The 56,210-nt window shown below is 57.2% G+C and carries 56 protein-coding genes and 2 pseudogenes (1 of these 58 running past the window's edge); 24 read left to right on the forward strand and 34 right to left on the reverse strand.

Going from position 1 to position 56,210, the window contains the following annotated elements:
* The first annotated feature begins 15 nt into the window (after nucleotides 1-15).
* From VJ162_RS17320 to VJ162_RS17335, 4 genes are all read left to right on the forward strand, one after another.
* On the forward strand, nucleotides 16-3,840 hold the full coding sequence (locus tag VJ162_RS17320) for a sister chromatid cohesion protein PDS5 (protein ID WP_324666036.1): 3,825 nt from the start codon (nucleotides 16-18) through the stop codon (nucleotides 3,838-3,840).
* A gap of 347 nt (nucleotides 3,841-4,187) precedes the next feature.
* Nucleotides 4,188-4,532 (forward strand): hypothetical protein, encoded by a 345-nt coding sequence (locus VJ162_RS17325; RefSeq protein ID WP_324666037.1) that lies wholly within the window; start codon nucleotides 4,188-4,190, stop codon nucleotides 4,530-4,532.
* 69 nt (nucleotides 4,533-4,601) lie between these two features.
* Nucleotides 4,602-5,531 carry a poly-gamma-glutamate hydrolase family protein gene (locus VJ162_RS17330; RefSeq protein WP_324666038.1) on the forward strand — a complete coding sequence of 310 codons (930 nt, stop codon included), beginning with the start codon at nucleotides 4,602-4,604 and terminating at the stop codon, nucleotides 5,529-5,531.
* Nucleotides 5,532-6,059: 528 nt separating this feature from the next.
* A complete protein-coding gene (locus VJ162_RS17335; protein ID WP_324666039.1) occupies nucleotides 6,060-7,514 on the forward strand; it encodes a hypothetical protein in 1,455 nt (484 codons plus the stop codon).
* Between the two features lie 19 nt (nucleotides 7,515-7,533).
* On the opposite strand, the gene VJ162_RS17340 is transcribed toward VJ162_RS17335, so the two are convergent.
* On the reverse strand, nucleotides 7,534-10,743 hold the full coding sequence (locus VJ162_RS17340) for a hypothetical protein (protein WP_324666040.1): 3,210 nt from the start codon (nucleotides 10,741-10,743) through the stop codon (nucleotides 7,534-7,536).
* Between the two features lie 86 nt (nucleotides 10,744-10,829).
* Nucleotides 10,830-12,407 carry a hypothetical protein gene (locus VJ162_RS17345; protein ID WP_324666041.1) on the reverse strand — a complete coding sequence of 526 codons (1,578 nt, stop codon included), beginning with the start codon at nucleotides 12,405-12,407 and terminating at the stop codon, nucleotides 10,830-10,832.
* Between the two features lie 561 nt (nucleotides 12,408-12,968).
* Here VJ162_RS17345 and VJ162_RS17350 point away from each other — a divergent pair.
* The 4 genes and pseudogenes from VJ162_RS17350 to VJ162_RS17365 form a co-directional block, all read left to right on the forward strand.
* Entirely contained in the window at nucleotides 12,969-13,565 is a 597-nt protein-coding gene (locus VJ162_RS17350) for a site-specific integrase (protein ID WP_324666042.1), read from the forward strand.
* Nucleotides 13,566-13,641: 76 nt separating this feature from the next.
* Nucleotides 13,642-13,959 carry a toxin-antitoxin system TumE family protein gene (locus VJ162_RS17355; protein WP_324666044.1) on the forward strand — a complete coding sequence of 106 codons (318 nt, stop codon included), beginning with the start codon at nucleotides 13,642-13,644 and terminating at the stop codon, nucleotides 13,957-13,959.
* Nucleotides 13,960-13,981: 22 nt separating this feature from the next.
* Nucleotides 13,982-14,392, forward strand: a complete 411-nt coding sequence (locus VJ162_RS17360; protein WP_324666045.1) for an HVO_A0114 family putative DNA-binding protein — start codon at nucleotides 13,982-13,984, stop codon at nucleotides 14,390-14,392.
* Nucleotides 14,383-14,507 (forward strand): annotated as a pseudogene (locus tag VJ162_RS17365) (site-specific integrase); the annotation flags it as partial. The gene VJ162_RS17360 and the pseudogene VJ162_RS17365, both read left to right, overlap by 10 nt.
* 711 nt (nucleotides 14,508-15,218) lie before the next feature.
* Here VJ162_RS17365 and VJ162_RS17370 read toward each other — a convergent pair.
* Entirely contained in the window at nucleotides 15,219-15,560 is a 342-nt protein-coding gene (locus VJ162_RS17370; protein ID WP_324666046.1) for a DUF7563 family protein, read from the reverse strand.
* 153 nt (nucleotides 15,561-15,713) lie between these two features.
* Here VJ162_RS17370 and VJ162_RS17375 point away from each other — a divergent pair, with 153 nt between their 5' ends.
* On the forward strand, nucleotides 15,714-15,971 hold the full coding sequence (locus VJ162_RS17375; protein ID WP_324666047.1) for a hypothetical protein: 258 nt from the start codon (nucleotides 15,714-15,716) through the stop codon (nucleotides 15,969-15,971).
* Between the two features lie 137 nt (nucleotides 15,972-16,108).
* On the opposite strand, the gene VJ162_RS17380 is transcribed toward VJ162_RS17375, so the two are convergent.
* The 3 genes from VJ162_RS17380 to VJ162_RS17390 all read right to left on the reverse strand — a co-directional run bounded on the left by VJ162_RS17380 (nucleotide 16,109) and on the right by VJ162_RS17390 (nucleotide 17,257).
* Nucleotides 16,109-16,498 carry a type II toxin-antitoxin system VapC family toxin gene (locus VJ162_RS17380; RefSeq protein WP_324666048.1) on the reverse strand — a complete coding sequence of 130 codons (390 nt, stop codon included), beginning with the start codon at nucleotides 16,496-16,498 and terminating at the stop codon, nucleotides 16,109-16,111.
* A gap of 1 nt (nucleotide 16,499) precedes the next feature.
* Entirely contained in the window at nucleotides 16,500-16,757 is a 258-nt protein-coding gene (locus VJ162_RS17385) for an antitoxin VapB family protein (protein ID WP_324666049.1), read from the reverse strand.
* Nucleotides 16,758-16,837: 80 nt separating this feature from the next.
* The gene (locus VJ162_RS17390; RefSeq protein ID WP_324666050.1) at nucleotides 16,838-17,257 is read right to left on the reverse strand and encodes an HVO_A0114 family putative DNA-binding protein; all 420 of its coding nucleotides are present in this window, start codon (nucleotides 17,255-17,257) and stop codon (nucleotides 16,838-16,840) included.
* 127 nt (nucleotides 17,258-17,384) lie between these two features.
* On the opposite strand from VJ162_RS17390, the gene VJ162_RS17395 reads away from it, so the two are divergent.
* Nucleotides 17,385-17,570: a hypothetical protein gene (locus tag VJ162_RS17395; RefSeq protein WP_324666051.1), complete on the forward strand. Its 186-nt coding sequence runs from the start codon at nucleotides 17,385-17,387 to the stop codon at nucleotides 17,568-17,570.
* Between the two features lie 64 nt (nucleotides 17,571-17,634).
* Here the strand turns inward: VJ162_RS17395 and VJ162_RS17400 are convergent, their stop codons facing one another.
* Entirely contained in the window at nucleotides 17,635-17,925 is a 291-nt protein-coding gene (locus VJ162_RS17400; protein WP_324666052.1) for a ribbon-helix-helix domain-containing protein, read from the reverse strand.
* Between the two features lie 179 nt (nucleotides 17,926-18,104).
* On the opposite strand from VJ162_RS17400, the gene VJ162_RS17405 reads away from it, so the two are divergent.
* A complete protein-coding gene (locus VJ162_RS17405; RefSeq protein WP_324666053.1) occupies nucleotides 18,105-18,407 on the forward strand; it encodes a hypothetical protein in 303 nt (100 codons plus the stop codon).
* Nucleotides 18,408-18,917: a hypothetical protein gene (locus VJ162_RS17410; protein ID WP_324666054.1), complete on the forward strand. Its 510-nt coding sequence runs from the start codon at nucleotides 18,408-18,410 to the stop codon at nucleotides 18,915-18,917. It abuts the gene before it with no gap.
* Between the two features lie 32 nt (nucleotides 18,918-18,949).
* Here VJ162_RS17410 and VJ162_RS17415 read toward each other — a convergent pair whose 3' ends face one another.
* Nucleotides 18,950-19,498 (reverse strand): hypothetical protein, encoded by a 549-nt coding sequence (locus VJ162_RS17415; protein ID WP_324666055.1) that lies wholly within the window; start codon nucleotides 19,496-19,498, stop codon nucleotides 18,950-18,952.
* A 16-nt stretch (nucleotides 19,499-19,514) separates the two neighbouring features.
* Entirely contained in the window at nucleotides 19,515-20,777 is a 1,263-nt protein-coding gene (locus tag VJ162_RS17420) for a Cdc6/Cdc18 family protein (RefSeq protein ID WP_324666056.1), read from the reverse strand.
* A 756-nt stretch (nucleotides 20,778-21,533) separates the two neighbouring features.
* On the opposite strand from VJ162_RS17420, the gene VJ162_RS17425 reads away from it, so the two are divergent.
* The gene (locus tag VJ162_RS17425; protein ID WP_324666057.1) at nucleotides 21,534-22,481 is read left to right on the forward strand and encodes a hypothetical protein; all 948 of its coding nucleotides are present in this window, start codon (nucleotides 21,534-21,536) and stop codon (nucleotides 22,479-22,481) included.
* 232 nt (nucleotides 22,482-22,713) lie between these two features.
* Here the strand turns inward: VJ162_RS17425 and VJ162_RS17430 are convergent, their stop codons facing one another.
* The 7 genes and pseudogenes from VJ162_RS17430 to VJ162_RS17460 all read right to left on the reverse strand — a co-directional run.
* Entirely contained in the window at nucleotides 22,714-23,661 is a 948-nt protein-coding gene (locus VJ162_RS17430; protein WP_324666058.1) for a hypothetical protein, read from the reverse strand.
* Between the two features lie 382 nt (nucleotides 23,662-24,043).
* Nucleotides 24,044-24,169 carry a hypothetical protein gene (locus VJ162_RS17435; RefSeq protein ID WP_324666059.1) on the reverse strand — a complete coding sequence of 42 codons (126 nt, stop codon included), beginning with the start codon at nucleotides 24,167-24,169 and terminating at the stop codon, nucleotides 24,044-24,046.
* Nucleotides 24,166-24,378, reverse strand: coding sequence for a hypothetical protein (locus VJ162_RS17440; protein ID WP_324666060.1), 213 nt, complete (start codon nucleotides 24,376-24,378; stop codon nucleotides 24,166-24,168). The genes VJ162_RS17435 and VJ162_RS17440 overlap by 4 nt, the downstream gene beginning before the upstream one ends.
* Nucleotides 24,378-24,674, reverse strand: a complete 297-nt coding sequence (locus VJ162_RS17445) for a hypothetical protein (RefSeq protein ID WP_324666061.1) — start codon at nucleotides 24,672-24,674, stop codon at nucleotides 24,378-24,380. The genes VJ162_RS17440 and VJ162_RS17445 overlap by 1 nt, the downstream gene beginning before the upstream one ends.
* Before the next feature lie 256 nt (nucleotides 24,675-24,930).
* A complete protein-coding gene (locus tag VJ162_RS17450) occupies nucleotides 24,931-25,227 on the reverse strand; it encodes a hypothetical protein (protein ID WP_324666062.1) in 297 nt (98 codons plus the stop codon).
* Entirely contained in the window at nucleotides 25,224-25,373 is a 150-nt protein-coding gene (locus VJ162_RS17455; protein WP_324666063.1) for a hypothetical protein, read from the reverse strand. The genes VJ162_RS17450 and VJ162_RS17455 overlap by 4 nt, the downstream gene beginning before the upstream one ends.
* A gap of 251 nt (nucleotides 25,374-25,624) precedes the next feature.
* Nucleotides 25,625-25,909, reverse strand: a pseudogene (locus VJ162_RS17460) (PadR family transcriptional regulator); the annotation flags it as partial.
* A 478-nt stretch (nucleotides 25,910-26,387) separates the two neighbouring features.
* Between VJ162_RS17460 and VJ162_RS18550 the strand changes: the two are divergent.
* The gene (locus VJ162_RS18550) at nucleotides 26,388-26,633 is read left to right on the forward strand and encodes a winged helix-turn-helix transcriptional regulator (protein WP_407066877.1); all 246 of its coding nucleotides are present in this window, start codon (nucleotides 26,388-26,390) and stop codon (nucleotides 26,631-26,633) included.
* Here the strand turns inward: VJ162_RS18550 and VJ162_RS17465 are convergent.
* Complete coding sequence (locus tag VJ162_RS17465; protein WP_324666064.1) at nucleotides 26,612-26,851, reverse strand: hypothetical protein; 240 nt, start codon at nucleotides 26,849-26,851, stop codon at nucleotides 26,612-26,614. The genes VJ162_RS18550 and VJ162_RS17465 overlap by 22 nt on opposite strands.
* Nucleotides 26,852-27,001: 150 nt before the next feature.
* Here VJ162_RS17465 and VJ162_RS17470 point away from each other — a divergent pair, with 150 nt between their 5' ends.
* From VJ162_RS17470 to VJ162_RS17485, 4 genes are all read left to right on the forward strand, one after another.
* Nucleotides 27,002-27,310 (forward strand): hypothetical protein, encoded by a 309-nt coding sequence (locus VJ162_RS17470; protein WP_324666065.1) that lies wholly within the window; start codon nucleotides 27,002-27,004, stop codon nucleotides 27,308-27,310.
* Entirely contained in the window at nucleotides 27,307-27,489 is a 183-nt protein-coding gene (locus VJ162_RS17475) for a hypothetical protein (RefSeq protein ID WP_324666066.1), read from the forward strand. Before VJ162_RS17470 ends, VJ162_RS17475 begins: the two co-directional genes overlap by 4 nt.
* Before the next feature lie 158 nt (nucleotides 27,490-27,647).
* Nucleotides 27,648-28,157, forward strand: a complete 510-nt coding sequence (locus VJ162_RS17480) for a hypothetical protein (protein ID WP_324666067.1) — start codon at nucleotides 27,648-27,650, stop codon at nucleotides 28,155-28,157.
* Between the two features lie 245 nt (nucleotides 28,158-28,402).
* A complete protein-coding gene (locus VJ162_RS17485; protein WP_324666068.1) occupies nucleotides 28,403-28,585 on the forward strand; it encodes a hypothetical protein in 183 nt (60 codons plus the stop codon).
* A gap of 185 nt (nucleotides 28,586-28,770) precedes the next feature.
* Here the strand turns inward: VJ162_RS17485 and VJ162_RS17490 are convergent, their stop codons facing one another.
* The 7 genes from VJ162_RS17490 to VJ162_RS18555 form a co-directional block, all read right to left on the reverse strand.
* Nucleotides 28,771-29,865, reverse strand: coding sequence for a hypothetical protein (locus VJ162_RS17490; RefSeq protein ID WP_324666069.1), 1,095 nt, complete (start codon nucleotides 29,863-29,865; stop codon nucleotides 28,771-28,773).
* Nucleotides 29,866-30,287: 422 nt separating this feature from the next.
* Nucleotides 30,288-32,270: a restriction endonuclease gene (locus tag VJ162_RS17495; RefSeq protein WP_324666070.1), complete on the reverse strand. Its 1,983-nt coding sequence runs from the start codon at nucleotides 32,268-32,270 to the stop codon at nucleotides 30,288-30,290.
* 30 nt (nucleotides 32,271-32,300) lie between these two features.
* Nucleotides 32,301-33,422: a hypothetical protein gene (locus VJ162_RS17500; RefSeq protein ID WP_324666071.1), complete on the reverse strand. Its 1,122-nt coding sequence runs from the start codon at nucleotides 33,420-33,422 to the stop codon at nucleotides 32,301-32,303.
* A gap of 195 nt (nucleotides 33,423-33,617) precedes the next feature.
* Nucleotides 33,618-34,892: a hypothetical protein gene (locus VJ162_RS17505; protein ID WP_324666072.1), complete on the reverse strand. Its 1,275-nt coding sequence runs from the start codon at nucleotides 34,890-34,892 to the stop codon at nucleotides 33,618-33,620.
* Nucleotides 34,858-35,346, reverse strand: a complete 489-nt coding sequence (locus VJ162_RS17510; protein ID WP_324666073.1) for a hypothetical protein — start codon at nucleotides 35,344-35,346, stop codon at nucleotides 34,858-34,860. Before VJ162_RS17510 ends, VJ162_RS17505 begins: the two co-directional genes overlap by 35 nt.
* Nucleotides 35,346-35,792: a DUF4065 domain-containing protein gene (locus tag VJ162_RS17515; protein ID WP_324666074.1), complete on the reverse strand. Its 447-nt coding sequence runs from the start codon at nucleotides 35,790-35,792 to the stop codon at nucleotides 35,346-35,348. Before VJ162_RS17515 ends, VJ162_RS17510 begins: the two co-directional genes overlap by 1 nt.
* A gap of 354 nt (nucleotides 35,793-36,146) precedes the next feature.
* Complete coding sequence (locus VJ162_RS18555) at nucleotides 36,147-36,629, reverse strand: AN1-type zinc finger domain-containing protein (protein WP_407066878.1); 483 nt, start codon at nucleotides 36,627-36,629, stop codon at nucleotides 36,147-36,149.
* A 520-nt stretch (nucleotides 36,630-37,149) separates the two neighbouring features.
* On the opposite strand from VJ162_RS18555, the gene VJ162_RS17520 reads away from it, so the two are divergent.
* Nucleotides 37,150-37,899, forward strand: coding sequence for a hypothetical protein (locus VJ162_RS17520; RefSeq protein ID WP_324666075.1), 750 nt, complete (start codon nucleotides 37,150-37,152; stop codon nucleotides 37,897-37,899).
* Nucleotides 37,900-38,522: 623 nt separating this feature from the next.
* Here the strand turns inward: VJ162_RS17520 and VJ162_RS17525 are convergent.
* The gene (locus VJ162_RS17525) at nucleotides 38,523-39,251 is read right to left on the reverse strand and encodes a rhomboid family intramembrane serine protease (RefSeq protein WP_324666076.1); all 729 of its coding nucleotides are present in this window, start codon (nucleotides 39,249-39,251) and stop codon (nucleotides 38,523-38,525) included.
* Nucleotides 39,238-39,558 (reverse strand): hypothetical protein, encoded by a 321-nt coding sequence (locus tag VJ162_RS17530; protein ID WP_324666077.1) that lies wholly within the window; start codon nucleotides 39,556-39,558, stop codon nucleotides 39,238-39,240. Before VJ162_RS17530 ends, VJ162_RS17525 begins: the two co-directional genes overlap by 14 nt.
* A gap of 1,018 nt (nucleotides 39,559-40,576) precedes the next feature.
* Here VJ162_RS17530 and VJ162_RS17535 point away from each other — a divergent pair.
* A complete protein-coding gene (locus VJ162_RS17535; RefSeq protein ID WP_324666078.1) occupies nucleotides 40,577-40,765 on the forward strand; it encodes a hypothetical protein in 189 nt (62 codons plus the stop codon).
* Nucleotides 40,766-40,848: 83 nt separating this feature from the next.
* On the opposite strand, the gene VJ162_RS17540 is transcribed toward VJ162_RS17535, so the two are convergent.
* Nucleotides 40,849-41,547 carry an SHOCT domain-containing protein gene (locus VJ162_RS17540; protein WP_324666079.1) on the reverse strand — a complete coding sequence of 233 codons (699 nt, stop codon included), beginning with the start codon at nucleotides 41,545-41,547 and terminating at the stop codon, nucleotides 40,849-40,851.
* Between the two features lie 182 nt (nucleotides 41,548-41,729).
* Between VJ162_RS17540 and VJ162_RS17545 the strand changes: the two genes are divergently transcribed.
* The 3 genes from VJ162_RS17545 to VJ162_RS17555 all read left to right on the forward strand — a co-directional run bounded on the left by VJ162_RS17545 (nucleotide 41,730) and on the right by VJ162_RS17555 (nucleotide 44,310).
* On the forward strand, nucleotides 41,730-42,596 hold the full coding sequence (locus VJ162_RS17545) for a ParA family protein (protein WP_324666080.1): 867 nt from the start codon (nucleotides 41,730-41,732) through the stop codon (nucleotides 42,594-42,596).
* Nucleotides 42,589-42,975 (forward strand): hypothetical protein, encoded by a 387-nt coding sequence (locus VJ162_RS17550; RefSeq protein ID WP_324666081.1) that lies wholly within the window; start codon nucleotides 42,589-42,591, stop codon nucleotides 42,973-42,975. Before VJ162_RS17545 ends, VJ162_RS17550 begins: the two co-directional genes overlap by 8 nt.
* 162 nt (nucleotides 42,976-43,137) lie before the next feature.
* Nucleotides 43,138-44,310 (forward strand): ATP-binding protein, encoded by a 1,173-nt coding sequence (locus tag VJ162_RS17555; protein WP_324666082.1) that lies wholly within the window; start codon nucleotides 43,138-43,140, stop codon nucleotides 44,308-44,310.
* Nucleotides 44,311-44,528: 218 nt separating this feature from the next.
* Here the strand turns inward: VJ162_RS17555 and VJ162_RS17560 are convergent, their stop codons facing one another.
* The 3 genes from VJ162_RS17560 to VJ162_RS17570 are packed head-to-tail and all read right to left on the reverse strand — an operon-like array spanning nucleotide 44,529 to nucleotide 45,508.
* Nucleotides 44,529-44,888 carry a hypothetical protein gene (locus tag VJ162_RS17560; RefSeq protein WP_324666083.1) on the reverse strand — a complete coding sequence of 120 codons (360 nt, stop codon included), beginning with the start codon at nucleotides 44,886-44,888 and terminating at the stop codon, nucleotides 44,529-44,531.
* Nucleotides 44,889-45,218: a hypothetical protein gene (locus VJ162_RS17565; protein ID WP_324666084.1), complete on the reverse strand. Its 330-nt coding sequence runs from the start codon at nucleotides 45,216-45,218 to the stop codon at nucleotides 44,889-44,891. It abuts the gene before it with no gap.
* Nucleotides 45,218-45,508, reverse strand: a complete 291-nt coding sequence (locus VJ162_RS17570; RefSeq protein ID WP_324666085.1) for a hypothetical protein — start codon at nucleotides 45,506-45,508, stop codon at nucleotides 45,218-45,220. The genes VJ162_RS17565 and VJ162_RS17570 overlap by 1 nt, the downstream gene beginning before the upstream one ends.
* Before the next feature lie 106 nt (nucleotides 45,509-45,614).
* Between VJ162_RS17570 and VJ162_RS17575 the strand changes: the two genes are divergently transcribed.
* The gene (locus VJ162_RS17575; protein WP_324666086.1) at nucleotides 45,615-50,243 is read left to right on the forward strand and encodes a sister chromatid cohesion protein PDS5; all 4,629 of its coding nucleotides are present in this window, start codon (nucleotides 45,615-45,617) and stop codon (nucleotides 50,241-50,243) included.
* A gap of 98 nt (nucleotides 50,244-50,341) precedes the next feature.
* Here the strand turns inward: VJ162_RS17575 and VJ162_RS17580 are convergent, their stop codons facing one another.
* The 4 genes from VJ162_RS17580 to VJ162_RS17595 all read right to left on the reverse strand — a co-directional run.
* A complete protein-coding gene (locus tag VJ162_RS17580) occupies nucleotides 50,342-51,397 on the reverse strand; it encodes a CAP domain-containing protein (protein WP_324666087.1) in 1,056 nt (351 codons plus the stop codon).
* 1,042 nt (nucleotides 51,398-52,439) lie between these two features.
* Nucleotides 52,440-53,033, reverse strand: coding sequence for a hypothetical protein (locus VJ162_RS17585; RefSeq protein WP_324666088.1), 594 nt, complete (start codon nucleotides 53,031-53,033; stop codon nucleotides 52,440-52,442).
* A 151-nt stretch (nucleotides 53,034-53,184) separates the two neighbouring features.
* Nucleotides 53,185-54,141: a hypothetical protein gene (locus tag VJ162_RS17590; protein WP_324666089.1), complete on the reverse strand. Its 957-nt coding sequence runs from the start codon at nucleotides 54,139-54,141 to the stop codon at nucleotides 53,185-53,187.
* Nucleotides 54,141-56,210 carry the 3' portion of a hypothetical protein gene (locus VJ162_RS17595; protein ID WP_324666090.1) on the reverse strand. 489 nt of this gene lie beyond the right edge of the window, so the window shows 2,070 of its 2,559 coding nt (coding positions 490-2,559); its start codon lies beyond the right edge, outside the window; the stop codon is at nucleotides 54,141-54,143. Before VJ162_RS17595 ends, VJ162_RS17590 begins: the two co-directional genes overlap by 1 nt.

Genomic DNA, 56,210 nt, shown 5'->3' on the forward strand with positions numbered 1-56,210 from the left:
AATGGAGGGGCGGTCTTGGCTACCGACGGAGTCGTCAACGCACTCCTCCCGTGTCTCGAAGACTCCGAAGACAGTGTACGGAACATGTCGCTCGCTGTTTTAGAACAGCTAGCCCGTGCCAACGGTGGGGCAGTCTTGGAAACAGATGGAGCCGTCGACGCACTCCTTCCGCTTCTCGAAGCCTCCGAAGCCATCGTACGTGACACGACGCTCACTATTTTAGGACAGTTAGCAGATGCCAATGGAGAGACGGTCTTAGCCACCGACGGGGTCGTCAACGCACTCCTCCCGCGTCTTGAAGACCCCGAAGACAATGTACGTGACAACACAGTTACACTCTTAAGTCGCTTAGTACGTGCCGATGGAGAGACGGTCTTGGCCACCGACGGAGTCGTCGACGCTCTCCTCCCGCGTCTCGAAGACCCTAAAAACAATGTACGTAACAGCACAGTCACAGTCTTAGGTCTCTTAGTTCGTGCTGACGGTGAGGCCGTCTTGGCCACCGACGGAGTCGTCGACGCACTCCTCCCGCTTCTCGAAGACCCCAAAGTAAGAGATACCACTCTTGCGTTGTGTGACATAGCCCGTGCCGACAGTGAGACAGTCTTGGAAACGGATGGAGTCGTCAGCGCGCTCCTCCCACGTCTCGAAGACCCCAAAGACAGTGTACGTAACAACGCAGTCACATCCTTAGGTGTCTTAGCCCATGCTGACGGTGAAGCCGTGCTGGCGACAGACGGGGTCGTCAACGAACTTCTCCCACTTCTCAAAGACCCCGACCACGATGTACAGATCTCAGCGCTCGCTACTTTAGAACGGTTAGTACGTGCCGACGGTGAGGCAGTCTTGGAAACAGATGGAGTCGTTGACGCACTCCTCCCGTTTCTCGAAGACCCGGAAGATGATGTAGAGAACATGTCGCTTGCTACTTTAGAACAGTTAGCAGATGCCGATGGGGAAGCTGTCTTGGAAACGGATGGAGTCGTCGACACACTCCTCCTGCTTCTCGAAAACCCTGAAGACGATGTACGGAACATGTCGCTCGCTGTTTTAAGACAGTTAGCAGATACCAATGGAGAAGCCGTCTTGCCAACCGATAAGATCGTTGACGCACTCATCCCGCTTCTCGAAGCCTCCGAAGACGATGTACGGGACAACACAGTCACAGTCTTAGGTCTCTTAGCCCGTGCCGATGGAGAAACCGTTCTGGCGACCGACGGAGTCGTCGACACACTCCTCCCGCTTCTCAAAGATCCCGAAGTAAGAGATGCCACTCTTGTGTTGTATGACCTAGCCCGTGCCGATGGAGAAACAGTCCTGGCGACCGACGGAGTTGTCGACACACTCCTCTCGCGTCTCGAAAACCCCGAAGACCGTGTACGGAACAACGCAGTCACGTCCTTAGGTTTCTTAGCCACTGCGGATAGTAAGACAGTCTTGGCGACCGATGGGGTCGTTGACGCACTCATCTCGCTTCTCGAAGACTCCGAAGATGATATACGGAACACGTCGCTCGCTGTTTTAAAACAGTTAGCAGATGCCGATGGGGAAGCTGTCTTGGCGACTGATGGGGTCGTTGACGCACTCATCCCGCTTCTCGAAGACTCCGAAGATGATATACGGAACATGTCGCTCGCTACTTTAGAACAGTTAGCAGATGCCGATGGAGAAGCTGTCTTGGCGACTGATGGGGTCGTTGACGCACTCATCCCGCTTCTCGAAGACCCCGAAGTAAGAGATGCCACTTTTGCGTTGCAGAACCTAGCCCGTGCCGATGGAGAGACGGTCTTGGCAACTGACGGGGTCGTCAACGCACTCCTCCCGCGTCTTGAAGACTCCGAAGACTATGTACGTAACAACGCAGCCACGTCCTTAGGTCTCTTAGCCCGTGCTGACGGTGAGGCCGTCTTGGCCACCGACGAGGTCGTTGACGCACTCCTCCCGCTTCTCGAAGACCCCAAAGACAATGTACGGAACACAGCGCTCGCTGCTTTAGAACAGATCGTCCGCGCCAATAGAGAAGCGGCCTTGGCCACTAACAGGGTCGTTGACGCACTCCTCCCGCTTCTCAAAGACCCTGAAGACGATGTACGTAACAACGCGATTATATTCTTATTTTTCTTAGCCCAGGCTGACGGTGAGGCCGTTCTGGCCACCGATGGGGTCGTTGACGCACTCCTCCCACTTCTCGAAGATCCAAAACAGGATGTACAGACCTCAGCTCTCGCTTCTTTAGAACGGCTAGCCCGTGCCGACGGTGAGACAGTCTTGGAAACGGATGGAGTCGTCGACGCACTCCTCCCGTTTCTCGAAGACCCGGAAGATGATGTACGGAACAACGCAGTCACATCCTTAGGTGTCTTAGCCCATGTTGATGGTGAGGCCGTTCTGGCCACCGATGGGGTCGTTGACGCACTCCTCCCACTTCTCGAAGATCCAAAACAGGATGTACAGACCTCAGCTCTCGCTTCTTTAGGGCAGCTAGCCCGTGCGGGTGGAGAAGTAGTGTTGGAAACAGATGGAATCGTCGACGCACTCTTCCCGCTTCTCGAAGACCCCGAAGACGATGTACGGAACATATCGCTCGCTGCTTTAGAACAGCTAGCCCGTGCCGACGGAGAGACGGTCTTGGCCACCGACGAGGTGGTCAACGCACTCCTCCCGCGTCTTAAAGACCCCGAAGGAAATATACGGAACAACGCAGCCACAGTCTTAGGTCTCTTAGCCCGTGTTGACGGCGAGGCCGTCTTGGCGACCGATGGGGTCGTTGACGAACTCATCCCACTTCTCAAAGACCCCGAAGTAAGAGATGCTACTTTTGCGTTGCATGACCTAGCCCGTGCCGATGGAGAGACAGTCTTGGCCACTGACGGGGTCGTTGACGCACTCCTCCCGCGTCTCGAAGACCCTGAAGACGTTGTACGTATCAACGCAGCCGCAGCCTTAGGTTTCTTAGCCAATGCAGATAGTGAGGCGGTCTTGGCCACCGACGGGGTCGTTGACGCACTCCTCCCGCGTCTCAAAGACCCTGAAGACGTTGTACGTAACAACGCAGCCGCAGCCTTAGGTTTCTTAGCCAATGCAGATAGTGAGACGGTCTTGGCCACCGACGGGGTCGTTGACGCACTCCTCCCGTGTCTCAAAGACCCTGAAGACGATGTACGGAACACAGCGCTCGCTACTTTAGAACAGATCGTCCGCGCCGATAGAGAGGCGGCCTTGGCCACTGACGGCATCGTCGACGCATTTCTCCCGTTCCTCGAAGACACGGAAGACGATGTACGGACCACAGCGCTCACTGCTATAGAACAGTTAGCCGCTGCCGACGGGGAGGCGGTCTTGGCCACCGATGAGGTCCTCAATGCACTTCTTCCACTCTGTGATGGCTCTACAGAAGATATGAGAACGATCACGTTCCAGACAATAGTTCACTTATCTGAAACAGAGCCGGATACAGTCTACGACGCTGCCCCCAGCCTGATCGGTCAGTCACTCGACGTGCTCGGTTCCGAGGGTGACTCGCTTCGTTCGGAGGCGGCCGATATACTCCGACTGTTGCTCGAGAGTCAACCGGACGCTGTCGATGAGTCAGCACTCGATAGCCTAGAAAGGGACATCCACAACGACCTAACTGCCGGCGCTCTCGAAATCAGAGAGGCGACGCTGCGTGTCCTCCTAGGAGTGGCCCGCTCCGACCCGTCCACGGTGATACCGTACCGGAACACGCTCCAGACGGTCGCGCAGACAGATACGCTCGAATTACAAACCCTGGCCGTGTCCGTACTCCGTCACATCGGTAGCGCACCAGTGGGACGTGGTGAGGACATCCTCGCGGACTGATCCGCCGGAACCCGTCTCAAGCCAGGGTTGCCAAGTCAGGTCGGTGGTTTCTACACCTGTTCCAGCCCATCATACTCGACGCAACTGGCTCCTCCCACAATTTAACAGCTCCTGCGTAGTCGCCGACATGTTTTGAGTGGGACTGTTCGTCGGTTGAATCGGGCATGTGGGATACCGTGTCCTCTAGCTGCCACTCAATGGTCGATCAACACAGAGTGACACGCAGAATCCGATATTTCTGCCCTCAGCGAGCTTGACACGATTGTACTTTCCAATATTTGGTTGTGCTTGTTCTATACAAAAAAACTAAGTAATACTGTAACATTAGTAATTCACGTAGTCCCATGATGGGTAACCGAACCAACACCCCGCACATGTCCGGGGAGGACAGCGAGGACAGCGACGACAGCACCGAGAGCCAGGACAAGCCAGTGACTGACGGGGGGACGCAGGCGGTGGGGGAACAGGCGATGCAGGACAACGAACTCGAGGAGCGACTCGTGGACTTCCTCCGGTTCGTGGCCAGACAGGCACCCGACAAGGAAGCGGTCAAGGAGGCCCACATCGCGCTGGACGAGTCGCTTCGGGAAGTCGCCGAGGAGCAAGACCTGACCGACTTCGAGGCCGTGCTCGCACTCTACGCACTCATCCTCGACATCGAGAACGAGTACCGCAAGGAATCCGACGAGTAACGTCCCGTAAGCGGCGACCGGCAAACCGACACACCGTTTTCGGCACGATACCCGGCACACTACCGATACATGCAACACCGTACGTACGTCGTCGACGGTCGAGACGCGACCGACGACGACACCATCGACGAGGCGAACAGGATCGCGATCAGTGCGAAGGTGGCCGCAGAACTCAAGCTCGTCACCGGTCAACAGGTGACAGTCACGAACCAGGCTCCGACACCGAGACGACGTGCTGACGGGCCGTACCTCGGTGCCTTCCGCGTCGCCGAAATCACCGACGCACACGAAAATACCGTCGTCCTTGAGACGGAAGGGCGGAAGCTGCTCAGCGACGAAACGACCTTCCCGGCGACGGTCCGGAATCAGGTTCCAGACAACACCCTGTCGGTCTCGGAGGCACGGCGCCTGAACGAGTTCACGGAGACACTCCAGATCGCGGGCTATGACAGCGAGGTATTAGTGATTGCCGTGCACGGCGGCGACGTCGAGGCCAACACCGACGAGAGCGCCTCGTGGTTTCACAAGGAGTGCCTAGCCCACGGCGTCGCCGCGGACGTGTACACGGCGAGGGGGTTCGGAAAGCGAAACTTCCAGCGCTGGCACGTCGGGTCGTCGTCGCTCCACCTGCGATCGTTCCCGAAGCTTCGGGAGGTCGCGGGTCGCCAGTACGAACTCGTCATCGCCTTCCACCTCCATGATGTCCGCGGCGACGGGAGTCCAAAGATCCTGGTCGGCGGCCGTACGGACGCGACGCTCCGAGAGCAGACAGCAGCCCGACTGGACGACGCGCTGCCGAACAAGTACGCCTACATCACTGACCGGAGCCAGCACTCGATGATGGGTGGGAGCCACACGAACGTCGTCAACTGGCTCAGCCGTGACGGCGAAAGTGGGCTCCAGATTGAGGTGACCCCGCGCGTGTCACAGATCCGACGGAAGACCGTTGGGCGAGAGGTCGCTCGCTCGGTGGTCGAACACTTGGAGGGCGAACGATGAGTGGGGACCAGTTGCCAGAGAAGCCGATCTTGGGGCCGTCGAAGAGGTCCGCGTCGTCGGTGACGACGGCGAACGGATCCTGACCGCACGGATCGATACCGGTGCGGGCCGGACCTGTGTCGACCCGTCGGTCCCGTCGGCAATCGGCGCCGATACGCCGGTCGGCGAGAAGGAGTTCCGATCGAGCACCAATGACACCGAGACACGGCGGTTAGTCGAGTTCGTCGTGGATATCCGTGGCCGGCAGCACACGGTCCAAGCCAGCGTCACCCCACGGCCCGACCTATCGACTAACATCCGGATCGGCCGAGACGTTCTCGACGGATATCTCGTAGACGTGGCACGGTGAGACAGAAGCGTCTTCGAAGAAATAGTCTCGTACAGATTGAGCAGATTCTGATTCCACTCAATGTCGGTGGCGCTCAGGGAGATAGATCCGACGATAACCGGCGATGTGGTCAGGAAAATATAACTCGTTGGGCCAAAATCGAACGAACGCATTAGTAGATGGCGTCCATCACATAGCTCGTGTCGGTCGTTCGTTCAGGATTACTGGTCGCGAGGAACCTGCGCAATCTCCTGACCGCACCAGGAACGGTACTTCACGAACTTGCACACTACGTGGCCTGCGTCGTGGTTGGCGTCAACGTGGCAGAGGTGAAACTGTATATCCCACCGAAGGGACTGTTCTCAACGCAGCGGAGACTCGGCTACGTCAGACACGAGAACGTGTCAGGTGCGCCCAGTATGATCATGATCAGTTTCGCCCCGTTTGTCATGAACGTGGTCGGGACGTTCGTCGCCTTATACGCCGCAACTCAGACGACTGGAATATTGACACTCGGATGGTTCTGGCTCGGATACTCTTTTGCGTCCCATGCGTCACCGTCACACACGGACTGGGAAGGAGCGTTCGTCTCGATTGAAAATCTGCCGTCGAGATGGCGCCCGGTAGGCCGTATACTGAGCTACATAACCGACTATCTCGCGGCCACCGGCAGTGGGTGGGTCGTTTTTGGGTTTGCCATAGCAGTCGTCGTTTTCGGGGTGAAGTGGGGGTTTGCGTTCCTTATAGGGGCTGTGATTATTATCGCAGTTCTTGAAGGGATTCTCATCGGTTACGAGTGGGTTCGCGGGCAAGACTACTCGATCAAGAAGTTTTGGGTAGATTCAGCGGAGAGAAAAGCAGTGGAAAGATACGGTCAGTTCGCTGGAAACCTCGAACCCCAACAGCAAGAGCAGGCGACCGAAGCCGAGACAGGGAACGGTGAGGCGACGGCAGCAGTAGCTATCGGCGATGGCAAAGTTAGAGACCTCTTCGATGGGCTCCAGTCCAGGCGGTCTGGAATCCGAAGGCGGACTGCGGAAGTAGCTCTCATGATCGCCGCACAGGCTCCTTCCAAGATCTTCGAGCAGAGAGAAGAGCTACAGAAAGCAATCGCCGCAGAGTCCCATCCGGACGTGAAATCGCTGCTCGTCGCGACAGAGATGCGGGCAAGCAAAGCAGCGACAGACCGTCCGGATATCGTCGACGACCGACTTGGCATCTGGATCGATGCACTCACATACCAAGTACCAGGCAGTGGAGCTGTCGCCGAGGAGTTTACACAGTTGAGTATCCAAGAAGATGTTTCCCTAATAGACGCGTTGATACCGCTCAACAACTGTGTGTTGTATAGCACAGATGCGACATCCGCCGCTAGAGCAATGGTGATACTCCTCGACCGACACTCGCACATGGCGTCTCGGCTCGCGCCCCTATACGAAGATGTAGTAAATGATGGTGACGCGAGCCTGGCAGAGCGTCTAGTCGCATCGCGTATTTTCACGATGCTCAACGATCCACGTGGGTTCGTCCTTTTAGACAACCTCCGGGAGAGCGAGGAAGACTGGGTCGCGTTTTTGGCAGAGTCGATGCTAGATGAACTGGAATCCCGGGTCCGCACAGAAGTCCGGAAAGAAGCATCGGCGCCACCAGCGTGACGGCCGACCGCACGTCGCTTCAAGCGTCGTGTGAACCGTCGGTTGTCTGCTGGTCTGCGTCGTGGCGATTCCCCCATGCTGCGACTGCCTCATGATCGAGGCCGACGACAGATTCCGCCTCTTCGAACTCTCCGCGTACGCTTAAGAAGAGTGCTAGAACCTGATCGACGGGCGTGTCAGTCTTTTCAGCGACGACGAGTGCATGTGCGGCGAGGGATGCACGATTGAGCTCTGTCGGGTCAGCGATGTTGCTGCCGTACGAGACGAGAGCGTTCGCGGTCTCCCAGTCGACGGCGTCGAGTCCGTCAACGAGCTCACGTTCCCGCTCGGCAATCTCGAAAGCTTCGTCGTATCTCGTCGACGCGGCCTCCAGATCCCCGTTCCGGTGTGTCTCGACGGCGTCGAGGTATCGTACAGTCGCTCGCCCGGCCGAGAGAGCTTGTGTGATATCCGTCCCACCGTTGAGGAGTGTCTGTTGGAGCGATTCCGACTCCCGCTCCCGTTCGCGAGCAGACTCATACCGATAAATCGGGAAGGTACTCCCGGCGACCAGTAGTCCCAAACCAGTCACCACGACGAGCGCACGTGCAGTCTGGACAATCTTGTCAGCTCTCAAGAGCTGTTGCTGTGCCTGTCTCGGCTGGCCAGCAACAAGCGCCTCGCGAGCGGCGTCGAGTAGCTCAGGTCGACCCATACCCTCCGAGAGTACGACAATCGGAAGCGACCCCGCGTCTGACCAGGCCCGAGCAGCAGCCAGTTGTCTGGTGACGACGACGAGCCGATATGCACGGCTTGCACTGCGAAGCCCGTCGGCTGGTTCGCCGTCGTCGATCGCTGCGCGACTGGTCGCGATCGAGGACTGGACGTGTTCGGCGACGGACCCCAGAAGCGATGACTCTCTCGCGAGGTGTGTTACACGGTCAAGAGCAGCCGCCGCGAATCCGTCAAGATCTACGAAGGCGATTCCACCCCAATCGAGATACGGGTCCTCCGCGTCAATGTAGAAGGAGGTGAAATCTCCCCACTGCCGGAGCCACGCAGACGGTTCTGTCGGCGATGTCAACCAGCTTTGGTAGTCGGTCGTCATATCGGTGAGTGGCTGCGCCTGTGTCTCTAGTCCCCAGGCAGTGCGCCACAGTGCTACTCCAGACATCGGATCGAACAGGTAAGCCGGTGTCCCGTTGGTCCCCCAGATACCCTCTCCGAGATTGACCAGACGACCCACGTTGTCAACGAACCGGTCCCAGCGGACGGTCGGTCTGCCCTCCGCAGACGTGATGCCGAGGAGTCGCGAGTCACCGCCGACCAGAGTGATCCCATCGGCCAGCCCGAGTCGGAGATCTGACGCCTCGGCCAGAGACGGGAGCCGTCTTGTGCCAGACGGCAGGATACAGACTGCCTCCCTATCACTGGCCGGCTGTGCGATGATCGCCCACTCTGGTGTGACGGCCCCGGCTGCGTCATCCCGATGGTCGTAGCGCCAAGACGTGAGCTCCATCCGCTCAAGCCGGTCGCCAGTGGCCCGCTCAAACGCCAGCAACACGTCCGTCTCGAGGTCGGAATCGTACGGGGCTTGGAGATAGACCCAGACACGCTCGTCACCCAGCAGGACGCGCTCTAGCGTTCGTGGCCCGTCGAACTCTGTCTGCCACGTCGACCAGTCCTCTGCATCGTAGTAGACCAAACTACCACCCCCCAGACGACACACATGTCCGGCTCGATCAGCGGCAAGTAGTTCCTCGCCAGATGGATCGAGATCGTACCGGGACTCCGTCGAGAGCGAATAGACGAGGATCTGGTCGGTGTCGCCTTTGCTAATCTCTAGGTAGAGGCGGTCGTCGGTCAGTGCCTCGAAGTCTACATTTATCGTACCCGTGGGCACCTTGAGATGAAAATACTTGGCTCGGGAGTCCGGCGCCGATTTGTCGACTACCACGACGTGCTCATCGATGGTCAGGAGCGTGAGCATGTCGCGATCGGGACCAGTCGCTGTGGCCTCTTCGGCGTCGATATCATAGGGCGAGTCGGACATGACATCGGCAAGGCGCCACTGGACGTTACCGTCCGGCAGCGAGAGAGCGACGACGTCAACGCCGGTGTCTGTACGGACGAGGGCATAGAGGAGTTCCTCGGTGAGATCATAAGCTGTAACGACTCCGTCCGGTGTGAACGACCAGACTTCGGTATAGGAGCGTGTCGCTATCGACCGGATCCCATCTCCGAGCACGTAGAGCCGATCGTGTAACCGATAGACGCCATCGATATCGGAAATTCGGATGAGTGTCTCTGCCGTGCGGAGATCGATACCGATGAGATCACGGCTGCCGGCTCGCTCCACGGTTAAATAATTGAGTGCACCGACGTTCGCCTCGTGCCGAGGGGAAGAAAACGATCGTTTCCACTGCTGTTCGAAGTCGCCGGTATACCCGCGGTACGTCTCACCGTCGAGGATGGCGTATGTGGTTCCGAAAAGACCAGACACATGATGGACGACAATCGATCCGTCTGCTGATTTGACACCATCCTTGAGGAAATTCAAATAATACTCAAACCCGTCGGAGAGGCGCGTGAGATGCTCACCGGTCCGGAAATCGAACACGTCGGCATGATCTTCGTCGGGAGAAACGATCAGTAGATCACCGATGGAGCGGTACACCACGTCCTCCATCGCGTCAAGTTCCTCGCTCCAAACCCGGTCACCGGAGGCGCGCTCGATCCCGACCATCCTATTGGAGTCGGCGGCACACAATAACTCGGGGTGCCCCTCAAGCTCGAAGGTCTCGTCAGCGAAATCCGTTAGGTCGACGGTGAGTGTCGTGTTGGTTGTCGTGTCGACTCCAAGCAGCCCGTCGTCGACGTGTTGGTAGTAGAACCCCTCTGCCTGGTGGATCGGGGCCGCCGTCTCGAATCCATCGTGCTCCGCCACCGCCACCAATTCCTCCTCGCCGGAGTCGAAAAGGCCAAGATCGTCGCCAGCCCAGACGACGAACCCATCTTCGTACACCTCTTCAATCGAGATGTAGTCTCGTTCGTTGGGAGTGTACGAACGACTCAACCCACCCGCTGGGGCGAGAAACGGGGTCGGAACTTCCGGGGCGTCACTTAGATGACCTACAGTCCGAGAGGTGACGTCCCAATCCGGACTACCTGGTCCTTCGACCAGGCCCCACGACAATGCCCCACCGATAGCGGCCTGTAACACCGCCCGCCGTGTCGGCCGGTTTATCATCCACCAGAACCTGCGTTTCGCCAAACATAAACGTGGTCTGATTACTGTTCACATGGTGGTCAAATAATATCCAGAGACACGAGGTGTTACTCGTCGTCGAAGATGGTGATGTTTCTGTCGTCTGGGTCAAGTTCGTCGAAATGGTCCAAGAGTGAGACAAGCCCCTCCAGTCGGTCTCGTTCATTTCGGTCGTCTGGCTCGAACTCGGCCTGCGAGAGGGCGCGAATGAGAACAACGTGATAGTCAACCGGATCGTCTGCCGCTTCGAGTGTCTCCACTGCGGACGAACGGACCTCCGGACTTCGTTCGATAGCTCGTGCGAGGGCCGTAATAGACAAGAAGCTGACCAACACCGTGAGGGTGTCAGACCGGGCCGCCTGGCGTTCAATGTCCTCGGGCGTTGTCTCGTCGTCTTCGGCCAGCTGCTCCAGATTCTCAAGGAACCCCTTGTTTACCGATAGAAGCTCGCCGACATCCGTGAGTCGGGACGAAGCAGCGGCCGCTGTCGGAACCAGCATACTGTCGGGGTCCGCGACGATGGCTCCTGCTATTCCCTGTTCGATGGGGTCAATAGATCGAATCTGATCTAAAAACTGGTCTGCTGTCGCAGCGACTTCAATAGCCTCGTCGATCAGCTCCGGATCTGCATAGTCGGAGTCGGCGACGGCTGCAGATCGACCCAGTACGTCGATCATCAGGGCTCGAGTATAGCTATCAGCCACTGACTGTTCGTGGTACATCTTTTCAATCGCGCCGATCGGGAGTTCGTCTACCCACTCTGGAGCAGCGTCGACGGCGGCACGGATTAATTCCGTGATCCTTCTGGCGGAGCTCGCGTCGTCACGGACGAGTGCCGAGTCGTCGAGAAACCGGAGCGGACGTAACGATTCGACATCGGTCCCGTCCGCAAAGTGTCTCAGACCGTTCGCGGCAATCCCGGCGACCTGGTCGTCGTCACCGAGCTTCGTGATCAGGTCGAGATGGTACTCGGAGACGTAGTCGGTGTCCTCCTCGGCGAGAAGTGCGAGGAACTTCGTCGCCGACACACGCCCCTTCAGGTGGGGTCCACAGAGGTACTGTTCCAGCGAGAGTCGTGCCGTTTCTTCGGTGATCGTAGGTGCATGAGTACTCGCTGCAGACCCTAATACGTCGAGTGCCGGTGCGATCAGATCGACTCGTCGTGGGTACGAGTCGACAAGCAGATCGAGAAGAGTAACGTGTTTCACCAACGCATCTACTTGATCGCTGTCCAGTTCGTAATTGTGGTATGCGATGAGACCTGTCAGCACTGTCGCGCCAGCTGTCGAGAGTTCTGGTCCGCCCTCCTCAAGAGCGGCGTCGGCTAAAGCCATCAACTCATCGGGCTCCCGATCGTGAGTTTGAATACACGACAACAGCCGTCGGCTAGCCTCCTCCGCAGCCCTCCGTTGTTTGTCGTCGTCCTGCTCAATGCCTCGCTCGAACACAGCAAGAAGTTCGTCGTAGAACTCGACGACCGTCTCCTCGGGGACATCGGATAGTACCCGAGCCGCGGTCCGCTGTGTGACCGGATCCGAATCGGTCAGTCCCGCCCGAATCGTTTCTCTGATCTCGTTGTCGATGGTCGTCTCGTCCAGTACGTTGTCTTCCAGTGATCTGAGGTCACGGCGGAGAGATCGTGACATAGTACGAGGATGTATCGTCAGGGTATTAAAATTTCGCACGAGATTGTCAATCAAAACAGTGCCAAGAACACTATATTTTAGTCAAGAGAAACTATGGCTACTAGAGATATATTTTGCTGCTTTTCGTTCCAATTCGGATGGGTCTCGGTATGGCGGGGGAAATCGATCGAGGGAGCCCTAATTGTAGCCGTTTTTGTGCTTCTAAGTCAGATCGCGTACCTCAGAAGTGAACAGATCAAGGTCATCAAGACGGATGGTGACAGCATTAGCGAGATTTCGAGGTTGAGATCCAGCCATTCGAGATCCTGCGTTGCGTCGCTTTCCCCGTGCGAGTCACGAGCGGCTGTTAATTTGTATCTGAACAGTGGGGGTGGTGGGGTCTGATACCCGCTACAGATGAGTCCCGGCTTCCACCCCGAAAGATGCATCTACCATCAGTGCCGTAACGACTTGTCTAATAAGTCGTAACAGACAGCCCCCGTTTCACTCGAGATCCGGTGTGTATACCCCCGCTCATACCAACCGCTAGATACATTAGTAGCGGAAACTCAAGTAATCGTAATGCGCATCGAAGCGACGGCTGGGAACGAGCACAAGGTCTGGCTCACCGACGACGAGATCGAGGACCTCCGTCGGGCGACGACGAGCCAGCGTGACGATATCATCATTCAGTTAGGCGCGTTCGTGGGCCTGCGGGCGTTCGAGATCCCGCAGGTGTGTCCGCGCGACGTGAGCGAGAGCGCCAGCGGGCAGTACCGCCTGCGGGTGCGCTCGGGCAAGGACACGAGCGGGAGCGGGGGCAAGCCACGCGACGCGTACCTGCCCGCCAACGTCGAGCGCGACCTCCAGCGCTATCAGAACGAGCACAACATCGCACCGAAGGACCCCTTTATCGATCTGTCCCAGCCCGGGGTTCGAGCGGTGGTTCGTCGGACCGCCGACCGAGCTGCGGAGACGACCGGCGACCAGGACTTCCGGAAGGTCAGCACCCACGACCTCCGGCGCCGGTTCGCCCAGCGCCTCCTGGTCGACCAGCAGATGAACCCCCGCGTCGTGATGGCCGTCGGCGGGTGGGACAGCTTCGCCGCGATAGAGCCCTATCTGAACGCGCCAAGCGAGGAGGTCATCGATCAAGCGTTCGCGGAGCTCGAACGCTGACCGCGGATACGAGCATCGGTGTTGGGGTGTTACCCAACAAACTTACCATGTTGGGGAACAGACCAACAGGCAGTGGATGCCCACAGAGCAAACCTTCCAGTATACGCATGTCGAAGCCGGGCTCGTCGAGAACGTCGTCATTCGGCGGACGGACGATACCGGGACCTACCCCTCGGGCTGGAAGTACACGCTCCATCTGGGCACGCTCGAAGATCTGACGCTCGTCAGGTACGACAACGCACACGAGGACACGAAAGGCCACGAACACCACACCGCAGCCGGCGATGTCGATGATGTTGCCTTCCCTGGGATGGAGGAACGTCTCCTCGAGTTCTGGGCAAGCGCGGACGAATATTGGGACGCCGTTGATGGCGGCCCAGAACGGCCATACTAACCACTATCCACAACACACAATCATGACTACGCTCCACATCACCGTCGGCAACCGCGAACAGCTCCGAGAAGAGACACTCCAATTCGTGCAGGATGCTGAAGCTGGTGAGCGAAGTGAGCACGACGAGAAGACAGTTATCCAGTTCGGGAGCTACAACGATCTCGTCGACAGTCTCACACCGCTACGTCTGGAACTCATCCAAGCGATTGCAGAAGGAGACCCCCAGAGCATGCGCGAGGCAGCCCGCCTCGTCGACCGAGATGTCTCCGATGTCCACTCGGATCTCAAACATCTGGAGGTCCTCGGGATTATCCAGCTCGAAGATGGTGGCCCGAGCGGCGCGATGCAACCAGCCGTTCCCTTCGACCGCATTGAGATGCACATCGATTACCCACTTGTCGATAATATCGATACGACACCGGCCAGCGCTTGAATCCACGGGTGGTGATGGCCGGCGGAGGATAGATAGCTTCGCCGCGAGAGAGCCGTACCTGAACGCGCCCAGTGAGGAGGTCATCGACGACGCCTTCGCCGCGGTAGATATGTGAGGAAGCCGAATGAATCAGCCACCAATAGTGTGTTGGAGATGTTACACTGGTATGCCGAAACTGGCCCGAAATCCGGGCGGTTCCATGGGGCAAGATAAAGAGACGCATTATTCGGTGATTCATTCCGGCGCAGTCTTGCGATTATCGGTGAATCAGTTAGCCTCGTAACGTATTCAGATATGATGCATTCGACTGCCCTCTTGCGATTTCTGGGTGAATCAGTTAGGAGAGCCGACTTTCCTACAATCGTTATACATAGCGGAGAAGGAGAAAGGACAGGTCGTTCACATCAACAGTGGGCCGCAGCGGCCTCCAACGCCCGCGCCCCCGGGGGGACCCCTGTGCGCCCAACAGATACACGCGGGCGTTAGAGCGGCACCAGCGGCCGCCCGACGATGCGTTCGTGCGCGGTGAGCGGAAGCAACGCCGGGAGCAAATCGTTGTTTGAGCGCTTCGTCGAAAGCGATCGCTTTCCTCGAGGAGCAGCTGAACGCGTCCAACGAAGAAGGCCTCAAGCGACACATCGAGAAGCCAGTCCAGGAGCCAGTCGGGCACGAAACACCGTGGAAGAGAAACAGCCGATTTTGCCGGCAAATACGCCGGATCATCCCCTCCCCCGTCAGGTTCCATTAATAACGCGCGCGTACGCAACCTCAGTCAGACAGCTGACAGAGTTGCGGAGAAGCGGTTCCAGACCGGACCCCCCGATTCTCACCGGTTGACCAGCGCGTCAAATTGCAAATCGCCAGTACTCGAAGGGGTACCTGGAGTGTCCCAGGCCCCATCGCGAAGCGTCTCGAGTCGGTACCGCTCGGGCTGTTCGGTGGGCTCGTCGTCGACAGTGGTGACCGTGCGAACCGGGTCGTCGGTGTCGGGCCGGTGGACCAGGGGCGTGCCGTCGCGATCGTCGTCGACGGCGGCGCCACGAGCGACCGCTCGCTGGGTCGAGCAGTTCGAGCAGGCGTGGATCTCGTTAGCGTCGTCCCCGAAGACCCGGGCGTATTCGGACGAGACTCGTTCGCCACAGTTCTGGCAGGTAACGGTAGTGACCATCGCTGAACGCGACCATCTCACCCGGGAGTGCTAGTAAACCCCACACCCATTTTGACACCACTTGTGCCGATGTCAAAATGGGATACCCTTTTACTAGCACTTCGGCCCCACACTGCAGTGTACTCATCGGACAACGATGGGCACACCACATCCATGGTCCAAATCAATTCACTGTCGAAATCCGGTGGCACGGGACTCGTCTCACTGCCGAAAGACGAACTCGAAATGTGTGGCCTCGTCGACGACGACGGCAAGCCCGACACTGACATCCAGCTGCTCGTCCAGATGGCAGAGCCCGGCGAGTGGCACATCACAGTCCTCGACGAGGACGCCGTCGATTCTTCTTGGTACGAGGGAGATGGTACGCCCGATACTGGTGTGTCAGTTGGTTCGGGCAGCGGGACGCGATAGCGCTATTTTTGGGGCGTGACCCCCGGGGGACCCCTCGACTCTTATCTGAAGCACGCGCGTGTGTGAAGGCCAGCAGGAAGGGAGTGGGAGCGACAGTAATTATGCCGTCGTCGACGAGCTCGACCAAGTGGAGTTCCTCAGTATGTCTCGATGTCGACACCGAGACGTTCGAAGTCATCGACGTTCCGTGTGAGGACGGGTTCGTCGACGACCTCGGCAGTCATGCCGATAATCATGTCACCGTCGGCGACGGCGTTGCCCTCGTTCATCAACTTGCCAGAGCGACGCCCAGCCTTCCGCATTATCGCGGAGTCAGCTGGGTGGACTGGCTTCGATTCGAGGACCTGTTCGATTTTCTCACGTTCCGCCTCCGAGTCCGTCGCTCGAGCGACGCCATAGTACAGTTCGAACAGCGTCATCGAAGAGAGTCGTTGCTGGACGAGATCGGTTTCCAGCTCACGCGCTTTCTCGACGGCGTCCTCGTCGCCGTTCATCAGGTCGATGAGAAACGAGGTATCGAGCAGCACGCTACGCGTCCTCTAGCTCGCCAGCAATCTGTTCGAGCTCGCGGCCGCGCTGTTCGAGCTCGCGGCCGCGCTGTTCGCGACGTTCGTCGACGGCGTCACGAAGGGACTCTGCCTCCTCGTCGCTGAGAATCCCCGCAAGTTCGAGGAGTGATCGCTCGCCGGCGAGGCGGAGAACCACCTCGGAGAAGGTTTCGTCCTCCCCTTTGTGAGCGGCGAGGCGCTCGTAGGCGTCCTCGGAGAGACGGATGCTCTTCGACATGTGCATACAGTTGTATGCAGAGATACAAAGCACTGTTCCCCAGTGTGGTATACAGTCACAGGACAGACTGTGAAAATGGACTACGTCGTTGCTTCGTCCGACCCGACGACCGGTGTCACGAGTGGGAGGTCGATATCGATTGCCTCGTACCAAACCAACGGTCGTTTTGATTGGCCGTTGTCGACGAGCTCGACCAAGTGGAGTTCCGCAAGTTCGGTTAGGTTCCGATGCACCTGACTCACATCTCGCTCGACGAGACGAGCTGTCTCGCGGATACTGTCAGGGTCGTGCTGGACGATTGCCCGGAGTAGTTGGAGGTATTCGGGGTGGGTAACGCGGTGGAGATCCTCGGGGTCATGGTACACGATTTCGAGATGTGGCTCGGGAGTTTCGCCGCGGCCGATGGCAGCGAGCGCTTGTTCGATATCGTGGTCACTACGTTCTCTATATCGGATACAAAGCGTGCGGTCGGACGTATCATAGTTCCCGGTCGTGGTCATTGGTGGTCATCGGCTTTGGTGAACTCCTATTCTTCGGAGAGATTCCTGGGTGAAACAGCCGGTCAGTAGGTGTGCGAACATACCAGAACTGATTTGATGATGTCGTTTGCTCGTACATCCATCTAGGATGGATAAGACAGACTTTTTTCAAGCACTGACGCTCTGGTTTGTCGTCCTAATTTTCCTCCAAACAGCCTCTGCAGACTTCGGTGGGCCGCTTGAGCCGGTCATCGCTATCGTCGCCATTGGCCTCATGTATCTTATTCCCTTGTATTTGCTCATCGGAGCCGGCGCAAAACTGGTCGAGGACTGAATCTTCTGTATTGATCGAACCAGTCCAGTACATACCTCCTGCTAACGGTAGCAACAGGGCCCGGTCATCTTGAATTGACACCGACGCTGTACTTGTCCGCGACCTCGTCAAGCGAGTGTGTCTCACCACGCTCACGTTGCTTGCGACTCGATTCGAGGTCCGCGAGGACTGCTTCGGAGAGTCGAATCGGCGGGTCCACCCAGGCCCGGAGTGCGTCGCGGATTGCCTCGGAACGAGACGTGTATCCGCGCTCCTCGTATTCCGCGTCAATCCGCTCGACCAGCTTCTGTGGGACACGAACGTCGATTTTTGTCGAGCCGTTCCCCTCATCGCCGTCGTCGGCGTCAGTACCCATAGATTGTGAGACGTACGTCTCACAGGAAAGGCCGCCGGTAATTAACCAACACTGACCCTATGGCCTGTCACTGTTGGTTAACATAGACTCGAGCGATTCGCACCGACGATAGTCCACCGCTCATGCTCACACTGTACACACGGAAACCGCTAAGTGTCGTGGCTCACAATGTACACATAATGAGTTCCGACAAGAAGCGCGTCCAATTTCGCGCCCCACACCGGTTAATCGACCGGACAGACGCCCTTGCGGATGTCCTTGGGGAAGATCGAACGGATATCCTCGTGACAGCTCTCCGTGAGTATCTGCAGGAGGCAACCCACGACGATGCGCTCGTCCAAGAGATTGCAGCTGCCTACTATGATGACGAGGTGACCTTCGATCAGGTGAAATCCCTCGTCGGTGCCGAAGAAGCGGCCAACCTCCGCGTACTCAAACAGCAACTGGATGAGGGACACATCGAAGACCTCGCTGAGCTATAGATGTCGGTTCTCGTTGCAGATACGTCGGCGCTGGTGAGTCTTGGAATCGTCGGAACAGCTGCAACTGACCCGCTGGCTTTGTGTCTGGACACCTACGAGGTACTGGTCCCGGAGATCGTCGTCGACGAACTCGAGGATGTCGCCTCGTATGATGATGCACACGGCCGTGGTGCCCAAGCTGTACTCGACCAGACTGATGGGTTTTCCATACGGTCAGTTTCACTCGATGCGGCCTTCCCACTCGACGATGGCGAGAATGCTGCCGTCACGCTCGCGAACGAGACCGACGCCGCGATGTTGTTGTGCGATGAGTTCAACCAACTCGGCCTGATTCACGCCTCACTGGCCAACACACGACTGGTCACGACACCGACGTTGCTCTCGGTGTTCGTTCGGAATGGGCAGATGGATGCTGGTGTTGCGAGTTCGTCTCTCGATGCGATTTCCGCAGCTCGGAGTTGGGAAACGAACCAGTACGTCGACCGTGCTCGCTCGCTACTTGAAGAGTGACTTCGTAGTCCTGTATTCGCTGTTTCACACGACTAATCGCCGACCGCTAGCGATGCTTGTGTTGTCTCCGGCGTCGGGTCCACACCCAGCGAGAGCGAGGCAGTCGCATCGACGAGTCCGGCAGCGCCGTCAGCAGTGGACTCGGGACCGAATCTGGAGACACCACACAGTGGTAGCTCTCGCAGGTCGCCGGCAAGCAACTCGAGGACGAGTCGAATCAGTGGCGCCAGCTCAGGATGGCGTTCCAGGAGCGGCCCGAGGTCGCCGCCAGGAGTGGTCGCCTCGAGGAACCAGTCACTGCCGTAGTCGATATCGCGATGGCTCGCTGCGAAGCAACACTCGGCCAGTCCGTCGACGGGCCGGTCGGTGTCGATGGAGGACCCGTCTTCCCCGGCGCCAGGGGTGGGGGTTGGAGCCCCAGACGACCGTCGCTCGGCCTCGAACGGCAGTGAAATCCGCCAAAGCGTGGCTTTGCCGGCGCCGAGGTCCTCACGCTCGAGCAAGCCGACCGCTTCGAGGTCAGCGAAGAACGCCTCGTTGTTCGCGAGGGTCTGGGTCGTGACGCCGATCTGGGTGGCCAACTTGCCGTGCGCAGTGTTACATGTACGCAGTGAGCCGCGCTTGGTCTGCATCCTCGGGGTCCGGAACCAGGTCATAGCGCTCAAGCATCGACTCGGCGCCTTCCTGGTCGTATTTCAGGCCCTCGAAGACGAGTTCTGGTGAGACCTCGAGCGTGTGAATGTACGAGCGGCCCCCGGCACGGCCGAGGTTGCGCTCGTCTCGTTCGAGCAGGCCGTACAGACGGATGGAGTCGAGGAAGTCGTTCACACGGCGTTTCGAGCGGGGTTCGTAGCCACAGACCTCGCAGATGTTCTCGTACACCTGGTAGATGTTCTTCGCTCGCGGAGAGGATTCATCGTCGAGGTTGAGGAACGTTGTCGCGAGCAGTGCGAGTTTCATCTGGGAGGTGAGCTGGTCCCGGACAATCGTGAGCACGCGTTGTTCCTCGACCCGACTGCCAGCTTCTTCAACGTGGGCCTGTGTGACCTGGTCGGCATCCTGTTTGCGTGCGATATTGCCCGCGGTCTCGAGGAGGTCAAGTGCTTCACGAGCGTCACCCTGTTCCTGGGCAGCGCGGGCTGCACACAGTTCGATAACGCCGTCGTCGATTGTACCATCGCGGAACACGAGTTCAGCATAGTGATCGAGAATCTCGGTCAGTTCATTGGCGTCGTAGGGTGAAAAGAAAATCTCGTACTCACAGAGCGTGCTCTTGACACGCGGGTCCAGCGAATCTTTGAACATGTGGTTGTTCGAGATGCCGATGACCCCGACGCGTGTATTCTCGAGTGAGCCCATCTTGCGTGCCCGCGGGAACTCATAGAGGAGTTTGTCGTTGTCGGCGCCGAGCATATCGATCTCGTCCAGTACCACGACGACATCACCCTCGAGTTGGTCAAGTTCCTCGTACAGCGTCGACCAGAGGAATCCCTTGGTCGGTCCCTGCTCGGGGACCTGGTCGTCTTTGGAGCGGAGCTGGTTGATCAGCGAGATGAGGACGTTGAAGATGCTATCGTCCTTGTTACAGTTGATTTCGAGAATCGTGAGTGGGATGTCGTGTTGCTGGGTCTCCTCTCGCAGGAACGACATCATCTTCTTCGTGACGACGGTCTTGCCGTTGCCCGTTTGCCCGTAGATGAAGACGTTGTTCGGCCCGAATCCTTCGACAACGTCCTGCAGCGCTTCGGAGTAGCGGCTGATCTCCTCCTCGCGACAAAGAATTGTCTCCGGCGTATACCCTTCATCGAAGGGTCGCTTGTCGGCGAAAATCTTGCCCGGCTCGTCAAACGGGGAATCCATCTTGCATGTGGCCACAACTGGATGGTACATAAATTCCTAGTTCAAGTGTTTCGGGTGTTTCGAGTGTTATGCCGAAATATCTCTGTTTAGACCCCCCATTTCGAGTGTAAAGTCAGTCCTCAGGTGCTGAGGAGCCCACTAGAGCGGCCTGACGTTCGTGTTGAAAATTTTGGAGGGATGGTGCCCCCCCATTTCGAGTGTTCCTCACGACACCAGGTGGTGGGTCGAGAGTCCAATTGGGAGAGCACGAACGAATCGGGATGTTGCACACACACCCCCCGTTTCGAGTGTTCTTCCGAGCAGACCGGTGGCGGGCAATTTCCTGTCGGCGGAAGTTGAACGAAGAGTGTTTAGAAGGGTTCTACAGCAAGTATGGAGGCCTGCAGACACAAGATGCAGATGCTGTAGCTGTGTGCTGTTGCTGACTTCCTTCTTATTCTTTTCTACTAGCTAGCGTTAGTAGTAGTAGTAGAGGGCTCTCCCGACAAATAAACACTCGAAATGGGGTGTGGTGGGGACACTCTTTATATAGAAACCGGGGTGATCGACGCTACTCCCCCTCCTACGGGTTCTGGCCGATTAACACTCGAAACGGGGGGTGTGTGTGGTGGGGATGTTCCACCGTTAACCAACATCCTGCCGGATACCATCGCTCTGTTGGTTAGCCCACTACTCTCTCAGCAGTTGTTCTTGGCAAACGAGATTCAATTTCCCGTATTGTAATGTATACCACAGTCAAAACCACCTGATAGCCACATGACTCGCGCTTTTGACTTAGTCAAATTCGCTGCTTCCTCCGATCAAGAGCTGTTCTTCGACGCTCCACTGGAGGTCGAAATTATGGACTCAGTCCCTACTGCGGATGGCGAACAGCAGCGTGAGTATCAACTTCTTGCGACAAGTGCATACTCGCTTTCAGAAGCCATAGCGGAGGTAGACGGTGCTCGCACCGGCCCGCTTGGCAAATCTGAATTCCGTATCCCGGACAGTGAGGTCGAGCGATATCTTGAGTTGATGCATGAGGATGAGATTGATTCATCGATACACGACCATCCTGCTGCAAACCGTAGTACGGTAGTTGCTCTCGCTGACGCTGGCTACCGAGCCCCAGCAGATTTCCTCTCTGAATCGGTCGACCACCTCGATATCGCTCAAGAAGCGGGGATTGATCGCGATGTTGTGGGATCAATTGCGAGCCAATTTGTCGGTGGGTTCTCGACAGGGTCTGAACTCAGAGACGAGCGTGGCCCATTCGCAGACCAAACGATAGCTGACTCGTTTACTGGCTGGCAGCTCCAGCAGGTTAGCCCCGATGACACTGTCATACGATGGGTGAGTGACGGTCGGTTCAATGTCACTATCAAACACTCTGATGGACGCTTCTCTGTCGTCGTGAATACTCCCGGGGATGAGAAACATCCCTACATCCGGAAAGGGAGAGAGGTCCTCCTCGATATGGAAGTAACCGATGCCGCAACGGCCGTTGAGTGTGCTCATGACTGGCTGGCCGATAATCAAATCCCACCCGTTTCTGAGACGGATCTCACCGAGGAATTGTATGTTGGCCCGGCTACGCACGACTACCTCGCGTTGGAATACGACATCCGGTCGAGAGCTGACTTGGAGGTCTTCATCCGGAACAATCCCGAGGAAGCCGCCGAACTCCTCCAGGAAGACATCGTTGCGGCACATCTCGATGAGTGACCGTCCTGCTGTGCGTTCCGGTATTCAGTGGATTGGCCCGTCACGCCTGTTGTGAACGAGGGATTCACCCCAATCGCTTCGTTCGTGTTAGGAACACTCACTACGCTCTTGAACAAAAGGGTCGCTTCCCGAGTTCTGCAGCTAGCAAACAGCGGCGTCAGCGGCGGCAGGGCACGTGCCGCCACCTCCACGACGGTGTCGTTCTGTGGTAGTGTGTCCTATCCTGGCGTCGTCACAGGGCGTGGGTGGGTTGCCCCGTCACAACAGGGGTGACACCACCCGAGGTTCCGGCTGTAATCCCATCCTCGAGGAGATCTAAGCCGGCGTAGCGTTGCTCGTTGAGTCCCTGAGCGGTTTCCATGGACATCGTGAGGATCTCCGTCTTCGAATCACTGGTCCCGACCTGTCTGGTCTTGACCCGGAGGTCCTGCCCGCCCAGTTCCTGGAGCTTGTCCCACACTCGGTGCACGGTCTGGCGATGTGGCTTACTCCCGAGCTCGGCGGTCAAAGCCTCCGTAACATCGTCTTTGGTCAGGAAGACCCCGCTCCCGTCGTGGCGCTTGGTGGCGAACTCCGGCCAGCGCTTGGCGACTTGGATCGCCCGGTAGGTGTTGGACTTGTTTGCCTGCTCGACGAACACCTCTTTGACCGTCGACTGGCGGACGTTGGCGAAGAAATCCAGCGGCGAGGAACTGGGTTCGATTCCCTCCGGCAGCGTCTCGGCATCCTCCTGCTTGTCGGGATCGGCGTCGAGTTGCTGGGCCTTCGCGATAGCACTCTTCGCGATATCGCGAGTCTTAGTTTCGCGGTCGTCGAGGTCGCCGATTTCGTTCTCGTTGGCCTGGGCCTTCCCGACAGCCGTCGTCGCGATGTCGTGGATCCGTTCCAGGTCGGACTCAAGGTCCGAAACGAGACCACGGAGCTGATCACGCTCGGCTTCGGCCTCTTTTCGTTGGTCGCGCTCTATCGCTAACTCTTCAGTGACTGCCTCGAGTTCGGCCTGGAGTTCCTCCTGGGCGCCTTCGAGCTCTTTGACGCGTGCTTGAAGCTGGTCGCGGTCGGACTCGAGCCCTTCGACCCGTGCTTGAAGCTGTGCAGTCTTCGACTCGATGAGGGCTTCCATCTCTGCGTTCAGTTGACTGTCGGTACCGTCGCCGTCGTGGGGGTGGTCTGCATCCATCGTGACCACACAACCCGCGCCCGGAATCGAACCGGGTGACACTGACCACAGCGCGGGCTCGTATGCACTGACGACACCTGCAGCTCTCGGAGGCGGTTTTCCGACCCTCAAGCGGAGTTCGTGACCCGGCTGAGCGGGGATCGTCCCAGTCGACTGGACAGTGCAGCCGCTCGTTGAGGGGCAAGCTTTTTTACTAGACCAGCAGAACAAGCGGATGTTCTTGTTGAGAGGGGGACTCCCCCCTCCTGTTCCGCTTATCCTGATGGATAGTGTCGCGTGCGTCCTATCCTGATACTGCCATCTAACTAGCCGACTAGTAATAAGTTTCATTCTGGTTGAAATTATACAATCTGTGTAACACACCTGGCAGCGCCACCCCCGTTCAGCAGTCATGGACCGCCTCCATGTGCCGGTGATGGGCCTCGATAGTCGGACTCCGCTCGTCACACAGCACGCAGGGAAGCGCCCCAGCACCGTCGACGCCGTAGTAGTTCCCGTGACCGGTCATCCCTGCACCTCCGTGCGGCGCTCGATGACGACGTCGTGGCCGTAGTCCCCGCGGCGGTACTGCTCGTAGTAGTTCTCGACCGTCGCGAAGTCGCTGGTCCACTCGGTGTAGTGGACGAGTTCGCCGACGACGTAGCGCAGTCGCCACTGCTGGCCGCCTGTGGGCGCTGGCTCGCTTCCAGTGCCCGTTGCCGGGTCGGCACGGGCCATCACTCGCCACCCCCCTGGGGCGGCCCACAGCCCTGAATGCCGGGCCCATTTCGATGGGCGACCTCGGCGGGCGGCACCGCGAAGGTCATGATATCCTCGGCGTTCGCGACGGCCTGGGCGATTTCCCGGCGGCCCTCGCGGTCGCCGACGGTCGCCTCGAGGCGCTGGATGGTCTCGTTCGCGAGGTCCGCCAGCAGCGCGCCGGTGAGGTCCTCCTCGACTGCGAGGACGAGCAACGCGGGCTCGCTGTCCAGCTCGGTCAGCGAGACGACCTCGCCGACTTCGACGGCCGTCATCGGGCACCTCCCGCGACCAGCAGCAATGAGGCTGAAAGCTTATTACAGCCTATTCCTGTACGTTTAGATGGGATCCGGTCCCCGCTTGCGACACCCCTCTGACATCCACCCACCCGCGCCATCGTTGACGGGCCCGGGTCCCACGCTCCCTGCACCGGGCGCTGCCCACGCCCGGTCATGGTTCTCTCTTTCGCGAGCGTGGTAGTATCCTGATCGAGAGCGGCGCCCAGCGTCGCGAGGCAGTCGACAGCGACCATCATCGGGCACCTCCATCGGTCCCGTACAGTCGTTGCAGGACGACCGGCGCGAGCAGGTACAGGACTCCGACCGTGTAGACAGCCGCGACGAGGCCCGCGACGAGCGCCGCGAAGGCGGTCTCAGTAGATGTGTGGGTCGGGCCGACGCCGACGGCGACGACACCGCCGACGACGAACGGGACGCTGATTCCCAGCGCAACGCCGACCAGGAGGACGTACGTGGGCCCGGCGCGGCGCCACCACTCGCGAGCCAGCGCCAGCATGGCCCCAAGTCCGCCCTGTGTCTCGTCGTTCATGCGGCCCCTCCCGGCTGGTCGCCACCGGTCGCCGGACAGCTGTAGGCCAGATGCACGGCTAGGGAGGTTTGCTCGGGGAGGGGCGCGTCACAGTACGGGCACGCGGTGGTGACGACGGCGCTGGTGTCCCGTTCCTCGATGGGCATCAGTCCGCACCTCCCGTGGGCCCGCCGTCGGCGGGGTGGTCTCGGTCGTCCTCGGGCGGGGCCTGCTCGCGCAGGTCGACGAGTGCCGCTTTGTCCCAGTTCGATGGCTCTTGGTCCTGCTGGAAGCAGGTCTGACACGAGAACCGCGTCGCGTTGACGGTAAGCGAGTGATGGCCACGCGGGCAGACGAACGGGTCGAGCGACCGCTCCGGGGCCAGGCCGCCGTCGGCGACGAGCGTGCCCTGGTGTTGGAGCTGGGCGAGTTCGCCGGCGTGGGCTTCGAGCAGCCTGTATCCGGTGTCGGTCAGCGTATACACGACACGGCGCTCGTCGTCGGTGGCCGTCTCGGTGGTCTGGACCAGGTCGGCTTCGACGAGCCGGTCGAGGTTCTGGTACAGTCGGCCGTGGTTGACGGGCTCGCTGTAGTGGTCGTCGAGCCAGTCTTGCAGCGCGCGGCCGTAGGGCTCGCCGTCGACGGCCGCGATGGCCTGCAGGCAGTCCCGGCGAAAGCCGGTGAGGTCGTGGTAGGTCGTCATGTGCGTGCCTCCATGGACGGGGCGTCGAGGGTGTGGATAAAGGGGCTGTGGCGGCCGCGTGAACGGCATGGCAAGATATGCCGGTAGATTAGCGGAATTCGGGTTTTTGGGCCTTCTGTGTCCGATTCTTTCCGTTCACCGGCGATGAACGGCAGTGAACGGCACGGCCGCCCTCTGGTGGTTTTCGAATGGGCGGAACGTGAACGGCATCGCAGTATTTGCCGGGAGTGTGCTGGCGGTCCCTGACGTGGGTCCGTTAGTGAACGCGAGCGATGCCTCTCGTCGTGGGTGGGCTGGTCTGCTGTCATGGGTTCGACGCGACGCCGCGGTGTCTGGACGTCGCTCTATCTCACTGTGTTCGGCTATGGCCACTTAACGCTTTCCGCACGACAACTAATTGCCGTGCGATAATTATTTGCCGAGTGTCTATTAAAATAGACCGCGGATATTTTTTAAGCTGGCCGCGTCACCAGAGACAATGCCTGATCCGGGCCGAAAGCCGACGGTTTCTGATCTTGAAATATTGCGTGAGTTTGCTCTGTGCTCGGACCCCTTCATGCACGCTACTGAGTTGGCTGAAGCCGTAGACCTATCTCGGCAGGGCGTCCACAATCGGTTGGAACAACTCCAAGAAGAGGGATACTTAGATAGTAAAATGACCGCCGGCACCCGCAACTGGTGGCTTACCGACGAGGGTCGGAATTACGTTTCCGAAGAGTCCTGATTCTCACGGATCCACCAACCGACCATTGTTGATGTGGGCTTCTTTCTGTTAATCCGACCTTCCTTCCACAGTTCCTTGAGTCTCTTATTGATGGCCGTCCGGCCAATCGGGAGGCATTCTTCCAGCTCCCCTGCAGTGACGAAGGGCCCCTCGATCTCTCTGAACGTCTCTAATAGTTCCTGATCACTGACCTGCTCATTTCCATGTGTAGCACTCATACGGTATCAGAGCATTAGTTTCCGCATGGAAAGAATTTATGGTGGTTGCGTTACATAGATTTAGACAGGAACACATGCGCCGCTGGTCGATTTCTGACGAAATCGCCCCGGTGTTAGAGCACCGAGGCGCGTGGTTCCAGGTAAGAACCAATGCCAACTACGCAAGCGAATTCACAAGAACGTATCGCCCGCCAACTGTTGACTCAATCGCCCGGCCTCTTTCTCGGCGTCGACGGGGAGAACTGTGCCCACTACTGGGACAGCTACGAGTTTGCCGTGGCCGTCGTGCCTCGGGACGCCGCGGCCGTCGACGACGCCGAGAAGTTCGAGCTCAAGGAGACGCCACTCGCGACGCTCGGTGAGTGGTGCGAGCACGTCCGTGGACGGCGTGGGTGGGACGTTGGCCCGCGTGTTGGTGGCTCTCTGGTCGGCGACCTCGCTCAGGCGGTGGAAGCATGAACGGCGCATCGGTGGCTGACGCGAAGGGGTTCGTGTACGAGCCCGTCCGTGGCCCCAAGCGGAAAATCGAGTTCGAACCACGGAGCGATGGCGGGTTCGAGCGCATCGAGGCCGTCTGGAACGGGTGTCAATGGCGGGTGACCGGGCGGGAAGTGGTGACGACGATGCGGCGGATTTGAGCCGGCAATCAGTATTGAAACATACTGCTGGTAATAGATTTCAGAAGCCGTGCGGAATTGACAGTGCGCGTTTGTCATGGAAACCAAGAGTCAAGGTAGTGGTTCTCTTCTACGAGCCCGTGATTTTATCTTAGTCTATTTCATTGATATTACTCAAATTGCCAACTCCAACCCCTTCATCAGCGACCAGTCAACTCTCTATCAACTTCATCGTCTCTGTAATCTCTCTCATACTCTTGATTTTCACTTCCGTCCTTAGCTACTACTCCTACTCGGCCCAAGCAAGAACCGGCGTCAGAGAGGCCCTTGAACAGTTAGACGATGTGGAAATTAACAACAAATATAAAATCAAACCCATTCTCCACCGCTTCCGCTTCCGTCCACTCTCCCCAGAATCATCATTGCTCCTCAAAATCTACAAAACACAGCACAACGAAGCAGCCGCCAGCGTCCCCGTCTCCGCTACAGAACAAGTCGATAATGACTTTCTCAACGCAATCATCACGCAACTCACCGAAGATGAGGATTTGGACGAACTCTTACAAACCGCTTCTATCGACCGCGACGGTGTCCACTTCGAATTATCCACTCGCAACGCCGTCTCTGTCCGCCGCTTCGCGAACCGAGTAATGACGATAATGCGTGACGAGTGGCTCGATAATGGATAGTCCGTTCAGGAACCCTGTTGCTTGACCCGAGTAGAAAATCGGAGGCATTTGCTACATACGATCTCTGTATCTCGCAAGCAGTTTCTGAAAAACTCCAGAGAGATTGTTGGCACGACGGATGTACAGTCTCCGACCCCGCGAACGGTTGTCGTCGACGTGGTGACCGAGGAGCTGCGGCTGACCGACTGGGCCGTCTTCCGGACGGTCGCCGAGTGTTCGGAAACGACGATTCACGAGGTCCGGCCATGAACGGCGCGTCCGTGGCTGATGCCAAGGGGTTCGTGTACGAGCCCGTGCGTGGCCCCAAGCGGAAAATCGAGTTCGAACCGCGGTCCGATGGCGGGTTCGTGCGGGTCGAGGCCGTCTGGAACGGGTGTCAGTGGCGGGTGACCGGGCGAGAGGTCGTGACGACGATGCGGCGGATTTGAGCATCGGGTCAATTTTTCGTCCAGTTGGGATAGGAATAGCCGGTCAGTACAGGTGCGAATTGACTGCTGGGCGTTCTAACTCCGCCGAGAGTTGTACCGAAAGCCGGGACGGGACGCACTCAAACACGCTGTCCGAGCACCACTCTGAAATCAACCGTGTGCTATGAGTGAGCGTCTTTGAAATATCATCTTCGTTCTACCGTGATATTCCATATAACGTCTTCTTGATAAAAATCATAGTCCCTATCATTACTTGCGTCGTCCACGGTACGTAACAACTCACGGTTTTGTTCACCACTCTCGTTTGTAATTATGGCGCCGTGTGACAGACTTCCGCTCTCGTTGGAAGTGCCCGGCTGCTGTCTCTGCAAATTATATGCTATTGCGTTCTCTGGTGGACCCCATTCATTGGGATCCTCAAACCAGTCTCCGTCTTGAGTAAGATATATTCTTAAATGAGCGGCACAGTGCCAGTGATCAGGATGGCTAAATACGGGTCCTTGTGGTTCGATGTTGAATGACCACGTCCACGTATCTGACCCACTGACTGGGTTTGAGTAGACTTCCCGGCGTGTATCAGACCTACTGAATTCGGATATAGGAACATTGTCAGCAATATCATAAGAGGTACTACCATCAGTTATCGTCATATCAGTTATCTGCGCCTCATATGTTGACTCAGCACACCCATCATCTCCAGTTTTACTCATTCCAACAATCAGATCAGGCAACTCTGTTGATACATTATCAAAAGTTACTGTCTCAGAAAAGTGCACTTCACCCTCGGTAGCCAGTTCAATGCTAAATTCCTCACCTGATGGCGTCGACGTAAGCGTGGAGGGTTCCGTCGGGGTAAAGCGGCCCAGTGTCGAAGGTCCATTACCTGCCGCAAAGACGAGTCGAATCGTCTCGCTCGGATCAACTCCTGCTCCCCAATTCAGGACCCCTGCTCCAAGGACCGCGGTCGCCCCGCTACTCAGTTGTGCATCCGAGCCCGTGGTCGTAGAGCCAAGCTGTGACCACCTGGTTTGTTGGCCTGTTGAAGCACGGACCTGGAGATTCCCGGCCTGAATCGTTGCCCCGCCAGTGTACTCAATCGTTATCTGCTGTGCCTGTGTATCGTACTCGAAGGTGAAGTTTGCACCACCGAGGTTACTGGTTGGCGTTTCAGTCTGTGTCGATTCCGTCGTCGAGTCACCTTGTGAACACCCGGCGATACCGGTAACACCGAGAGCGCCGAGCGTCGCGAGATACTTTCGTCGATTCGGCCACTGAGCCATACTTCGGAATATGACACCTGACAGATAAAGTCAAGTGAAACATCAAGTATTGAGTTGCTTCATTCTGGTGCACAGCGCTCATCGCTACTTCGTTGTACTGACCGGTTTAGCAACCGTATCTGTGTCGCTAACCAACAGTTTACCCTTACCCCGGTTCTGTTGGTTAGCCACGTCGTGTAACCGGGACGGTCCGCGTGTCGGCGAGCTCGTCGACGGTCGCCGCCAGGTGGCGGGGCAGGCACTGCAGCGTGGCCTACGCTCGTGGGTTCGTGCGGGTCGAGGCCGTCTGGAACGGGTGTCAGTGGCGGGTGACCGGCCGGGAGGTCGTGACAACGATGCGCCGGATTTGAGTAAAAGATAAGTTGCATCGATAATTTTCCGCCTGGTATAGTGGCCAGTTGAATATAACCTCGAACTTCCAATCAGTACTCTGAAATAAGTTCGATATATCGTTGGTCGAAAATTTCGTTCGGAGTATCCGTCTCAATCATTGACTCCATCTCGTCTTTATCGAAATGTAGAACTTCGAATTCTTGTTGCTTGAGCTCTCTAATCCGTTGATGTGCCGCGTCTTCATACTCAGAACCTGAAATGCCATTCCACGACAACAAAATTCCGGTGGTGCAATTAGCTCCCAGTATATCGGCTTTCGAATTAAGCGTATGGACGACATTCGCGCCTACAGACTTACTCCAGTTTTTACATTCCACCATAATGATTGCCGATAGGTCCTCCCACGGGGCGGACTCTTGATTATTCCGAAGAACTAAATCAAATTCCTCACTACCAGTTTCGCTGTTGACGCGGAGAACTTCCGTATCTGGGATGTGTTCGTTAAATAGCAATTCTGCAAATTCTTCGAGTAGATCCCCCTTCTGCCGTGGGTTTTCGACAGTATCCGCAGACTCATACAAATCACGAAGCCGTTCCCGTATTTCACTGTTTGTTACTGGTTCCTGATCTCTTACGTGGAGTCCGGTATCCACTGATCGAAGGGTTCGTGAGGTCAAATCGAGATAGTACAACTCAAGAATTTCAGAGTCTCGTTCAATCTCAATAGTTTCCTCAGCATATTCTTCTTCATCAACAATAATCAATTGGGCCTCAGTATCGAGGCTTTCAACTTCCTGATGAAGACTTAGCACATCGTCCGGGCTATAGTAGACGAGATGTAGCTTGGAGTGCTTTTCAAGAACTAGATCCGCGTCTAAGGATACCTCTATACCCTCGTATTCAAAGGAACCTTCGAACGTTCCCATGATCTCATAGCCGATGGATTCAAACACATCAGTGAGGATAGCTTCTGGTGCAAATTCCCGGAAATCGATATAGTCTAAGTATCCGATTGGATTTTCTTCGTCTGCTCTTTCGTCAATTCTAACCAATTCATTTGCGGCGCGCAGTACAAATGAAGCGTTATTAAATGTCATCTCTGACCCGAACGGATCTATCTCGTTCCGAGAAATCGTAGGGGCTCCAAGAGCGTGTGCTAATCCAGTAATAAATGTTAGTGCATTCGCTATCCAGATTGGCGAGGACATCCTAAAGTAGGGATCATGAAAAGTCGGCTCCGAAGCGAATGTCGGCACGAAAATGTATGGGCGGTCAGATATATCCGTAAATCTCTCTTGTTTTGCTGAAGGTGCTTCAGCGGAGCTGTGGTGTAGGGATAGGTCTCTGAGCGTTATGAGATATTTATTCAAAAGTTGGGTGTATTCTATCTCCTCGACCGGAGTCGGAGACTTGGTAATACTGTTACGAACTGCGGCAAACGCATATGCTGCTTCTTGATATCGCCCTTTCCGTAATTCATGTAAAGCAAGGTTGATACTCCAAGCCGCTCCCTCTGGCCAATCTGATTTCATGACAAGTGGTCTCAGTATTTCAAAGGCATACTCTTGGAATCTTTCTTGAGTCAGTTCTATCGATTCATAACCATCTGGTATTTGACCCTCTATTTTGGTCTGAACATCCAGCTCAGAGTCGTCTAATTGATCCCAGTCTGGACTATCGATTGAATAGCCCAATTCTTCAGTTATAAAATCCGAATAGAGGAGTATTTTAGACTCTTCTGACGCGAATTCAGAAGGCACACTCGGAGTTAGTCGCAAGACGATGCAGTGGGCTAAACAATCCAGCAGGGGTTCAACATCGGCTTCCCGAGCTGGAAATTTAAATGAGGTTCCACCCGGAGGATACCAATCTCTCAGCTCGGGATGCCTCTGATAATATTTGTCGATAACGCATTCTACTGCATCTTGAGCCTCAGATGTTAACCGTACTTGAGGAGGGGAATCACTCTCCCAATATTGCTGTAGCTCCTCATATCCTTCTAATCGAATTGTATCAAAATCGACTGATTTTCCCACGATGTTATCAGAGACACTAAAACCAGGAAAGACCATAGATGATTTCTTGACTGGTCGTACATATCTTTAATCAAATTCTTCGGGTACTGAGTCTTCTGAGATACGGCCAGATACTATATTCCACGCCCAGTCGATCTCTGTGCCGCATGTCTGGCACTCCTCGTACCCATGGGTCCAATAGAAGTAGCTCTCACATTCGTGGCACTGGACGTCGTCGTGACCCGTTGGTGGCGGGTCGATATCATCCCGCTCGGACTGTCGGTCACGAACACCATCCCGATACCACTTCTTCCACGTCTGTTGATGGATAAACGGCGCAATATCGATCTCTACAGAACCCTCGCCACGCGACGCATACGGCGGTTCCACGCCCGGATTAAACAGCTTCTCCCACGATATTGTACGAAATAGCAACGCCTCTATCACCGTGGGGGGCAGCTGTATCGTCGGCTCAGTCCCGTTGAGGACTTCAGAGCGGACCTCAGCAATGTCTGCCTGGGCGGGATACTCTTCGGATTCTTGCTCTACCCATGTCGGGAACAACTCATGCCACGATTGTTGCTCCCACAGTTCGCGAGCCTGCTCGTCGTGCCATTCACGGGGGAGTGTTGCTGGCACGTCGACCAACTGTAGTTCCCGGCGTGCGGCCTGCCATTCGCTCTGGTGCGCTCGGTGATTCTGTCCCGGTTGCCACCACACTGTCTGTTCTGGAACCTGTTCGGGCCACGCGGCTTCCTGGGCCCGCGCCCTGATGTCAATTTCAGCCATTCGCCACTGGTCGCTCCCGAAATCCGCCTTGTCCGTCCAAACAACGGCATAGTCTTGGGCGATAAAATCCGCTGTCGCAGCGTCGATGTCCTTCGACTCGTTCTTATGCTGAACTTCGACTACAACACCCTGTCCTAATTGTGAATCTCGCTGCTCGAAGGTCACAACGGCGTCGCCAGACCGATGGTTTTTGTCGGATTCCGGCGCCGCGAGTCGTTTCTCCATTTCGCAGTCTTTGACAGTGCCCTCGAAGGCTTCTTCAAGCTGGTCAGCGGCCAAAGATTTCCATTTCAGATGGATATCGGACTCAGCGACAGACTCACACGCTGCACCGCCTCCACCACTGCCATCGCTACCCATGTTTTCGGTGTGTTTGAAGTGCCGAGCACGGCCATCACTGTATTTGCTCCAGACGCGCATAGTCCCGCCGCACTCCGGACATTCGACATCGGTCTGTTTCGGAACTTGCCGGGGGGCAGCCTTCTTTCCATTGTAGAGTGCAATCCAAGGCATTCTAACTCACGTAGGCTGGTGGTAGTAGTTGACAAAGCAGATTAAGTGTCAGGGTATCAGAGTGAAAGTGGAACCCGAAAAAAGTAGCGGCGATGATCTGAGTCAATTCTCAAGCAATTCGGAACGCTTCTCGACAGCGTTCCGCCAGCGCTGCATATACTGGAATTCTTTGCGTGAGGCCACCTGTTGTGAACTCCGGTACTCTGTCACAATATCCTTGAAATCCGAATCGAGGTCTGCAACTACATCTTCAACATCCTCCTCCTCAACCAATCGCGCGTGCTCCCACCGTTGCCATACCCGGTGCTTCATCACGATCGTCTGAAGTGCGGTCTCATCTTCGTCTGCCTCCTCGAGCTCGGATAGGTCAAGCCAATCGTCGAAGTGTCGACTGCAGAATTCACAGTCGCATACCGGCTCATCGGCTCGTGACATGATGTCCACCACCGCCGGGATCTGGAGGAAGTCCTTGGTTTTGTCGAGATAATAGCGAGAAGACATCCCGCTACTGCTCCTTGGCTCCACCGACTCACGGTACTGTTCACCGTGAATCGTTCCGTAGGCAGTTCCTTTGAGTCCGAAGTCGTGGAGGAGGTTCGCAAAGAAATCACCGTAGTAGAAGTACGGGTCAATGCCCGCAGCGTCGAGGTCGTACACGAAGTCGATGATGTGCTTGTACTCGGATTCGTTGGTTTCGTGCTTGTCGAGGTCCTCAAACAGGAGGAAGCACTCTCCAATGTCTTCGTTGCTGAGCAAATCGATCAGCTCAGTCCGGTTTTCCCCGTGACCTATTTTGCTCGTCGATGTGTACACTACCGGCCGCAGTGGACGAGTTGCTTGAGCCTTCGAAGCCGAGAGAATCGTCCGGAAAGCATCGTAATCCTGCTCTTTTTCGAGCTTGTGGGCCCAAGGAATCACAGCATCGGGTTTGGCTTCCTCTCTGCTGACATCCAATGTCTCATATTTCCCCAAGTGCTCGTCCAGCCGTCGGTATACGATCGTTTCCTGAAACTCAATAGCGGCTTGGGCGATCTGCTCGATGATATCTGTCTCTAGGAACCGAGCGTTGACCGTCCCTGGATCGTCGAGGAGCCCTTCGAACGGCTCACCGAGTTCAGATGCGTAGTCCCTGTGCCATTGTCGGACGTTCCCGTTCTCGTACCGGAAGCTCTTCCCCTGGCGAAACTCCGCCAGAATGGGGTCAATGTAGTAACTCAGGCTTCGTTCTTCTATCAGGTCGGCGAGTAACCTCGGTACCCGCTTTTTGGAATTTGCAAGGAGATGTGCCGAGACAAGCGCGGAATCCCAGAGTTCGTAGTGATCGTCAAAAATAGACCGCTCGTTATTGCTCTTGTACCGGACAATCGTCTCGAACATCGTCTAATACTTTATTAACAATGTTTTCCTTTCTACATAATTGTTGTGAGACGGGTTCAGACTCAGAAATAACCTCGATATCCTCGTCAACACTGAGGAGCCCTATCGAGAGTTCTTCGAACCGCTCTTGCAGCTCGGTGGAGACGGAGTGTTCCCAGACAGCCAAATAGGAGTGGTCCACCACGTCTGCATCTCGACGGGCCTGTTCGATGCCGCGGCCGATATTCCGGGCTTTCATCTCGATTGCAATCGTCACGTCGCCGTCGATTCCCAGGATATCGATAGGGTACGAGAAGACACGTGCTTCGGTGGTGAAGGTGATATCCTCACTGCGAAGGTAGTCTGTGAGAATGCCGAGCTGGTACTTCTCTGGGATGTACTGGTCCCGGTGCTGTTCCTCACTCTGCACCCATCGTTCTGCGTATTCGCGTTCAACACTTTCAATATCGGCCATCAGTCGCCCTCCAGTTGGAGTTCATCCTTGATTTCGGACTCTGTCGCGAACGCTGGGTACGATGTGTAGACGACTTCGAGGAGTTCTGATAACGATAGGTCACCGTAGGACTCTACGATCTCCGTAAGCTCAGTCTGATACTCCGGTTCCAGAATCTCGACCAGTTGCGACGCGATTTTTTCTCCTTTGGGCGTGATGCTGAACTCCTTGTTCGAGAGGTCGTCGTCAACTCCAGCAAGTGGTCCGTCATCCATCGGTGTGGCCTCGATAGCCCCCATCTGCAGGAGGAAATGCAGCTCCTCATAGACTTTTTCTGAAAATGGTCCCATCTTGTAGGGGGCAAAATTGAATGCGATATCCTCCTCGTATTCCTCGAAAAATTCCGTTTCCTGCTCGATGAGAAAGAGGAGTTTCTGAAGCTTCGTGACGCCACGGATTGACTCCATGTAATGGAAGAGAATAAAAACGACATCGGTCCGTCGGTCAATTTCATCAATCGGTGGCACGTGAGATACCTACCGCATGTGACTAGCCCGTGGGTAATGAAACTTTACGGCTGGAGCGGTGGCGGGGGCTACCGATCGCGGTCGTTTTGTTGCACAGGGACCTACTCCAGAACAGACGCTACCGACGAAACAGGGCTGACTCCCGGAAGAGCGGTACTCCCGGCGATTCACACTCTGAGGGCCCCCACTTTCGCTCGTGAGCGTCGGCCCAGTATCTGTCCCGCCCAACCAAACACAAGCGGACACCAAGAGCAGATACCAGATGACTCAGCAGGCGGCGGACACGCGTGATCGCTATCTGAGCAGTCCTAGTAACTTACTGAAGAAAGACTCATCGTCAGCGTCGGGCTCCCCACCTTTCGTCACGGCAGACGGACACTCGTGTTCGTACCGGTCTTCACAGTTGGGACAGACTGATTGACCACATTGGTCGCAGTCGTGTATCTGATCTGTATCGCTCTCACATGAGGGACACGTAAGAACAGCTAAGTCGGCCTCGCTGCTTCGGTGGTCACTTTTGCTCTGTGGCGATATTGGGTCCGGTACTGTCGGTGCATCCTGCTTTTCCCGAACTCTATCCTTACGTTTCCGCCATGTTGAGCGTCGATCGGTTGTCTCCGGTCCTTCCCCGGTAAAACTGCTGAGGTCGTCATCCACAACAAATACTGGGCAGTCGTGGTTCTCCGGCAACCGATGGTCGCCACAAAAAGACTGCTTGCAGTGGTTACACTGAAAAGCGTGGTCTGTGGATTGACCACAGTTATCGCACCTGTCCATCGTGTACCAGTGAAGCCTCAAACACTGTCAATTTACGGGGAACTACTCAATCTTCGGCTTATCGTTGGACTACAATTGGGCGAAACACATTGACTCTAAAGACAAAGATTGGTACCAGCACACCTGTATATAGTAACCACCCTCGCCATCACGACCGTCGTCGTCGCGCAGGTCCTGTTCGCGACCGTCGGCCTCGCGAAGTTGTACGACCCCAGTGCTGAGGTCCTGGTCGGCCTCCAGTCGCCCTCGCGAGGCCCGACCAGTACGACGCCGACACAGATGCCAGGCTGGCCGCTTCAAAAATTGAAACTCGGCCAGCAAAACCGATAGGGGAGGCTGCAGACCACCCGCCCATATGCCGATAACGCCACCGAAACAGGTCTACAGAACTGCGACCCAGCGAGTCCCGTACGAAGCACACGGGACCCAGATTACAAATATCTCAGACCCGGTCGTGGATATTCTCTGGAACATCCTGTGCTACTACAACGGCGAAACAATGGGACGACAATGGGCCACAATGACCCGAACCGAGACCTGGCAGTTAACGGAGACGCGGCCGCCGTCGATACAGGACCTGTTGCAGTGTTCGGATGGACTCTGGGACGATCGATACGCCAGCGTGTTCGAGCAGCTCCAAGCGGGTGGGTTCCTCGATAGTACGTATCTTCTGCAAAAACGGATTGAGTGGGACCCAAAGCCGGTCGCACTTGCGTTCATGGGCCAGTTGTTCGGTGGCGTCTACTCTGAGGTGCGGTCGACTGCGCGGCCGGACGCCGCACCGATCTATGGCGACCCCAACGAATCACTGACCCACCGGCTCGGCGTCGAACTCTGGTACGACCTCGCCCAACTGCATGGCTGGGATGCAGTCCGCTATCCGGGGAGCGAGAATAGTGCCCGCCCGGATCTCCGTGTCACCAACGACGTCGACGGCAGCACATCCGTCGCCCATGTAGAGGTCCTGACCGACCACAACAACCTCGACATGTTAGACCGCAAGCGCGAGCTGATGCAACAGCTGGATGGGGCTTGCTTCTGGGTGTTCGAGAACCGACAGCATGCCACGCGCGTTCTCAACTACTGGTATGAATCCAGCAGGCTGGAGTTGGTCAATGCGCCGTATTCGAATTCCGGGAACCATGCGTTTTCCAAGCTCAACGAATACATTACTCGCTCCAGCGAGCACTCCGAGTACACCTGTGAGTTTATTACTGAGATTACGTCAATCCCGAAATTATTTGATGTCGTACATGAACAACTCACGTGAGAATTTGCTACGTCAGGTAGTGACCTCTGTATAGCTGGGTCTTAGCCTCTATTAATATGGATTTACAGAGGGGTTGTTTCGGACACGGTTCAGGCATGATTTCGCCTATTGCCCCTCTGTAAATGTGATTTTACCCTCTGTAAACGGTCTTGTCGCCGTCGTAGGAAATAAAACGTCCTTCTGTCGTTCTATACGGGTTCTGATATATCTTCATATGGGTCCGAGAACCTGCATTGACGATGCATTTCGGACCCTACGACCGGCAGTTCAGCTCGCCCTCGCGACGGCGCTGTCGACGGCCGCGACTGTGGCATGGCTGGTGTGGTGACGCCAGTTCTGGAACTGCTCAAAGAGCGCCGAAAAATCTTAACCAACACAAAGACGTTCAGTCCCGTTATGTTGGTTAACGAGCATCGAAGTTCTTGCCCCCAGCGCACGTAGGCCCAGCCATGACCCACGACACACCAGATGGCTCCCACGAGCGACGGCGGTGGTGTGACCGCTGCCAGCTCAGCGTGGCGCCGTCGACGGACGGTGACGAGCCTACCTGTCCAGCCTGTGGCGGCGAGTTTTGAGACTCAGCGCGACCCTCTCTATCTCCAGACCGGCGGAGCAACTCTGTATCACGTCCGGGATTCACCTAGATGCCTATCTTTCCAGAACCCATCCCGTCCCACTGCATACCCAACACCCAGAACCAACCCAACGAAGTGCCCGATCACGGCCACCCGACCAGCTGGCACGACACCAGTGTACTGCCCGATCGTGAACAGCGCGAACCCTGGCGGGAACAGCAACAGTGCACCCTGCCAGTATGCACGCAGTGCCCCCTTGTCCAGCGCCCCGTAGTCGCTCGTGTCCAGCGCCAGCCCGTCGCGATGGGCGAACAAGAGGTGTGCCCCGTAGAATCCAACGAACGCCAGTGCACCGCCGCTCGCGCCCAACGTGCTGTCGCCCGTCACAGTCGTATTAACCGTCACTGACACCAGTGCCGTCACGACGAAGAAGCCCATGATCTCAACGCCACTCATGTGTTGCTCACTCTCGCCGGCGAACAGCCAGAGCAAGGCGACGTTCGCGAGGACGTGCGTCACGTTCGCGGGGTTATGCGAGATCGTCGCGAGGACGAGGCCCGGCGACAGCGCCGGGAACGACTCTGTCGTGAACACCCACTGCCACTGCTGCACTGTCCAGCCAAGATACAGTGTCCCGAGTTGGACGCCGAACCACAACAGGAGCACCAGTACCAACAACTGCGTTGCCGGCCGCTCCTGGAAGGTGACCCGTCGACGAAGTTCGTCAACGAGCGATGGGCGGGCCGCACTCGCGACCGATGCGTCACACCCAGCCATTAGGAAGACACTCACTGTGGGTCTGGACCAGCTTGAGGAACGGTTCGACCTCCTCGAACCCTGGGCCCTGGCTAATCTCGTGGGTCCGTTCGTCCCACACGATGTAGCCAGCGGCGGCCAGCTGTGGGAGGTGGATATGGACGTATTCGGCGTGGATAGGCGTCCCTGGCGCTGATTCGTCGGCGCGAAGCTCGGTGAAATGGACTGCCTCCATCGGCTGATACGCAGCGAGCCCGGTCAGGAGCCGGCGCCGCGGTTGTGCCTGCAGACACTCGAAAAGGATGTTCCAGGGGTTGTAGTCAGTCATGGCGCTGTCTACTCCAGTCCCAGCAGCCGCGCCACTACTATAGCGACCAGTAGAAATGCAACCAGCCCGGCGGAAAGCCATGAAAACGCGGGCGTGGACGCTAGACTCGACTGAACCTCGGCCCCGAAAGTCACCAATGGACCGGCGACTGCCAGTAGGGCGAAGGCGCCCAATATAATCCGTGGCTCAACCAAGCCTCGTGCGGTCATTTTCTGCCCTGTACTGTCTTGCTCCCTGTCCGTCTGGTTTGAATTCTGTTTGCTCGCCATTGTCCAAGTTCCCGTATCAGGGGAAATAATATAACAGCCGAAGACAGTTCATATTGCATAGGTGTCGTGATGGCAATCACAGCTCTTCTCAACGGTTATGATAGGAATCACGACCCGTTCCCGTTGGGTGGTTTTCGATGAAAACGAAAGAAGAACTTTTAGACGAGTACGATGGGGCGAATCAGGAGACTAAACGAGAAATTGTCAAGTTCTTGTACGAGAATCCGGAGCAAGAGCACGACCCTGACTCGGTTTTCGAGGCAATCCGTGACGACTGTCGGGCTGGCACGGAAGACACCGTCGCAAATTCACTCTCGAGTCTATCAACAGGTCACAACCGTATTACGTCGGAACAACGCTCGTTTTACCAGTGGGAAGGGGAAGGGCGACGGCGACCAAACCGGTGACTGCAGCGAGTCAGAGGGGCTAGTTTTCGCTGGGTTGATTCGTTAGATCTCTCTTTTGGAACTCTACTTATCGCCTTCTCACTCTGGGCAACTGGAGTTCTGTGTGCAGTCGTGAGTCTGATTCCGTTGTTTTCAGGTGTACAGCCGCTGGGAGCGCCATTTATATATTGGTTCTTTGCGGCTGGGTTGATGACCATCCTGGGATCAACGGCAGTGATGGCCTGGGTGCCGCTCTATCTGTTGGACATATGGCTAGCGGAGTAGGGTCAGTACAATAGTAGCGTAGACTCTCTCGACCACACTACTGAGAGCCATCCATCCTCACGAACGCCTGCCATCGAGGTGCCAGTCGATGAACAGCGCCGCACTCACCACCTCGTCATTACAACCATCGTCATCGCACAGGTCCTGTTCGCGACCGTCGGCCTCGCGAAGCTGTACGACCCTAGCGCCGAAGTCCTGGTCGGCGTCCAGTTCGTCCTCGCGACGGCGTTGTCGACCGTCTCGACCGTGGCGTGGATAGTCCGGTGATGCCGATTTGCCAACTCAACAGAACTAAAGTACTTCTGACAGTATTTAATAACCGTCGAAATAATCAGTACCTAGGAGATTTGCTAAATCTGGTCAAGCAATTCTTCTTTTTTCTCTTGGAACTCCGATTGAGAGAGTGCACCCGCTTCTTTCAATTGATTTAATTTCTCGAGACGGTCCAGTGGATCAGATTGAGTTTCTGATTCATTTGGCTGTTTCTCAGACTCCTGCTGCTTATTCCGGATGTAACTGGCAGCCTCCGACAGGCTCTGTTCTTCATCAAAGTGTGTGCCAGCGATTTTGATATAATATGTTCTCCCTGCAGTTTGGATGTGAAGAGCAGGGTGGCCAACAAAATCGACGCTCACTATCGATGTGTACGGAATAGTCCATTCTCCTTTCCTGCTGTGAACTCTGACGTATCTATCGGTGATTGCGACAGATCCACCGTCGGCCTTTCCGATTAATTCCTCTCGTTCAGCTCCCGATTCGACTATCAACGCAGGATCAGCAAGGAGACCCTTTGTTAGCGGGAACAAGAACTCGGGTTGTTCTCCATCTTCAAAGAAAGATAAAACATTGTGGAAATACTGTTCTTTACCTAATAGCCGGTCAACCGTAACTGTATCACTCTCTGCTTGTGCAACGAGCTCTCCAATTTTCTCCTCGGAAAACGAAACGTCAGATTGCTTCCCTCCACTTTTCTCTAATTCTTTTTGTACCTCTTCGCGCCCTTCTTTGAATTTCTCCATGAAAGATTTGTTATCAGAATCATCGCTCATGATACGCAACTGTTAATCGATATACTATATTAATGGAGCTATCCCGCTATCTGTGAGATATATCGGAATTTGTACGTTCAAACTCATCTCCACCCCCTATAGGAATCCCTATATCTCATGTTCAACAGATGTCTGACGTAGATTTAAGCCTACAGGCTATCCTATAGGAACCACTATAGCCAATGGCAGAGACACTACGCGCCGCCGCGTTCCTCGACAAGGGCGGCACCGGCAAGACGACGACCACAGCCCACCTCGGCGTCGCACTCAGCGAACAGGGCCACGATGTCCTCCTCATCGACCTCGCCGGGAAACAAGGCGACCTCGCGAAACACTTCGGCGTCTGGGGGCAGTACCGAGAACAAATCGATACCGACGAAGCCTGGCCCAACATCAGCACGGTCTTCGACGATGCCTGGGACACCATCGCCGGGAAGCTTGGCGACGACGCCGTCGCCGATCTGGTCATCGCGACCGACGAAGGGCCGGACCTCATCCCCGCCCACCCGGGGCTGGACACGCTCGACGCCGAGCTCGGGAACATCGACGACGCTCGCGAACGGTACAGTCGCCTCGAGCAGTTCCTCGACGAGTACGTCGATCCGCTCTCGTACGATGTCGTGCTGATAGACCTGCCAGGCATGACGAACAACGTCTCCTACAACGGTCTCTGGGCCGCTCGACACGTCATCACGCCTGTCGAGATGGGACCCTTCGAAGCCGAGCAGGCCGATGCGCTCCGCCAAGACCTCGAGAAGATTGACGAGAACTTCGCGGTCGATATCGAACTCTCGCTGGTCCTCCCGAACAAAGTCGACACGAGAACGAATCTCGCCGAGGAGTATCTCGAATCGTTCCAAGAAGCGTATCCCAACGCGATCGCGCCGGCCTACGTGCCGTACTCACAGGACATCCGCAACGCCGCCGAGAGCGGCGAGACAGCCTTCGCGATAGCCGAGCCCTCGACCACAGCCGGCCGTGCCCGTGATGCGTATCTGGACGCCGCGAGCGCGCTGGTCGAACAGCTGGACGGTGAGACCGATGAGTGACGACCCAGACTTGGAGGATCTCAAAGCACAGACTTCGCAGGGGGACCGGCTGGACTCCGAAGCGGAAAAGATGGACCGGCAGGACCTCGTCGAGGATATCGTCGACGAGCTCGAGGCCATCGACGCCGGCGACCAACAGAAAACGGTCAGTGTGTGGGACGGTCAGCTCGCCGCATTCATCCGAGCGCTTGAGGACAACCCGGAGCATCTGAACGCAGTCGGTCATGGGCTCCAGGAGCGGCTCGATATCGAGGGGGGTGATGTTGACCGTAGTGCGATTCTTCGGCTAGCACTGCGTGTGGGCTTCCAAGAAGCAGCCCCGGAGCAATTCGAAGCCGTCCGGGAAGCGGTCCGAAAACAGGCTACGAAGGGACTATAGCTATTCCTATAGGATTTACTGTAGTATCTCCTTTAGTATATGCTATAGTTATTTGAGTCCCTGCTGAAATCCTCGTTACATCAGAGTGTGGTGCGCGTGGAGGTGAGATATAGCACCACAGGGCCGAACGTTTAATTACTCGTACCAGTCTGGTTTAAGCAGATGGTGTATCCCTTCTCGTCTCCAAATGGGTACGAGGAACGTCTCAATCAGCAGTTCTCTGGATACATCTATTATAGCCTCCAGATCGGCCCCGAGCTTCTCAATAGTCTCCACGAGGATCTGGGGATTTCATTTTCAGAGGAGGCGACGGTAGTCGCTCATCAGAACGCACCGCTACAGCGTTACACTGACACCGGGACTGACCGAGAAATTGACTGGGTTATTGCTGACAGAGACAAACTCGTTGGCTACGAATCGAAGTATGGAGACTCCCTTAGTAGTAATCAGTTGGAAGATGAACTCGACAAGTTAGAATTGAACGCAGAGGGGCGGGATGTCATACTTATCACGGTTACTCCGCACACGACACGTCCAAGGATCCTGGGCAGATTTGAAGACGATCCTGTCCACTGGATCAGCTGGTCAAACATCTCTCGGCAACTCACCCACATTGAGGAGACCGACATCCAAGCTGAGCAACGCCCCGTCCTCAGGATGCTGCAGGACCTCTTTGAGGCAGAAGATATGCACCCGTTCACAGGCTTCGATCACCATGACAAGTTACAGTATCGGTACTTCATCAGGGACCTTCGTCAAGAACTGGACCAGACAGCGATTGAGAATCCCGGAAAGGTGAATACTTCAACGACAAAGGATCCAGAACCGTCCTCGTGGAAGCGACTCGTACCGAAGCGGCTTGACATCCCGTTTGTTCGAGAGTCGCGTGATGATACCTGGAAACGCCAGCGATCTTACCTGACGGCAACCGTAGATACAGAGACTCACGAAGTCCATGCTGGGATCGTATTTAATCTAAGAGAGATCAAGTCTCACCGGGAGTACGTCGCCGATTCACTTGAGGAGCTTATTGAGTATGCCGGCGAGAGGGAGTTACAACTCTGGGCTTCGATGAACAGCCTCAATCAGTGGAAAGAGGGCGTCCCGAGGACCGATGATCCAGCGGAGATGCGCAGTTGGCTCGAAGGAGGGAATAAAAATGCCGTGAGAGCTGGCGGAACAGATTTCAAGAAGGCTATTTTTGTTAACGACTGTTCAGCTTCTGACCCCGCTGTAGTCGTGCAAAATACTAAAAATGAGCTGCTCAGACAGTTCGAAGATTTCCTAATTTCCGATGATCTGTACCCGTGGTCCACATTGGAGGCTCGGGAGTAATTCCCATACATCAGACCATCACAGGATTTGTACTTCGGATTTCGCATGAACGGGATGTCGGCTTCTCTCTCATGATATCTTACGCGATTAGTACTTGAGTGCCATATAGGAACACCTATAGAATTTCCTGTAGCAATCACTGTAGGACGTTCAGAGATTCCGTATAGCCAGGTATGGTTTATCGAGCGCGCATCACATCGGACACCATACCCCCAGGGTTAGCGCTCGACAGTGAGCTCGACGACACCGTCGAAGTCACACCACTCCCGCGGACACGTGATTGAGAGCCTGTCGACGGCAGTGAACTCAACCTCCTGGAAGAGCCCGTGGCAGATCGCTTTGTTGCACTTCGGACAGTGGACCGGCTGCAGTTCGACGGGCTTGGCGTGGCGCAGGCAGTCCCGACACCCGCAGTAGGCGGGATAGACCGTGTTGATGCGGGTAATCCGGAAGCTGTCGTCCGCATTGTCGACCCCACAGGCGGGTGCGGCTTCGCCGTAGGCGGCCGCGTGTGGGTCGGGAAAGTGATACGTCGACCCGTTCCCGACGACCACCCACGGGACCTGCTGGTCCAGCACCTAGACAGCGTCGACGGCGTACGTCTGGTCGGCCTCGTAGCGGTCGTTGGTCTCCAGAACGTGGATAGTTGCCTCGTGGCAGTCGAGATACTCGACGAGCTCCAGACCGAAGGTGGCGTACCGACTTGCGAGTCGGAGTACGCGCTTGGACTGGCGGTCGTCAGCTGGCTCCTCGATAGGCCGGTCGACGACGTCGGTCACCTCCCAGGTGCGGGAGTCACCGTTGAGTACGAGAAAGTCGCCTTCCTCGACGGCCTCGATGGTCTGGACCAGCTCGCCGTCGACGGTGCCGTCCGGGTCGTCAGGGACAGCGGTGTCGATCGCGCCCATCAGTCATCCCCCGGGACCGCATCCAGGGGTGCGTTCCAGAGCCAGCGGGCAGTCCCGTTCCGGGGCGGTTGCTCTCGTGTGAGGTCGTGCCGGTCGATGGCTCGATAGATGGATTTCTTGGAGACGTCGTGGGCCGTCGCGAGTTCGGCGACGTCGAAGCCCGCCTCGAGGGCCGCCCGGAGGTAGGGCCGGTCGTGGTAGGCCTCGGCGTCGAACGCATCCAGCCTAAGCGTCGACGCTATTTCGCGTCGCAGTTGCTTCGTGGCAGCCGGTGCAGTGCGGTCAGTCATCGCTGCTCGTGTCAGGATGACTAGCTACTGCTCCTAGAGTGTTTCGGGGCGGCAGGTGGTCGTGAGGCTGAGACTTTGACTGTCCCAGTCCCAACTATCCGGTTTCGTGGTCAGCGTCGAAGCCAAGCAGTTCGAAGTCCAGCGTGCCCCGGCGAATATTTCACTCGATCTAACGTTCGGGTTTAAATATCTGGCATGTTACCTCTCGGTATATTCATTACAGATGCCATCTGAGAGGGAGAATATTTCACGTGAGGTGGTGGAGGTCGTGCGTGACCCCGAGGCCCGTTCAGAAAGTGCCGAGATGTTCGTTGAGGGCATCCTCGTAGACGGTGATTCGGTGGAAACGGCGCGTCTCCGGTCCGAGAGCGCGTTGGCGTTAGCAGAGATTGCCAGTGTGTCGTCGGAGACGATCGTAGACTTCGTCGACGAGATTGGGCAGACACTCGAAACCCTCACTTCGCCGAAGACGACAGCCGGGTCAGCCGATGACCCCGGTATCGAAATCCACGACAGACGAGCACGGAAGCAGCTGACACGGGCGGCAGCAATTCTGGCCGACTCTCATCCCGAGGAAGTCATATCGATTGTCGATGTCCTTGGAAAGCTACTCGACAGCGATCCAGACGTGGCAGGCATCGCAAACGTGGCACTCGGTTCCGTGTCGAAGCAGGATCCCGAAACCGTTGCAGCGTACCAGCACCAGATCGCGCGAAACTTCGATGCCGCCGATCCAACTGTCCGTAGGGGTGCAGCGTTGGCGATCAAGGTGACCGCCGAGGAGACACCAGCCACGGTCACCCCTACAGCCCCTGGGCTGCGCCGGTTGCTTACAGACGACGACCCGCAAGTCGCTGTTTCAGCTGTGCGTGCTCTGAAAGAATTAATCGATGAGGAGCCTCGTGCCATCGAACCGGTGATCGACACAATACAGGACCTGCTCACTCATCCAGATCGCGAAGTGCGAGAAAAAGCGGTCAGAGTTCTTGCAACATACGGTAATAGTCAACCAGATCAAGCTCCGTCAATCGCTGACGAGGTCCGTAACAACCTCGAAGACAATGCTAAATCTGTTCAGGCAGCAGCAGTACGTTCACTGTCGTTCCTGAACAGCAACGTTCCTGAGCTGACGGTTGACCCGCCTAACCCTGACCAGTTGCGGGAGCTACTCGGTGAAGAGGAGATGTGGATACGGTTTGACGCTATCGCGGCGGCTAGGATGCTGGTGGACGACGAACCAGAAGTGATCGAACCGATTGTTGGCAGCTTAATTGATCGACTTGAAGACGAGGATGCAGAGATCCGGAGCCTCGCAGCGGCTACGATTGGGCATCTCGGGCGGCATTCTCCAGACTCGGTTATTTCGGCTATAGAGGCACTCTGTGACCAGTTATCTGATGATTCTGGAGGCGTGCGGAGGAACGCGTCTGCGGCGTTATCAGACATCGGGAAGGCACACCCAGAAGCAATCGCAGTCGCTTCAGACCCGCTGACTGAACTCCTCAATGATGAGTCTGATACCAGGAGGAATGCGTTATATTGTCTAGCTCTCATATCCGAGGAAAATCCAGAACGTGTTTTAGATAGCTTTGAAGATATCGGACAATATCTCATCGCAGATGAAACATACGTTAAGAGGGCTACTGTAAATATCACCGAAGAGATAGCAGAGTCGGACCCAGGTCTAGTCACTCACCTAATCGGAGAACTCCGAGAACTGCTTGAAGACGAGGACGACAACATCCGAAAGCTAGCCGCGAAATCGTTGGCTCATATTGCTGTCGATTATCCGGAAGATGTAGAGCCTGCTCTGGATGACTTGCACGAGTTAATCTACGGCGACAAAGTCACGGTACGATTCATTGCATTGCTAACGTTCGCAGCAGTGTCCACACAACGTTACGAGAGCATACTCCCCTATCTCGATGATATCATGGATGTATTGGACGACGACGAGCCGGACGTGCGAGAAGTCGCCACTGCTGTAATGAGGGCCGTGGCGAGAGAAGAGCCGGAAGAAGTCACGCCGGCTATCGAGAAACTAGAAGCGAGATTAGAGGATGAAAGTGACGAGACACGAGCAAGGGCAGCAGAAACGCTCGGCCGGACGGTAAAGCACGCACCAGACATTCCCGAGTCGGTCGTGAGAAGTCTCCAACAACTACTGCACGACCAGAATTCGACCGTCAGAGAAAATTCTATCCAGGCTCTCTTCGATATCGGCTTTGAGCAACCAGAAGCAGTGTTATCGGCTTTCGACGAATTACAGTCGCGGCTGGAAGACACAGAACCGGGTATCCGGCAACGAGCCGCTATCGCCTCGTGGATCATAGCTCGGGAGGAACCTGATCTCGTAGAGCCACTGGTCGGTAACCTCCAAAGCATGCTCACCGATGAGGATAAAGAGGTGAGACGAGCTGTGGGCAATGTTCTGAGTGAGATCGCCGAGGAGTCCCCACAGGTTGCTGTGACGACAGTTGACGCTCTACGGGAGGTACTTTTCGATGAGGACTCAGAAGTCCGTTCGTACGCCACAGCAGCCTTAGCGAAGATTTCGGCCGAAGCTCCCGGAGAGGTTCGGAAGGCCACAGACGACGTTCGTAGTCTTGTTTCTGACGACGATTCCTCGGTGCGGGCACACGCCTTGTGGACGATCGGTGGAGTGGGTTCAGAACACCCAGAGGCTATTGAGTCACCACTAACAGATATAGAAGAGCGATTAGCCGACGAAGACGACACCGTTCGGAACAACGCCGCCCTCGCGTTGGCTGATATCGCCAAAAACGATCCAAACCGGACTGCCTCGGTCGGAGATATTTTTTCCCGCGCTCTGAGTGAGGGGGGCCCAGAAATTCGAAGGCATGCTATCAAATTTTTCGCTGATAGCGCAGAAAAGAAGACAATGGCAGCAACAGAGCGGATAGATACTTTCATCGGGTGCCTCACGGATGAGGAGCCAGATGTACGGGCCCAAGCCGCCCGAGCCTTAGGTATTACCGCAAGGGAGTATCCAGAAGAAGTGCGACCCGCCGTCGAAGAGCTGCGTGAGCATCTCGGAGATAACTATTCGAGCATGCGCGGGAACGCTGTAGCCGCTTTGGGCGACATTAGTCAGAACCTGGCCGACCCCCCAGTGTCGACCGACGAGGTCGTGCCACTCCTCCGTGACGACGACCCAGATGTTCGGGCGTCAGCAGTCGTCGCCCACGAGAAGCTCCGGAGTGGGCGACCGGGCCCCACAGAAACAGTCCCAGATGAACTTCGACACCGTCTAGCAGACGAAAATTCCGAAGTTCGCTCTCGAACGATTTCGGCACTCGTCACTATCGGAGGAATTAGCAACCCAGACGAACTGATCAACGTACTCGGGGAGCAATTGGATGATGATGACGACCCAGAAGTTAGGGAGACATCGATATCCGGACTGGGGTACGTGTCGGCTCAACATCCCGACGTTGCCGAGACTGCCGTGAAAATCCTCGGTGGGTATCTCGGCAACGAGGAGCCTGACATCGTTGCGGACATCGTCAAGATACTCGCACAGATAGGACAGGAGTCTCCCGAGGCTATCCAACCCATCGTCGACAGGTTGGCGGCAGAAATATCCGACATGGACGATCCGACAGTTCGAGGGGACGCTACGCAGACACTCGCCCTTACCGCAATAGAGATGCCCACAGCGGTCGAACCCGAGGTAGATACCTTCCTAACTTCCCTGACAGACGAAAATGCGGCTGTCAGAGCCTGCTCTATCGTCGCCTTGGGCTCGGTCGGTCGAGAACAACCTCAGGTGCTTAGAGACCGCCTTAGTACACTGTCCGACCTAACAGAGGACAGTAACGAACGCGCTGTCCAAGCACTGGCCGCACTCACACTCACCACGATAATGAGAATCGACCGGGCCACGTTAGAGGTATCTCAAGACAAGCTGGTCGACCTGTTCGTCCACGATCTGTATGTGTTCCGTGCGTACGCGACCAAGATGACGGTCGCACTCGGAGAGGATGCGCCGAGTGAAGCGAGACGCCTCACCGAAGGAGTCATTGAACGACTCCACTCCGACGACACTACCGTCCAAGAGCGTGTCGTCGAATCGTTATGGCGCCTCTCACAGAGCGATATGACGTTGGTTTCACCAGACGAGATCCGCGATCATATTGGGCGGATCGACATCGAGGAAGCAGAACTCGACGCGGAGGACACGGAGACGCCCGCCGACCGGCTGCTGAAATTAGAGAGTCAACTTGCTCAGGCCGGCGACTACGAGTCCCTGTCAGTAAAGGGGCACGACGAGTCGCTCACCGTCTTCGGGGAACAAGGCCCTGGATACGAGTCACAAGGGGAACAGCTCACGGAGACAATGGATATCGACGAATCGGAAGACGACTCCGATTCGGACACCAGTCTAACGGATGGCGAGAAGATTGACTACGTCTGGGAGGTGACGATTGAACACTGGCTCGAACACGAGCGTGAAAGATATCGGCGTCTTAGCACCTCGGTGTTCCGACCCTCGGACGATAGTGCGATGGACGAAGACATATCGGACGAAGAACTCGGCCAGTTCGAGCACGCCGACGTCGTCATCGAACCTAATCCCGACGATGTCTCTTCACCGGGACGCGTAACGGTCGACATCGATCCAGCGATGGATACAGAACTGGTGGAGATAGTGATCGAATTCGCTCGAGATCTCAGACAGCATCTTGCAGACATCCACGACGACGAGTTGTGACATCGGTACACTCGGGGACCAGCAACTCGCTCAACGGCCGTCGAACAGTCGCTGTCCAATCTTAGGTGGAAGATCGGCAGCTATCGACGTGGATAGTTTCACCCAAAGTTCTGAGTGACGAAGATTGGCCCCTCGGCTGCCTGGTAGACGCCAATTCCTTCCCGCTCGAAGGCCTGCTTGAGGATGTTCTTTCGGTGACCCGGCGAGTCCATCCAACCGTCGACGACATCCGCTGCCACCTCTCCTGCCGACGTTCCCGCTGCGACAGGCTGCTTTATGATGTTCTCACCGGCTCGGCGACCGTCGTAGTCTGCCCGTTCGTACCGGTCGCTGGTCGTCTGGCCCTCAGGCGTCGTGTGTGCGAAGAACCCATTAGTGGCCATGGTGCGGCTGTGTCCCCGCGCGATCCCGGCGAGATGGTGGTCGGACGCCAACTGCCCAATCCCGTGGTCGGCTCGTCGACGGTTCGTTTCCCGGTGGATCGTACGCTCCAGCTCGGTAGGGTCCAGCTCGCCGGGCATCCGAACGCTACGCTTGGCCCCGACAGCAGCTACATGGACGCCGCCTCGCGGCGTTGGTCTCGCACCGACCCCGAAGTGTGTGTAAGTGGGGTCGTCCAGATTCTCGGTGGACAGCGAACGGCATAGGTTAGCCACAACGTCGTCAACGTCCCGCGCATCGGGGTACACCTCGAGTGTCGAGAGCCCGTATGCCAGCAGATTATCTGTTGTGGCCTCGAGACGGTCGGAGAGGCTCCGCCGGTCGGCCCCTGTACCGAAGTAGCGGGCTTCGACGACGGCGTCGACGTGTGATCGAGCAGTCGCCGAAAGGTCAGGGTCGTGGACGAGATCATCTACGACATTGGTTTGGAGGCGTTCGACCAGCCCGCTCTCAATCTCACCGGCTGAACAACGTGGCCTATGCGAGACGACGACGTTGGTCGTATCGGTCGTGGTCGTGCCACCACACTCGGGGCACCGCGCGGTCGGCTCGATTCTGGTACCACAATCGGCACACTGCAACTGGCCGTCGACGGCCACGACGAGCCCGTCACAGCCTCCACCACCGTGATATGACCCGACAATTTGACGCCCACAGTCCTGGCACGAAGAGGCAGTTGTCCGGACTGTCGGGAGGTCGTCAGTCTCGTCCATCGGTGTAAACACCGTCCGTCTGCTGGGCGTCGACCATCGCTCTGGATCTAAGTCGAGCGGAACGGTCTTCAGTGTACTGCCTAGCACGGAACAGCCGGCGGAGTGACGAGGCGACCGGGCTGTCCGAACCGTTCTTGTCACTGGCGGGTAGAGTCGTGGCCGATGGTCGAAGCGACCGTCGGCGACATCACCGATACCCAGCCGTCCTCGCACACAGCCACCACTACGTCTCGCTCTCACCACGACTGACCTGGCGGCTCCAAGTCCAGCCGAAACGACAGATACGGCTCACTACGATGGCAGGAGCGAACGGTGCGTATACGCTCTGGGAGATTCACGAGGACCCCGACACCGACCTGCGTCTCTCACGTACCGGTCGCGACCCCCTCGAGCTGTCGGTCGGCGATACCGTCAAGATCGGGACAATCGTGCCGACGGCCCCAAACGTGACGACGGCCCGTGAAACGGCGGGGGTTGCCGAGGCTCACGACCGGCATGGCGACCAACCCTTGGTGGCCGCACCGCACGCTGGGAAGGTCGAACCGAGAACAGGGGAAATAGCCGAACGAGTCCACGAACGTATGCGTGCAACTGCGTCGCAAGCAGCTGCTGGCAACTCTACGGATTTGGTTCCGACACCTTCGACCAGTACCATGTACACTCCTCGAACCTCGATCCGGCGGCGTATCCAGCGTTCCGTCGGATCGCAGACGACCGGTACCAGATGACCGTATCGCTCCACGGGCACGGAGAGCCGTACGTCTCTGTCGGCGGGACGGCACCGGTCGAGACACGGCGTCAAATGGCCCAGGAACTGTCGGAGACACTCCCGGACGCCGATGTCCGGTTCCGGCACGATGCGGGCGCGAACATGGGGACGACAGGGAAGAATTTCGTCAACTGGCTGCGTGAGGGAGCGACCGGTGTATCCAACTCGAGTTCCCACGACGGCACCGGAGGAACGCTTTCGAGAAAATCGTCACCGGAGTCGTGGCTGGTCTACAGCCGTGATTCGGAGGACGTGAGATGGGCCCACCCGGCGTTACTCGCCGGACAGATCGGGCAGTTTGACGATCCCGTCGCAGTACAGATGGCTGGCCACACCGGCTAGGAACGCGCCACAGTGGACACACGCAATCGGGACCACGTCTCCGAGGCCGAGCGAAGCGTAGGCGCTCGCGAGGAGACTACCGCCGACGAGGACGACCACGACCCACGTGGACAGACGATGCGTGACCGTCCGGTGGGGAGGGCGGAGAGTACGGATTAGTTTTGCCGTTCCGCGCCACACGGCCCTCACCACGACGGCGTACCCGAGGCCGGCCAGGAACTCCGGACTCGCCGTCACCGGAAGCGCTCGGCAAAGTGTGATCAGTCCCTCCCGATGGTGAAACACCACCGCTGCGACAACAGCTGCGACCACGACCGGGCCGTAGCTGACGACAACCGCGTACCCCTTACTCGAGTGGTGGTCGACGTCAGGTGCGACAGAGCCCGCGAGGGTGAATGGGAGTGCCGTCCCGGCGGCGACGAGTGCTAGGGGGTTCGATCCTGCCAGTGCTACCGCGAGGCCCGGCAAGACGATTGCTGCATGCGTAGCGAGTCCGATCTGGAGATGGCGTTCGTGTCCACTCATCGTCTGATTGATATCGGTCTACGTCTGACTGGCGTCGTGTCTGGGACGTCGATTACCGCCTTTGGTCGGTGTACTCCGGTGGAAGGATCGTTTGAGGGGAGGGGTGAAGCGTCAGTCGGGGGAGAGGGCGGGTAGCGGCGCGGTGAGCCTACTAGAGGTAGCTGGGGTCGAAGTCGTCGTCATCGTCGTCATCGGAGTCTGCGTCGGTGTTCGGACTGTTGTCGTCGGACTGGCTGTCCGAGACGGGACCAGGAGTCGGGGCCTCACCCCCCGATCCCGTGTCGGACACTGGGCTCGCTCTGTGGGAGCGGTCGGCCCCGGTCTCAAGACCTGGTTCACCGTCGTTGAGCTCGACGCCGAGCCGGGTGGCAACCCGCTCGATCACCGGCTGCTCGGTCGCCGCCAGTTCGGTGTAGGCATCGCTGAGTTGGCTACGAAGGTCGTCTTCGAACGCCTCGATATGCCTCCGTCGCCTGAACTCCGCCCCAACAGCCGTAGCGATACCGACCAGGCCGACGGCCAGTCCCGCGAAGAACGTGACCCGCTGTTGCCCGACTTGGCCGGCGAGCTCGTTGTTTTGCTCCTGTGCGTTCTGGAGTTGTAACCACGGGTTCGCACTCAAGTTCGCCGTCGCGACCCGGTCGACCGTCAGTCGCTGGCCGCGCTTGACGTAGTCGACGTGGACGGTCGCGGCATCGAGCCGGGCCTCGTCCAATCTCTCCGGAACGACCGCGAACGAGATCGTAACCCGCTCGCCTGGAGTCAGCTCCTTGATCTCGAAGTCACCGCTGGGCTTGGGGTTGACCGACACCTTCTGGTTACCGGGTGCGACCTCGGTCGTGTAGCTCGACGGTTCGACGAGCGTCTGTTGGGTGCTGTCCGTCCGGATCTGGACGTCTGAGAGGGCCGTGTCAGGGGCCTCGATCTGGACGACGACACGGATCAGCTGTTCGGCCGTCGTCCCGTTGTAGCTTGTCCGGACGCTGACCGCGTCGGCCGACGACTGGCTGGCCGCCGCGCCCGCCAACCCGCTCGCGGCCCCGAAGAGAGCCACGACCATCAACAGGGACAACAGGGCTACGACTGGGAGGCGTCTCTCAGTGGTCACTACCAGTCACCTCCACCGTCTGCTTCGACGCGCTCACTGTCGACATGTCCGGATTCATGGTCCGCGAGCAGTTCGGGCCACGCAACCTGGTCGTCTCGACTGACATCGTCGAGGCCCGCAAGCTTCTCCTCGAGGCGTCCCATGCACCGCTGTTCGTTGATCCAGCGGAGTTCGGAGGCGTCCGCCAGATTCACGTTGCTGTGGATCGCTAGCAGGCCGATAGAGAACTTCCTGTCGACGCCGCCGACCGGGAGGTCAGTGTCGAACTGGGTGTCACGGGTCGATTCGACGTCGGGTGCTTTGTCCCCACCGATGGACATGAGCGGCTCGTTGTCCTGGTGGGTGAGCAGAGCCAGCATGTTGGTCGGCGTTCCCGTGGCGTTCTTCCGCTCGTAGTCGGTGAGCGGTTCTCTAAGCCGGTCGACCAACATCTGGTTTAGGCGCTCGGCGATGTGGGCGTCGTCGACGAGCCCACGCCGCTCAAGCTCCGCGATCGTTTCTACGTTCTCGAGGCTTTCGGATCCTATGTCCGACAGTGAGTCGACATCGAACGACAGGCGGTCGACGGTCTGCGTGTCCGTCGTATCCAGCTTCTGTCGGAAGGTGTCGAGCTCGGCTTGGGCGTCCCGCAGCGAGATGCGCTCCTTGCGCCGTTCCTTGCGCAACTCGGTGATCTTGGACTCGATGTCGTCTCGGGTATCGGTCACCCCACGCTTCGCCTCCGGGAGCTGTGACTCGTGAACCTGGGAGTGGAGTTTTTGTAGACTGCTGACGGAGCGGTAGAGGTCGACGAGCTCGTCGAGACGACCCTCCAGTTTGTCGAGCTCCTTTTGGAGCTTCCGGCGCTTGAGGACCCGGCCACGGCTCGTATTGTCGAGACTCTCCTCAATGTCCGTCATCTCGGCCTCGATAGCCGGACGGACGCCTCGCTCGAAGCACTCTTCAGGGTCCATTTCATCGAGCCCGTGGACGTCGTTAGGGACCCACTCCCGCTTCTCGGCCAAGGCAGCCGCGTTCTCGTCCCAGAAGGGGTGTTCTTCCACCAGTTTCGAGAGGTAGGCCTCAACGGTACTGCGGAACACGTAGCGGAACGCCGACCGCCGGTTGCGGGGACCGGAACCGGTCGCCACGTTCCGCGCCAGAGTGTCTTCCTTATCGCCGATATCGTCGACGGTCTGTCTCTCGAGGTTGACCGAGGTCACCCACTCCAAGCCCTGCTTGGCCACCTCAACGAAGGGACCCTTGGAGACGGCTTCGGGGAGCACACCGGGTTCGAAGTCCGCCTTGAGTAAGGCCTCCAGGAGCCCACGCTCGGCAACGAGCTCGTGGATCTGCTCACTGTCGGCAACCTGGTCGGCGAGAGCGACCAACAGCTCGTCGAGTTCGCGTCCCTCGTCGTCTCCGTCCGGCGTGATAATCTCGTACTCGTCGACGATGCTGGGCGGATCGTCAGTTTTCTGGAGACGCTCCAGCAACTCCGACTGCCCGATACTGACCCGGTCGGCTACCTCGGAGAGTCGGACGTAGTCTTCGGGATCGATCCCCATCTTCTGGGCCAGTTTGTCACGCGTCTGCTGCTGGTGGAGGAACTCCTTGGCCGCCTCGAGCGGAGCACGAACGTCGGCGAACGAGACCGTGTGGATCTCCTCGCCGAGCTGGCCGTCCGGCTTGAAGGGGTTTTCCAGTCCGTCGACACTGATCTCGTTCAGTGCCAGTAGCAGCATCGCGATGGTGAGGTTCACTGCCTCTCTGTGATCCCGAGCCTCGTCGTGAACACGGGTGGCGGGAGCTTTCCCCTCATCCAGCGGCACGAGAAAGAGCGTGTCCAGAACTGGCGTCTCGACCGGGAGCGTGTCGGGCGCCCCCTCGTCGGCGGGACTCATCGGCAGCTTGACCTCTCGGGGCGGATCGTGCCGGCTGCGTCCCTGCAGTACGCGGAGTTCGCGGAGTGCGTTGTTCGTGTTCAGTCGCTTCTCGCCGAAGGAGACCGGCATCGTCTGGCGCTGGTACTCCAACTTCGAGACCGTCATGACGCCGGCCAGGCGGACGGTTGCGTCGACATCGCTGTC

The organism is Haloarcula sediminis, assembly GCF_035656455.1.
GTDB lineage: Archaea > Halobacteriota > Halobacteria > Halobacteriales > Haloarculaceae > Haloarcula > Haloarcula sediminis.

What these genes read in the sequence shown, in the direction of transcription:
- VJ162_RS17475 (WP_324666066.1), top strand. Translation starts at nt 27,307, where the DNA reads ATGAACGGCGCATCGGTGGCTGACGCGAAGGGGTTCGTGTACGAGCCC.
- VJ162_RS17470 (WP_324666065.1), top strand. Translation starts at nt 27,002, where the DNA reads ATGCCAACTACGCAAGCGAATTCACAAGAACGTATCGCCCGCCAACTG.
- VJ162_RS17570 (WP_324666085.1), bottom strand. Translation starts at nt 45,508, where the DNA reads ATGACTGACCGCACTGCACCGGCTGCCACGAAGCAACTGCGACGCGAA.
- VJ162_RS17395 (WP_324666051.1), top strand. Translation starts at nt 17,385, where the DNA reads ATGGATAAGACAGACTTTTTTCAAGCACTGACGCTCTGGTTTGTCGTC.
- VJ162_RS17555 (WP_324666082.1), top strand. Translation starts at nt 43,138, where the DNA reads ATGGTGTATCCCTTCTCGTCTCCAAATGGGTACGAGGAACGTCTCAAT.
- VJ162_RS17520 (WP_324666075.1), top strand. Translation starts at nt 37,150, where the DNA reads ATGACCCGAACCGAGACCTGGCAGTTAACGGAGACGCGGCCGCCGTCG.
- VJ162_RS17490 (WP_324666069.1), bottom strand. Translation starts at nt 29,865, where the DNA reads ATGGCTCAGTGGCCGAATCGACGAAAGTATCTCGCGACGCTCGGCGCT.
- VJ162_RS17390 (WP_324666050.1), bottom strand. Translation starts at nt 17,257, where the DNA reads ATGACCACGACCGGGAACTATGATACGTCCGACCGCACGCTTTGTATC.
- VJ162_RS17400 (WP_324666052.1), bottom strand. Translation starts at nt 17,925, where the DNA reads ATGGGTACTGACGCCGACGACGGCGATGAGGGGAACGGCTCGACAAAA.
- VJ162_RS17370 (WP_324666046.1), bottom strand. Translation starts at nt 15,560, where the DNA reads ATGGTCACTACCGTTACCTGCCAGAACTGTGGCGAACGAGTCTCGTCC.
- VJ162_RS17465 (WP_324666064.1), bottom strand. Translation starts at nt 26,851, where the DNA reads ATGAGTGCTACACATGGAAATGAGCAGGTCAGTGATCAGGAACTATTA.
- VJ162_RS17430 (WP_324666058.1), bottom strand. Translation starts at nt 23,661, where the DNA reads ATGGATGCAGACCACCCCCACGACGGCGACGGTACCGACAGTCAACTG.
- VJ162_RS17350 (WP_324666042.1), top strand. Translation starts at nt 12,969, where the DNA reads ATGCGCATCGAAGCGACGGCTGGGAACGAGCACAAGGTCTGGCTCACC.
- VJ162_RS17530 (WP_324666077.1), bottom strand. Translation starts at nt 39,558, where the DNA reads ATGACTGACTACAACCCCTGGAACATCCTTTTCGAGTGTCTGCAGGCA.
- VJ162_RS17360 (WP_324666045.1), top strand. Translation starts at nt 13,982, where the DNA reads ATGACTACGCTCCACATCACCGTCGGCAACCGCGAACAGCTCCGAGAA.
- VJ162_RS17355 (WP_324666044.1), top strand. Translation starts at nt 13,642, where the DNA reads ATGCCCACAGAGCAAACCTTCCAGTATACGCATGTCGAAGCCGGGCTC.
- VJ162_RS17495 (WP_324666070.1), bottom strand. Translation starts at nt 32,270, where the DNA reads ATGGTCTTTCCTGGTTTTAGTGTCTCTGATAACATCGTGGGAAAATCA.
- VJ162_RS17515 (WP_324666074.1), bottom strand. Translation starts at nt 35,792, where the DNA reads ATGGAGTCAATCCGTGGCGTCACGAAGCTTCAGAAACTCCTCTTTCTC.
- VJ162_RS17345 (WP_324666041.1), bottom strand. Translation starts at nt 12,407, where the DNA reads ATGTCACGATCTCTCCGCCGTGACCTCAGATCACTGGAAGACAACGTA.
- VJ162_RS17420 (WP_324666056.1), bottom strand. Translation starts at nt 20,777, where the DNA reads ATGGATTCCCCGTTTGACGAGCCGGGCAAGATTTTCGCCGACAAGCGA.
- VJ162_RS17410 (WP_324666054.1), top strand. Translation starts at nt 18,408, where the DNA reads ATGTCGGTTCTCGTTGCAGATACGTCGGCGCTGGTGAGTCTTGGAATC.
- VJ162_RS17330 (WP_324666038.1), top strand. Translation starts at nt 4,602, where the DNA reads ATGCAACACCGTACGTACGTCGTCGACGGTCGAGACGCGACCGACGAC.
- VJ162_RS17440 (WP_324666060.1), bottom strand. Translation starts at nt 24,378, where the DNA reads ATGGCCCGTGCCGACCCGGCAACGGGCACTGGAAGCGAGCCAGCGCCC.
- VJ162_RS17425 (WP_324666057.1), top strand. Translation starts at nt 21,534, where the DNA reads ATGACTCGCGCTTTTGACTTAGTCAAATTCGCTGCTTCCTCCGATCAA.
- VJ162_RS17340 (WP_324666040.1), bottom strand. Translation starts at nt 10,743, where the DNA reads ATGATAAACCGGCCGACACGGCGGGCGGTGTTACAGGCCGCTATCGGT.
- VJ162_RS17585 (WP_324666088.1), bottom strand. Translation starts at nt 53,033, where the DNA reads ATGAGTGGACACGAACGCCATCTCCAGATCGGACTCGCTACGCATGCA.
- VJ162_RS17510 (WP_324666073.1), bottom strand. Translation starts at nt 35,346, where the DNA reads ATGGCCGATATTGAAAGTGTTGAACGCGAATACGCAGAACGATGGGTG.
- VJ162_RS17435 (WP_324666059.1), bottom strand. Translation starts at nt 24,169, where the DNA reads ATGACCGGTCACGGGAACTACTACGGCGTCGACGGTGCTGGGGCGCTT.
- VJ162_RS17375 (WP_324666047.1), top strand. Translation starts at nt 15,714, where the DNA reads ATGGTCCAAATCAATTCACTGTCGAAATCCGGTGGCACGGGACTCGTC.
- VJ162_RS17445 (WP_324666061.1), bottom strand. Translation starts at nt 24,674, where the DNA reads ATGACGGCCGTCGAAGTCGGCGAGGTCGTCTCGCTGACCGAGCTGGAC.
- VJ162_RS17500 (WP_324666071.1), bottom strand. Translation starts at nt 33,422, where the DNA reads ATGCGCGTCTGGAGCAAATACAGTGATGGCCGTGCTCGGCACTTCAAA.
- VJ162_RS17540 (WP_324666079.1), bottom strand. Translation starts at nt 41,547, where the DNA reads ATGAGCGATGATTCTGATAACAAATCTTTCATGGAGAAATTCAAAGAA.
- VJ162_RS18550 (WP_407066877.1), top strand. Translation starts at nt 26,388, where the DNA reads ATGCCTGATCCGGGCCGAAAGCCGACGGTTTCTGATCTTGAAATATTG.
- VJ162_RS17525 (WP_324666076.1), bottom strand. Translation starts at nt 39,251, where the DNA reads ATGGCTGGGTGTGACGCATCGGTCGCGAGTGCGGCCCGCCCATCGCTC.
- VJ162_RS17455 (WP_324666063.1), bottom strand. Translation starts at nt 25,373, where the DNA reads ATGCCCATCGAGGAACGGGACACCAGCGCCGTCGTCACCACCGCGTGC.
- VJ162_RS17450 (WP_324666062.1), bottom strand. Translation starts at nt 25,227, where the DNA reads ATGAACGACGAGACACAGGGCGGACTTGGGGCCATGCTGGCGCTGGCT.
- VJ162_RS17325 (WP_324666037.1), top strand. Translation starts at nt 4,188, where the DNA reads ATGGGTAACCGAACCAACACCCCGCACATGTCCGGGGAGGACAGCGAG.
- VJ162_RS17550 (WP_324666081.1), top strand. Translation starts at nt 42,589, where the DNA reads ATGAGTGACGACCCAGACTTGGAGGATCTCAAAGCACAGACTTCGCAG.
- VJ162_RS17405 (WP_324666053.1), top strand. Translation starts at nt 18,105, where the DNA reads ATGAGTTCCGACAAGAAGCGCGTCCAATTTCGCGCCCCACACCGGTTA.
- VJ162_RS17580 (WP_324666087.1), bottom strand. Translation starts at nt 51,397, where the DNA reads ATGGACGAGACTGACGACCTCCCGACAGTCCGGACAACTGCCTCTTCG.
- VJ162_RS17485 (WP_324666068.1), top strand. Translation starts at nt 28,403, where the DNA reads ATGAACGGCGCGTCCGTGGCTGATGCCAAGGGGTTCGTGTACGAGCCC.
- VJ162_RS17545 (WP_324666080.1), top strand. Translation starts at nt 41,730, where the DNA reads ATGGCAGAGACACTACGCGCCGCCGCGTTCCTCGACAAGGGCGGCACC.
- VJ162_RS18555 (WP_407066878.1), bottom strand. Translation starts at nt 36,629, where the DNA reads ATGGACAGGTGCGATAACTGTGGTCAATCCACAGACCACGCTTTTCAG.
- VJ162_RS17385 (WP_324666049.1), bottom strand. Translation starts at nt 16,757, where the DNA reads ATGTCGAAGAGCATCCGTCTCTCCGAGGACGCCTACGAGCGCCTCGCC.
- VJ162_RS17505 (WP_324666072.1), bottom strand. Translation starts at nt 34,892, where the DNA reads ATGTTCGAGACGATTGTCCGGTACAAGAGCAATAACGAGCGGTCTATT.
- VJ162_RS17565 (WP_324666084.1), bottom strand. Translation starts at nt 45,218, where the DNA reads ATGGGCGCGATCGACACCGCTGTCCCTGACGACCCGGACGGCACCGTC.